Source organism: Gottfriedia luciferensis, assembly GCF_001712755.1.
Classification (GTDB): Bacteria; Bacillota; Bacilli; order Bacillales; family Bacillaceae_G; genus Gottfriedia; species Gottfriedia luciferensis_B.
This window is the reverse complement of record NZ_MDKC01000004.1, coordinates 115,343-173,013: the sequence shown is the minus strand read 5'-3', so window position 1 is coordinate 173,013 and position 57,671 is coordinate 115,343. Positions and strand designations below refer to the sequence as shown.

Here is a 57,671-nt window from a genome sequence, read left to right as displayed (position 1 = left end):
TATTTTAATCGTCACGTCAACCATTGGTAGATCACCTGATACTTCTTTTGAACCATCAAACGTTACATTAACGTCAGATTTAACAGTTGTACTAGATGGATTTGTCGTTGTCACATTTAATTGTCCACCAAGTTTCGCCGCTGCAGGATTTAATGTAATACCCACGATATTTGTATCAGCAATATTCGTCGTAAAACTATATAGCGCTTGTTTTAATTTGCTTACATTATTAGCAGTAAGTGTAATTGTATTTGTCTCGCCAGGATGTGTAATAAGTTTATTTAATCTAGTTTTAGCATTTGGTTGGCCGTAAACATATTGCGTTCCTTCTTTTACGAAGTAATACTGTTTATCACCAAATGCATTTGATGCTAAGTCTCCTCCAATGAATCGAAGTGATGACGTTGCAAGACTTGGTACCATTTCAATTTCATCTTTGGCAGCATTTCCATTTTCGTCTAATTCAAGTTTTCCACCCATAAAAGGACTATTATAGAAATAACCAATTGTATTCGTAGATTGGTCTGCTTTTATGCCCGCTGCATTCATGATCTCAACTGACTTATCAGTGATTTTAGCAGTATACGGAATTGACTTTTGATCTTCTTTATACTCAATAAATGGACTTCCTTCTTTTTCACCTTCTACGTGTATATCGAATTGATTTGGCATTGTCGTATCAACTAATAAATCTTGTGAGATCGTATATGAATTTCCTGCATCATCATAGCCGATTAGTTTTACTTTGTATAATCCTTCTTTTGCTAAAGCTGCTTTTGAACTAATTGGATTATTTACATCATTTGTAAATGGATAGTAGACGCCTTGTCCAGCTGAAATTGTGTATTGTACACCTTCGTCAAATGAAACACCGTCGAATGTATTCATAATACCTAAATCCTGACCAGTTACTGCATCAGTTAAAACTACATCGATATATCTCATATGCGACTTTAATGAGAATTTAGCGCTTAAAAAAGGATTAAATAATGGACTATTTAAATTATTTCGATCAGTCGTCATAGCTTGACGAGTAATACTTAAGTCTTGGAATCCTTTTTCTACAAAATGTACACCAAATGGGACTCGATATGTTTCAGATGGATTATCTTTATTTGTATAAACTACATATCCTTCATAAATTCCTTTTTCAGCTGTTTTAGGAATATTTAATGTAATATTTGTTTTCTTTTGGCTAATTCCTTTTAACGTAACTGATGCTGGGGACTGTACTGTTACACCGTTTGCTACTGCATCTTTTGAACCGCGTAGATTCGATTGGAAATTAACTTTTACATCAAATGTTTTCGTCTTTTCGCCTCTGTTCATTAATGTGACAGAACGCGAATCTGAATAATCTTTTCCATCAAAAGCTACATTCCCAAAGCTTAGCGCTCCTGTATCTTCATTAATTTGTTTTTCTTTTCCATTAACGATCATTGGCGTTTTTTCTTGTACTTTAATTTCAATTGATGAATGGATTGCATTATACGGATCAATTCGTCCCGCACCTTGTTCAAACACACTGTATGGCTTGCTTAATGAATCTGCTGAATTCATTAAAATCGCTTTTATATCTTCTGGTTGTAAGCTATGGTTAGCTTGTTTTAATAAGGCTGCAACACCAGTCGTAAATGGAGTAGCCATTGATGTACCTGACATACGTTGATACGCATTTTTGTAATCTGTCGGATTATCAGGATTATTAATAAATCCAGGTACAGTTGATAGCACACTCACACCTGGTGCAGTGATTTCTGGCTTAATATCGTATGTTAATCTAGCAGGTCCTCTTGAACTAAAGTCTGCTATAGTATCTCCTTGCGTTTTTACTTCACTCATATCTGAGATCGTAAAATTAGCTGAGCCTGATTGTAATTTTTGTTTTAATGCAAGACCCTCAGCATTTGATAAACTAAATGATGGGATGAAATTTACACCTTCACCTAAGTAGCTTGGAATAAATCCTTCAGTTGGATTATCATTGTACATTAAAACCGCAACTGCACCTTGTGATTTAGCTACAGCAATTTTAGAATCCAATGTATAAGTACCACGGCTCATTAAAACAATTTTGCCTTTAACATCTTTACCAGTGTATGCTTCTCCTAGATTTACATCTACTACCGGTAAAGTTTGTCCTTTTAGTTTTGTAATGTCATCTCCATAACCATTTGCCATTAATTGTAAATTAGCAGATACGTTATCCATTGAACCTTTAGCAGACATTGTTGTAATTGGTACATCACTAGCTCCGACTGTTAACGCTAAAGCTGCAGTTCCTGGGGATCCTAATGTATACATTTTATTCCCTGTATTACCAGCAGCAACTACTGCTGTTACGCCACTTAGTACGGCATTATTAATCGCAATACTCTCAGCAAGTAGTGGATCATTGTAATTTGCACCTAATGAAAGGTTCATAACATCCATTCCGTCAGCAACTGCTTGGTCAATTCCTGCAATGATATTTTCAGTTGTACCACTTCCACCCGGTCCTAATACACGATATACATAAAGGTCAGCGTCTGGAGCAATACCAGTTGTCGCGTACTCACTTTCATTTTTCCCTTGACCCACAATTGTTCCAGATACATGCGTTCCATGTTCCGTTACATAACTTGCTGCACCTGAAGTTCCTCCTGGCTTACCAGCCTTTACCCAATCAGCATAGCTTGTTTCCATCGGATCATTATCATTATCAACGAAATCGTATCCACCTTTAAATGCTTCTTTAATGTCAGGGTGGTTGTAATCAATACCAGTATCAAGAACAGCTACCTTTACTCCTTTACCTGTATAACCTTCTTGATGTAATTTATCAATTTTAAGATAAGTACGCTCGTCTGCCATTCCTTTACCAGTTGAATTCGATGTTGCTTCCTTTCCTTCAACTGGAAGTTCTGACTTAACTGTTGCGTCACTATAAATAGCTTGTACTGCTGTTGATTTCATTAGTTTTTGTAGCTTATTAGCAGGGACTTCCAAAGCTACCCCGTTAAAAGCATGTTTATATTCTCGTTTAATTTTATAGTCGCCATCAGCTTTTGTTTTAAATAAAGAGCTCAAATCTTCTTTAAACATTGAATGATCAGCATTTGCATTAATTTTCGCTTTTTCCTCTGATAAAGCTTCACCCTTTAAAGCTGCTTCTAATACAGCAATTTTTTGTGGCTTTTGTTTAAATGAAACAATAACAGAAACAGTTTCCGGACTATTTATGTTCACACTTGAATCTAGAAAAAGTCCTGATTGATCAGTAGATGAAAGCTTCTGCAATGCTTCTCTTTGCTGTGGAGTTAATTTAGCTAAAATTGATTCTGCTGTTGAAGCATTTTCAGCTTTCGTTATATTAGATACATGACCTAATGAACCTAATACAAAACTAGATGATAAAACTGCTACAGATAAGCCTTTTACTAGTTTACTATTACCCGTTCTTTTTAACATACTCTTCCCCCAAATATTCTAGTTATCAAAATAAAGTTTTTAATGTGAGAGGAAATATGAATCTAAAATGATTTGTTTTTATATTCGATATCACTCTTCATTAAATCTTTCCTTTGCAAACTAATTATCTAGAATATTCTAATAATTTACAATTGGGTTATTAACTGTCAATAAAATCAATGCTTTTTACAATTTTAGGTTCTTTTTCGACAAGTTTCTACTAAAAACACCACAAAAACTTGGCACATTATTATACTTTCATAGCTTTAATGACCTTTTTAGTTTAATAGATTTAGAAATTTTTTTATATTTGAACCTTAAACAATAAAAAGGCTGCCTCAAAAGTACGCTGACTAATGAGACAACCTTTATTCACTATTCTATAAATTTCTTACTCTACTAAAAACTTACTTGCTTATTGAATACCTAACTCACTCTTAATATCTGCTAGTTCTTTGCCTTTATAACGCTTCACTGGTTTAGGTGCATTTTCTACAGCTGGGTTTTGTTTTAAGAAATTCTTTTCTACATAAGCAAAATCTTTTGCATCAACTGTTCCGTCAAAGTTGATATCAGCTGAACGTTTGTTTGTTCCCCAGTATGTTTCAATTGCTAATGCATCGTTTATATCAATGACATTATCTTTATTGACATCACCTGCAGTTGCAACATCAACGCTTTCTGTTCCGATTCTCTTACTAACACCATACATGAAACCATCCATTATACTGTATACATTGTCAAACGTACCAGATGTTGTAAAGTGACCTGGAATATCAGTAATTACAGTAAATTCATCACTAGTAACAGGTAATCCTGATACATAAAATTGTCCTCTTTTATCCATTATTGCATGATATGATTTTCCTTTACTATCTACAATCGTTACATTCGCTCCTATTTTTGTGAAATCAATTAGCTTCATAGTACCATCAGCATTTTGGAAGCTTTCTGGGTGAATATAACTAATCACACTTGAGATATTTGGTAGAATTGCAATTGGTGCAATATAAGTAAATGGCTGAGTCACTGTATTATCTATACTTGTAAATGTCGAAGTTACATAGTTAAAGCTAGAGCTAGGAATCGGATCTGCTAGTTTTGGAATTTTAATCGTTACATCAACCATTGGAAGATCTCCAGATACCTCTTTAGAACCGTCAAATGTAATATTGATATCTGATTTAACAGTTGCACTTGTTGGATTAGTCGTTGTAACGTTCATTTGTCCACCAAGCTTTTGTGCCTCAGGAGTTAATGCAATATTTACGATATTTGTATCAGCAGTATTCGTTGTAAAGCTAAAGCCTGCTTGTTTTAATTTGTTCACATTATTAGCAGTAAGTGTGATCGTATTTGTATCACCTGGATGTGCAATTACTCTGTTTGATCTTGTTTTGCCACTTGGTTGACCGTAAACATACGGAGTTCCTTCTTTAACAAAAAGATATTGCTTATCACCATAGGTATTCGTTGCTTGGTCTCCACCGATGAATCGGAATGATAACATTGATTGGGTTGGATCCATTTCGATTTCATCTTGAGCATTTCCATTTTCATCTAATTTAAGAGTTCCACTTAACCATGGACTATTATAGAAATATCCTATTGTGTTTTGGGATTGATCTGCTTTCATACCTGCTGCTTTCATTAACTCAATTGACTTATCATTAATCGAAGCAGTAAACGGGACGGACTTTTGGTCTACCTTATATTCGATAAATGGATTTCCTTCTTTTTCTCCATCAACTTTTACATCAAATTTATTTGGCATTGTATTATCGACTAAAAGATCTTGTGAAATTGTATATGCTTTACCAGCATCATCATACCCAATTAGTTTTACTTTGTATAATCCTTCTTTTGGTAGAACAGGTTTTGAACTAACTGGATTATTTGGGTCACCAGTAAATGGATAATACGCTCCAACAGAAGCTGCAATTGTGTATTCTACTCCTTCATCATAAGCAACACCATCGAATGAATTTGTAATACCTAAGTCCTGGCCTGTAACCGCGTCAGTAAATACAACATCAATGCTTATCATATGAGATTTCAATGTAAATTTAGCCGTTAAATATGGATAAAATAATGGACTTGCTAAAGTATTTCTATCAGTTGACATTGACTGACGAGTAAGGTTAAACGAATTGAATTCTTTTTCTACATAATGTACACCAAAAGGAATTCGATATGATTCAGATGGATTGTCTTTGTTTGTATAAGTTACATATCCTTCATAGATTCCCTTTTCCGCTGTCTTTGGAATATTCAATGTAATATTTGTTTTCTTTTGACTAATCCCTTTTAAGGTAACTGATGAAGGTGCTTGTACAGTTACTCCATTTGCTGCTGCATCCTTTGAGCCTCGAAGACCCGATTGGAAACTTACTTTTACATCAAATGTTTTCGTTTTTTCTCCTCTATTCATTAATGTAACAGTGCGTGAATCAGAGTAATCATTGTTATCGAATGCTACATTACCGAAGCTAAGTGCTCCTGTTTCCTCACTGATTTGTTTTTCTCTTCCATTAACAATCATTGGTGTTTTTTCTTGGACTTTGATTTCGATTGTTGAATGAATTGCATTGTATGGATCAATTCGTCCTGCACCTTGCTCAAACACGCTATATGGTTTGCTTAATGAATCAGCTGTATTCATTAAAATCGCTTTTATATCTTCTGGTTGTAAATTATGGTTAGCTTGTTTTAATAAGGCTGCCACACCAGTAGTAAATGGAGTAGCCATCGATGTTCCTGACATGCGCTGATATGCGTTTTTATAATCATTTGGATTAACTGGGTTATTAACAAAGCCTGGCACTGTCGATAATACACTCACGCCTGGAGCTGTAATTTCTGGCTTAATATCGTATGTTAATCTTGCAGGTCCCCTAGAACTGAAATCTGCCAATGTATCCCCTTGAGTTTTTGCTTCTCCAATGTCTGTAAACGTAAAGTTAACAGATCCTGTTTGTAGCTTTTGTTTTAATGCAAGTCCTTCTGCATTTGATAATGAGAAAGATGGAATGAAGTTAGCACCTTCTCCAAAGTAAGTTGGGATAAATCCTTCTGTTGGATTATCATTGTACATCAGAACTGCAGCAGCACCTTGCGATTTAGCTACAGCAATTTTAGAATCCATTGTATAAGTTCCACGGGACATTAGGACAATTTTGCCTTTTACATCTTTTCCATAGTATGCTTCTCCTAGATTCACATCTACAACTGGTAAAGTTTGTCCCTTAAATTTTGAAATATCGTCTCCATAGCCACTTGCCATTAAGCGTAAATTAGTCGATACATCATCAATGTTACCTTTCGCAGACATCGTAGAAATTGGAACATCACTTGCTCCAACTGTTAACGCTAAAGCTGCCGTACCTGGAGAACCTAACGTATACATCTTATTCCCTGCATTTCCAGCAGCAACTACTGCAGTTACACCATTTAATACTGCATTATTAATCGCAATACTTTCGGCAAGTAGAGGGTCATTATAATTTGCACCTAATGATAGATTCATAACATCCATACCATCTGCAACTGCTTGATCAATACCCGCGATGATATTATCTGTCGTTCCACTTCCACCTGGTCCTAGTACACGATATACGTATAAATCAGCGTCTGGCGCAATACCTGTTGTAGCATCTTCGCTTTCATTTTTACCTTGTCCAACAATTGTTCCAGATACGTGTGTTCCGTGTTCTGTTACATAATTTCCAGCCCCTGAATCCCCATATGGTTTACCAGCTTTTACATAATCAGCATAAGTTGTTTCCATCGGATCATTGTCATTATCTACGAAATCATATCCACCTTTATATGCATCTTTAATGTCTGGATGATTATAATCAACGCCTGTATCTATTACCGCAACTTTTACTCCTTTACCTGTGTATCCTTCTTGATGTAATTTATCAATTTTTAGGTAAGATCGCTCATCAGCCATTCCCTTACCTGATGAAGTTGTAGACGAATCTTTTCCTTCAACTGGAAGTTCTGATTTTACAGTTACATCGCTATAAATCGCTTGTACAGCTGTTGATTTCATAAGTTCGTTTAGTTTGTTTGCAGGCACTTCCAAGGCAACACCATTAAATGCATGTTTATATTCACGTTTAATTTTATAAGAACCATCCGATTTTGATTTAAATAAAGAACTTAAATCTTCTTTAAAAGTCGTATGATCTGCATTCGCATTACTTGCTGCTTTTGCATCAGATAAAGCTTGTCCCTTTAAAGCTGCTTCTAATACGGCGATTTTTTGTGGTTTTTGCTTAAATGAAACGATAACTGAAACAGGCTTTTCGCTATTTAAATTAATATCTGAATCTAGAAAAAGGCCAGTTTGATCAGTTGCTGTAAGCTTTTGTAATGCTTGTCTTTGTTGTGAAGTTAAATTAGCTAAAATTGATTCTGCTGTTGAAGCATTCTCAGCTTTAGTTACATTTGTTACATGACCTAATGATCCTAAAATAAAACTAGATGATAATGCTGCAACAGAAAGACTTTTTACAAGTTTACTCTTACCCGGTCTTTTCATCTTACTTTTCCCCCATTTTTAGTATATTTCTAAAGTTGAAGTATGTAATGGTAGAGGAATTTTGAATCTAAAATACTAGTAGTCTTTATATTCCTTCATCGCTCTTCATTAGCACTTCTTATATTTAATTATTAAAAATATTCTAAAAATACTCAATCGGGTTAAATTTAATCGATTAATTCAATGTTCACTCCGTTTTTATACACAATTCGACAAAATTCGAATAAAAAGTTTATAAACTTCTGTTAATTTGATAAGTTTTTCTTATATTTTTATAGATTAGCTTTGCATAAATTTTTCACATATTTTCTTGATTGATCTCAAGATTTTTTAGCTAATCCAGCAGAAAACAATTCATCTAGACATATCTTAATAGAAAAAGAGAAGCCTATATTTAGCTTCTCTTCAACCTTTGTTTATTGTAAACCTAATTGAGTTAATACATCATCCAACGTAATGCCTTTATAAGCCGTTTTTGCTTTTGGCGCATTTGAAACTGTCGGATTTTTTAATCCAAAGTTTTTAACAATGTAATCCATATCCTTTTTATCTACTACTTTATCAAAGTTAAAATCTGCAGTTGCTTTATTTGTTCCCCAATATGTTTGGACTGCTAATGCGTCTAGAATATCGATCACATTATCTTTATTTACATCACCAGCTGCGGCAGTTGGTAAATTCCAAGCTAATCTCTTTCCTACGATTTCCCCACGTACATTATTAGATAAAACAAGTTGTCTTTTCATAGTGAAATGACCTGGTACATCAACTGTTACCGTATAAGGATTTGCTTCAGCTTTTAGGCCATCAATGATATATTGCCCGCTCTTATTGAAACTCGGCGCACTAACACTTGTTTTTCCATCATAAGAAGTAACGGTTACTTTCGCACCGATTGCACTTTGATTAAGCGCATAATTTAGCTGACTTGTTGTTGGGTCATTTGCACCTTCAACTCGTATTGTTCCATCTAATCTTGAGTATGTTGGTTTGTATTTAATACTTTCCATGTAAGAGTAGACATTATTAGTCACTACATCTGATTGATCAGTCGTAGAGGCTGTCATTGTATACCAATTGAAAGCAGATCCTCCATAAACACCATCTGTAAATTTTTTAGCCGTTTTAAGGTCGAAATTAAATAATTGTAAGTCTTCTGGTAATACTTTATTACCTAAATAAGTGAACGTAATTGTATAGTTTAAGTAACTTCCTGATTGTGCTGTAGATACTGACACCTTTGCATCTCCATATTGCTTTACTGCATCATTCACAACTACATTTTCAATTGAAGCAAGGTTAGGATCCACCGGTATTGTAATTTTACTTGTTTTTAAATTTTTAATATTATTTGAACGAACACTATAATTTACTGTATCTCCTGTTGTTACAATTTGTTTATTTGCCTTTAAATAGTAATAAGGTAAATTGTGATCCACAAAAACAACTCTTAACATATTAAAAGCATTTCCAGTAAAGTTTCTTGCATAATCCATTCCATAAAACTGAACTTGTAAAGGTGCAGACTGTTTTCTAACTACAAGTTGATCAGTGTAATTTCCATTTTTATCAGTTTGAACAGGATTTTTTGGCCATGGACTATTAAAGAATGTTACAACTGAGTTGTTTGATTGATCAACTGGAAAACCTAGTTTACTAGCTTCTCCTGTTTCAGGATCATTTAAGTTAATGTTAAAATTGTATAAGAATTGTCCATTTGAATCAAATTGACTATCATTCGTTTCAATAACTTTTTGATCCAATGAATCAAAGCTAGAAGTCATAGTTGGTGCACCTAGGTCATAGATGAAATCAGCTGATTTTGTAAATGTTTTTCCTTGTTCATTTGATCCAACCAACTTAATTTTATAGCGTCCTGGTTGAGCAATTTCTGGTTGATAGCTAATCGGTTTTGCTGAATCACCAGTAAATGGATAATATGTTCCAGTAAATCCTCTTGAAACATAATAAGTTTGATTTTCATTCAATGTAATCGGAGACAACGAACCTACTAATCCTAGGTCTTCACCAGTTGTAGGGTCTTGTAAAATGATATCTAATGTTTTCATATGTGATTTTAATGAGAATGAAAATGATTCGAAAGGCCACGCATTTTCCGGCCAAGCTGTATCGGATGAATACATTGGTAATGCGTCTACTGAATCAATGCCTTCATATACTACACGTCCACCAAACGGTATTTGATACGTTTCTGTAGGATCCCCTGTATTTGTGAAAATAATATATCCTTCATATGTGCCTTTTTCAGCTGTTTTTGGAATATTTAAATCGAACTTGATTGATTTTTGGCTAATTCCATTTAATTTTACAGATGTCGGACCGGATAACGTTACATTATTTTGAGCTGCGTCTTTTGATCCTCTTAACCCAGTTTGGAATTTCACATCTACACTAAATGTTTTTCCTTTTTCGCTACGGTTCTTTAAAGTAACAGTACGTGAATCAGCGATATCCTGATCATCAAATCCAAATGAACCAAAGCTCATTCCACCTGTTAATTCTTGAATTGATTTTTGTTTTCCATCAATAATCGTAGGTGTTTTATCAACTACTTCTAATTCAACATTAGAGTGGATTGCTTCATAAGCATCTACTCGTCCGCTACCTTCTTCAAATACACTATAAGCCTTTGAAAGTGGATCTGCAGTATTCATTAAAATTGATTTGATATCTTCAGGTTTTAAATCTTTATTTGATTGAAGTAATAATGCCGATACTCCTGCTACATATGGTGTTGCCATTGAAGTACCTGATAAACGTTCATATGCGTATTTGTAATCTTCCGGTTTTGATCCATCAACTGTTTTATCGTTGACATAGAATGGTACTGTCGAAAGAATTGATACTCCAGGAGCAGTTACTTCAGGTTTAATGTCATAGTTCACTCGAGTTGGACCTCTAGAACTGAATTGTGCTAATTCATCTGAAGCTGTTTTTAATTTCGTAAAATCACCAAATGTAAAGTCTGTTTTACCAGCTTGAATTGCTGCTAAAATCGTATTTCCTTCATCATTTGTGACAGAGAAAGCTGGGATCGCATCGACTGATTCACCAAGAAATGATTGAATTGGACCTTCTGCCTTATTTGTTTCATCGTTATACATTATTACGCCGACTGCACCAGCTACTTTTGCATTTTTGATTTTATCAATTAATGCAATTGATCCACGTTTAATGAACGCAATCTTACCGTTCAGATCTTTTCCAGTAAAGTCCCATGAGTTAGCTAATCCAACATCAACAAGCTGATATGTTTTACCTTTTAATGTCGTTAAATCATCTTTATAATTTCTTGCTAACTGTCTTAATGTGTAGTTTTTACCATCTTGAATGCCTGCATATTGATAAATATCAAGTGCAATGGATGAGGCACCGACTGTTAAAGCTAATGCTGCAGCACCTGGTGCACCTACAGTATACATTTGATCCCCGCTATTTCCTGCCGCAATGACTGTAGTAACTCCACTTAAAACTGCGTTATTTACCGCAATTGAAGTCGCAAATAGAGGATCATTTAACGTTGCACCTAAAGACATGTTAATGACATTCATACCGTCTTTTACAGCACGATCGATTCCGGCCATGATTGCATCAGTTGTTCCACTACCACCTGGTCCAAGTACTCTGTAAGAATAAATTTCTGATTCTGGAGCTGCTCCAACAGTTTTATACTCACTATTGGCTACACCACGGCCACCAATGATTCCGGCAACATGCGTTCCATGTTCTGTATAGTAATCAGCTCCATTAGCAGTGCCAGGTTTACCTGCTTTCACCCAATCAGCGTATGTTGTTTCCATTGGATCATTATCATTATCAACAAAATCATATCCACCTTTAAAGGCATCTTTCAAGTCTGGGTGGTTATAATCAATACCTGTATCTAAAATTCCAACTTTAATTCCTTTACCTGTATATCCTTCTGCATGTAAACGATCTAATCCGTCATACGGTGTATAGTTTGAAACATTTGCTTCATCCGCTTTTAATTGATCATTTTCCTTAGGAGGATCAATTGAAAAAGTTCGGTTACTCCATACTGCTTTAACAGCTTTTGATTTTAATAGATTTTTAATTTGGTTTGCCGGTAGACTCATCGAAACACCATTAAAGGCATTCTTATATGAACGATTAATCGTATAATCTACTTTTTTAGTTTTGCCACTTTCTAATACTTGACCAACATCTTTAGCAAATGTCTCATGATCTTGATCGACTAAGTTTGCTGCTTCAGATGTAGTTAATGATTTACCTTCTACACTCGCTTCAATTTGAGCAACTTTAGCAGGTTTATTTGCAAACTCAACAATAACACTTGTTTGTTCTGAAGAGTTTAAATTAATATCTGAAGAAATTTGAAGACCTGTTTGTTCATTTGTTGAAAGCTGTTCAAGAGCCGCTCTTTGCTCAGAAGATAAATTTGCTAAAATATCTTCTGCTTTACTTGGACTTGCTGCTTTCGTACTAGATGTTACTTGTCCAAGCGAGCCTAGAATAAAGCTCGATGTTAAAGCTAAAACGGTAAAGCTTTTTAAAAACTTTTTCTCTGTCTTTTTCCCCATTTCTCTTCCTCCTAGTAAATTTACGACAAGGTAGATTTCTACATTGAAGTACAAAATTAGACTTTCTTTGATAAAACTCTGTACTATTTCCCCAAAAATAAACAAACAATTTGTCTATTTATTTAACTTCATTATTGAGAATTTTCATTTCTTTATCAATCGGGTTATAGCGAGCCTTTATTACTGGGTTTATAGAACAATTTTAGCGAGTTTCGACAAACTTCTTGTCTAATGTTTATAAACATTGAGAGCAAAATTTAATATTTATGATAAATTTCAATTTCCTAGATAATAAAAAAAGCCTTAGATAACGAGATCTCGTTATCTAAAGACTTTTAATTTAACACCTGAATCATCAATTTAAAGCTTTGGTCTATTTCAATCGCTTTTTCATATTCCTTTTGCTCGACATAGTGATTGTATAACATCTTTCCATATTGCTCAAAAAATGAAGTATTATTAGTTGCTATAATCTGTGGAACGACTACTTCAGCTAAAAATTGATAAAATTGACTTTGATTTTTTTTACATTTCAATGCTAATAGTTTATAAAGATTGAAATATATTGGGCATTGTTTTTTTGCTAATTTCGTACCTGTTTCTATTTTTTCTAAAATAGTTTCCTTATTCAATAACTTTCCATCTAAACATGCTTCAATAAAATGATATAAACGTCTTATATATTTTATTGAAGATTTATCAGTTAGTAAAAAAGCTTGTTCAAAATAACTAACAGCTTGTTCATATTTCCCTCTTTTATAAAACTCTTCTCCTAGATTATATAAAATATTGTTTTTACTTTCTTGAGCACCTAATATCGAGCAATTGTGTATTAAATTCTTATAGTTTTCAACTAGGTCTAAAAAATCAATATCACTTTTACTATCGAATTGCATTAGCATTAAAATTTGAGCATTCATAGCACTCACATGATTATATGTTCGATTAAAAAATTGAAGAGCTTTTTTGGCATATGTAAAAGCAGATACTTTTGCCTTTACATGATGGTATGCTAGCGCTAAGTGGTAGTAATATTCCTCATTATTATACTCTGCTATATTAATTTGTTTTAATAAATTCACAGCAGTTTGACTGTCTTCACCTTGGGCAGTTCTAAATGTACTGATACAGTATATTCCTTTAATGTGTAGAAGAAGGTTTTTTTCATAATTAGATAACGTTTGAAACTCTTTTTCTACATTCTCAATTATATTTTTTGCTTCTTTAAACAAATTTTTGTAAAGATAATACCTCCCAGTTAATAGCATATAGTTTGCCGCATGTTTAGAAGCCATAATAAACGGATTTTGATCTAACTCTATTTTAATTCCTTCAATTTGTGTTGTTCTTTGCATAATGATTGCCTGATTCCAATCATTTAAGTGCTTTTCAATAAGATATAAAGATTCAATTTCTTTATTTATATCAATTTCTAACTTATTAGCTAATTTGTAGATAATTTCAGGAGACAATGTAACTTTTCCACTTTCAAACCTACTAATATACGCTTTACCACAAATTCCTTCACCTAATGTAGATTGACTAATTCCCTTTTTCTCTCGATAATATTTGATGATTTCCCCTACTAGCATGATCAGCCTCCTCTATATTAGGTAACGTTCAAATTGAACAAAAATGTATCATTTAATGTAAATTTTTCTAAATTTTAGAAAGCGCTTGAAAAATTGTATGTTTTGCTTCAACATTAGAAAGTATTATTTTTCAATTAAATTAGACTCAAGTTGAAAAATTAGATTATACTTTTAGTTAAACCCAATTCTATAATTGCAAAATGATTAAGTAAATTTACATTTTTTAAATATATCTTCACGATTTGTAATATAAAAACCGAAATAAAAACCCTATATTGAAATAGTTTTGTTTCTTGAATGAAAGATAAAGGTGGTCAATATAATGCATCTAGAAAAACTAGAGATTTTAGTAGAAGTCGCTAAAACAGGTTCGATTTCAATCGCCGCAGAAAATCTTCATGTAAGTCAGTCAGGTATCAGTCAAGCGATCACCAAAATAGAAGAAGAGCTAGGAATAAAAATCTTCACTCGCTCTAGATTAGGAGCTAGCTTAACAGAAGACGGGGTAAAAATAGTAGAAAAATCACAAGAAATCCTCTTAAAATATACAGAAATAAAAGAAATAGCACAGAAAAGTAAGGATACCCAGATTAGTGAACTTAGCGTTTCAATGGTGCCTGCATTTATTAATTACTTATTAACGCCGTTAGTGGAATTTAAAAGCCAACATTCAAATTTGCATATAAACATTTTAGAAAGCACTACTGAACGTACAATTGAAATCGTTAAAAAAAATCAAATAGATATAGGAATCATCTGCCTTTATGAAGGCATTGCGAAAGAATTAGAAGAGTTTCATTACGAAGAATTAGTAAATGGAAAGATGAAAGTATATGCAAAAAAAGATTCTCCTTTTGCCATTTCTAAAAAAATAACACCTGAAGAAATACTTCAGCAAAAATTCGTCCTATATAACGGTGATTATATAAGATGGTTTACAAATAACTTCCAACATAATATAGGAAAATTAGATATTTTATTTTCTTCCAACCATCTAGAAGAGTTATTACGAGTAATTTTAAATGGTAGTGCTATAACTTGGGGACCAAATTTTTCTATAAAAAACCATCCATATGTATTAAATGGCGAACTTGTTGAAATCGATATCATTAATTATGAACCGATAAACTCAGAACTTGGAGTAATCACTTCAAAAAAGAAAATATTATCAAAGGTTGAAAAACAATTTATCAATTTCTTGAGAAATGAAATCATTTCATATTAATAAAAAAAGGCAACATTTCAATGTAGAAATGAGCCTTTTTAATTTATCAATATATCAATCACTTTAAGAGTAATCTCTTAAGGCATCGGATTAATACAATTTACTATTTCAAAAAATCATTCATTATTATTCGATGGGACCTTTTCCTTCTTTCTTTTTAGAAAAACAATTAAACAAATGATCCCTATTAAAAGTAATAATCCGCCTCCGATATAAAACCAATAATGATTATTTTTTATTTCAACTGCTTTATTATTCAAATCTGTTGCTTCTTTTCCAATCGTGAATAACTCATCCCATTCCCATACTTGAGTTCCGATGATCGCTTTCATCTTTAATCGGTAAGTTCCGGGTTCAATTGGATTATTTTCTAAATCGATTGCGTAATCAAAATTTGAATTAGGGGCCATGCTCATCTTAGTTTTTTTCGAACTATATAAAACTTTATTGGAACCTTTTTTAAAGATTTGCGCATCTATGCTCATATCCTTCACAATGGAGGATTCGCTGTTTTGGATTGTTGGGGCAATTGTTGTACGATAATTTACTAATTTAGGTTTAATATCAAGTAAATGTAGATCAGGCTCGACTTCCTTTGTGTTTTCCGATAATTTTATTCCAACCACATATGCGTACTCATTTTTTATATTAATGCTCTCACTTTTAGAACTTTTTTCAGTTTCATCGATCTTTTTCTTAAAGTGGGCTGCTCCTAAAATAACTCCATTATATTCATATTTCGGCATTGTAATCGAAAATGACACTACCTTTGATTTACCTGGTGGAATAACAACTTCTTTTTGAGGTTCTTTTATTAAGCTAGTTAATGGATACTTTAAAGTTTTATCTGCATCCTTACTATTCGATTCAGAGTAATCAATCAGTCCATTATCATTTGTCGTTGCAAAAGTAATATTCCCTTGGATTGTTTCTTCTTTTTTACTATTATTAAAGACCTCAATTTTAAGATCCTGTTTTTGTCCTGGAGACATTTTTAAATCAAAATATGATTTCAGATGATCAATTTGATTTGTTGGAATGATTGCTTTTACAGAAAAATCGATAGTATTTTCTGCTTTTACAGCTAGAGGGATGAACGATAAAGTTAACAGAATAGCAGAAAAAATTAGCAATAATTTTTGCCGTAAATGATCCATTTTGTCTTCCCCCTTTAGAATAGAAACTTTATATCTTTTCACTATAAGACATATAAAAAAGTTTCATCTGATAGATTCAAAAAATATAAAATTCATTCCATTAATTGTTATTTTTCAATTTAACTACTATAAACCCGGAGCATCCGTTAATGTCCATGTAATAGTTGCCTCATGATTACCAATCGTTGCTGATCCTGCTGGTATCGTCAAAGTGACATTATCATTTAATGCCCCATCATTCACTTCTGGATTTGGCCCAAGCCAACGAGTTACCCATGTACCAAAACCATTACCTGGAGTTGCGGAAACAACAGGTGATGCTGTACTTCCGTCTGTATTTAAGGCAATTGTTTCAGTTGCTACCGGAGATCCACTTGTACTTAAAGATATAACGGAACCATTTTTAAATGTAATGATTGCACCAGGTAGAGAATCTGCTGTTCCATTTGTAAATTTACTTGCTTTAGCAGTTACAGACCATCCAGCACCAGTACCACGGCGATCCGAAACTTGAATAAATGGCTTTTTGGATTTAGCTGAATAAACTTCTGTTTTATTTGAAATCTCATTTACTCCGAAATCAACGGATGAAACATAATCTAATGTTAATGAACCAGCATTTCCAGTTGGTGGATCTGTTGGATCAGTAGGACCTGATGGTTCTAATGGTTCAATTGGGTTTGTAGGATCAACAGGTGTAACTGGGCCTGTTCCAGCAACAAATGTAATCGACCCTTTTGAATTACCAACGGACGATACCTCCGCAAAAGTTGAGTGAGCAGCTCCAACTAATGATGACATCCCTATTACACTAAAAAGCGCGACTTTTGTAAATTTCATTTCACTTTACTCCTTAAAAATTATTTTTTTGTTTCAACAATGTCATTATATCGCTGGAGCAAAGTGTTTCCCATGATGTTTTTTACCTTTGATTTAGGTAAAAATAATATCCTGTCTTCAATAAAAATTCACATTTAACTCTAAAAATCGCATTAAAAGGTGTTTTCCAATAGATGAAATAAACTTTCTGAATTAAGACGGAACATTAAAAGCAATAATAGTAATAAATTGGACAAAATTTTGGAGATTTTGAATGGATAAATCAACTAAACGGAAATTACAAATAATTAATATTTTAAGTAAACAAGATAAGTGGTTTAAAACAGAAGAATTAGCAAATGAGTTACTTTGTACTGAAAAAACAATTCGAAATGATTTACAGGCAATTAACACACATCTACCAAAAGGATGGCAAATTGAAACAATAAAAGGTAAAGGAATTTATATTAATAAACCGATTTCTTCATCGATTAATGAAATTCGTTCACTTTACGTAAAAAATTCATTGAGTTTTCAAGCTATTATGCTAATACAATTTACTCAAATTAAAAGTATTGCAGAATTAGCAAATGCGCTTTATACACAGCAACCAGCTGTCTATTCAGTACTTGATCGAGTTGAGGAATTATTGGGTGCCTACCATTTAACTTTAAAACGTGGCCCGCTAGAAATTGTAGGAAGAGAATTTGAAATTCGGCTATTGTGTGGTGATATACTAGATGCTTTATCGGCTTATTCGGATGATCAAGAATGGCCATTTGAAGCATTCTCATTTCAAGATATAAAAAAAGTTGTACTGGACACAACTGAAAAGTTTAAATTATTTCTATATCCTTCTACTGCCAATAAGTACGTCTATTTACTTGGAACGATGTTATATAGAATCGATAAAAAAATGCAACTTGAATTAACTGATCAATCAATCAACAAGATTTTAGAATCAAATTTTTTTAAAATTGCTAATGAAATTTGTAATCATTTAGAACATCAATATATACAACATATTTGTATGAATGAACGAATTGCGTTTTCATTATTAATATCAACCCTTCCATATTATAGTTTTGACAACATGGAAAAAAATGAATTTCTTTATTTATATCAAAATCAAGAAACAAGGTATTTTAAGGAACTCTATCACTTAGTAGAACTATTGAAGGAAAAAACAGGTATATCGTTAGATGAAGACGAGGAGTTTCTTTACACATTACATGACCAATTCCAAAGATACTCGTTCATTTTATACTCAATCGATAAAAAAGAACCATCCTATTCAATGGACCGTTATGTTAAAAATCAGTATTCAGACCTATTTAAAAATGTATCAAAAGCCTTACAAATCTGGACGAAAAAATTTTCACACCCTGAAATTACTAGAGATAAAATTGCGAAAGTTGCATTAAATGTTCAAGCTTCTAAAATCAAGTTCTCATCATCAAGGAAGAAGGTTTTATTATTAACAAGTAATGGTCCAGGGGTTCATCGTTATATTGAAACGAAATTGGTTACTGCTTTTGGACATAAAATTGATTTTATTCTTCCTAAATTAGGTGAGTTTGAATCAACAATTATAAATGAACTAAACATTGAATTTATTATTTCTGATTTCTTGCTTGAAGGGGAAATCATTCACCCAATCATTACAATTGACCCTGTTCTTACACAAAGAGATATTGATCAAATTTCAAATTTCTTAAATTCAAACTCGACATAAAAAAAGTAAGGCCAAAGTAAACCTTACTTTTTTTGTATTTTCACTATCTATTCCCCAAGTATCGTTTAATAAACTGTGCAATTTCAGCGTTCGCTTGCTTACTGATACTCGAAGCCTTGTCCATTAACTGAAAATCATGAAACATTCCTCTCCAAACTTTACATGTAACCTCTACGCCTTGAGAATTTGCTTTAGCCGCATATGCTAAAATATCATCGATTAACTCTTCCCTTGCCCCGACATGAATAAGCATTGGAGGTAAACCTTTTAAATCACCATAAAGTGGTGAGATTAAAGGATTTTTCCGATTATTATTCCCTACGTATGTATCAACAATATTGATATCATTTCCATGATAACTTGCATGAATACTATCAAAATCTGAAGTGTATAATTGGCTTTCTTTCGTTAAGTCAGTCGCTGGAGAAATCCCTACAACAGCTGTTGGATCGTTTCCATTTGAAGATTTTATTTTATTTAACAAAGCAAATGCTAAATTACCACCAGCACTATCCCCAACGATAACAACTTTAGAATTGGGACCATAATTTTTTCCTAAATAATTATAAACTTTTTCAACATCGGTTAAAGCTGCTGGATATGGATTTTCAGGTGAAAGTCTATACTGTATCGTTAGTACCCTAAAACCTGTCTCTCTAGCTAAGATTGTTCCTAAATTCCTTGAAAAACCTAGCCCACCTCTAGACCAACCTCCGCCATGTACATAAAAAACAATCTTATCTTCTGAAGATCCATCCGGAATTAACCATTCCACTTTTGTTCCTTCAATATTATCTCCCTTAATTTTAATATTTGAAGGAGTTGGGACTATTTGTTTTTCAATTTCGATTCGTTTTTGCTCTAATGATGTCGTTCTTCCTTCTTTTGCTTTTTTTATATTTAATGCTCTAAGAGCTTCTGAGGCTTTATCGGGTTTCTCATTTTGATAGATAAGGGAAGAATTACTTTCACTTTTCACAGTATTTTTTGAAGCAACTAAATAATTTCCGATTAACAAACAAGTCACTAGTGAAAGAAATAAAAAAGGTTTTTTCAAATTAGCTCCCTACTTTACTGGTATTTTATGTATTCTAATATTAAATTTTCCATTTTCTCATGAATTACTCAGAAATAAAAAAGGTGCACAGACTTGTGCACCTTTTTAGTGTATGGACTTTAAAAAGTAGGTAAGTTACTTAAATTATTTGTAGGATCACCATCAGGATAAGAACGAAGTGTTTTATGTGGATTATCTCCACGAGTTAGACCTGTGTTCACATCTTCAATTTGTTCAAGTTCTGCCATCGCAATTGCTTGCTCAATCCCGACTATTTCACCATTTTGAAATTTTACATCTGTAATATCACCATCGCCATTTTTTCGTACTGCGACGATATGTAATTTATTTGGATCATCTTGATGTTCAGGATGTCCGATACCACGATTTTGAAACGACATACCAACACACCTCCATTTATTAGACACAAAAATAGTATGTCGAGATGAAAATATGTTTATCCTTCCAATTATTACAAATAATCCTAAATAAGATTGTTAGATATTTCACAAATTATACACAGACAAATTTACACAAACAATATACGATAATTATGTAATCATTAAATCCAAACACTTTCGAAAGAAGGGAAAAATATGACTACTGTTTTAGGAATGACAAGAGAAGGAAGATTAATTCACAAAATTGGCGATGGTTATTACCGATATACAAAATTAAACAAAGACGACCTAAAAACATTAAATATACTTGTTAGTGAAGGGATGGCGACTGTCATAAAAAAAGGGACCGGATATGCGGCTCTTGTTAAACTGACTGAACAAGGTAAAATTATCAATCAAGAATGTTAACTTTAACTTTCATTGGTTGGAATAATACCCCTTTAAATAAAATCTGACATAACTAAGCATACTTAAAGGGGTATTGTTTTAATGAGGCAACTATGTTTTTGATACATTCTTTTGTGAATCATTTGTTTATGCAAATGGCATAATAGAATTGATAACGCTTATTATTGACGCCATTTATTCGCCTACTAAGCCGTCTCCATCTCGATCATCCATATATTTATAGAGCCAAGAATCGCGCGTAATTGGCATTTTAAAGCCAGCAGCTTTGGCTTCAGCAATCGTAACACTTCCGTTATGATTGGTATCCACTTTACTAATATCTTCATTACTATTTTTCGTGTTGTTTGCAGGTACATTGACTGTCTTCGGTGGAGTACTGCTCTTACCTGTCGTTTTCCTTAAATTTTTGTTCACTTCATCTGGGTTTACATTGTCAAATTCATCTGTAATGTATCTACCCTGAATTTTGTATGTGAATTTATAATGGCTAGGAATTTGCGTCTTAGTATTTGGATATCGAATTACTGCTACGAAATCAGTACAACCTCTTGCATCTCGAATCACTTTTTCCATGTAAGCTTGATCACCGTGCCTATTGAGATTACTGTTCTGAGGTGTAATGTTATATGCGTTTGAGACTCCCCCAAGTGAGTCAGCAATCACATGCCCTTTATCCAAGGTCGGACTCTCTGTACCAGGAACATTTGCTTCATCAGCGTAGTATCTACCTGATGACAAAACATGATCAGTATTCGAATTTTGAAGTGTTATCTTTTTCGCTTCAACACGTATTAGCTGACCGTATTCATTTGTATACGCCCAATATTCTCGCTCTCCAAATCCAACATCTACTTTAACATTCGGCTGTCTATCTCCTGACATATCCCCACCGTTTACTACAATTAGGGTATATTTGCTGTAATCAAATCCACCCGTTGTACCTGTTGCCTTTGAAGTGCTAGATGCAGGAACACTTTTGTTAGGTTCACTATCACTCGTTGGTTTTTCTGTGTCTCCGTCAGATGTACTCTTATTGGTTTCAACAGTCTTAGAAGCCGTGCTCGCTTTCGATTGCACTTTTTCTGACGAAGTCTGTTCAGTGATTTTTCCGCAACCCACAAATACAAATAGTAAAGTCACAGTAAATAAATTCAAAAATATTCTTTTGTTCACACTTCTGCACACCTTTCTCATTTTTCTACTCTAGAAAAATCATATTTAAACGATAACATATTTTGATCTATTGTTGGAATTTATCTATCGTTGGTTCTGAATCATTATGAAATTATCCTGCCAGTTAGTTCCATAAAAAAAATCGACTTTTTCAGCCGATCAAGTTGTTCAACTAAAGCATGCTTTAGTTGTATAAGGTTTTGAAACTCAAAAATGGAAAAATGTATAATTAGTAGCAAAAGCTATGTATGAAACAACACACAAAATTAACAGTGTTAAAGTCTTGCGATTTAGAAAAAAGATATAAAGATAAATTAAAGTAAAACTTACAAATGATATTATTTCTGGAATTCCTTTAAAATCTTCTCTAAATTGTGCACCAACAATAATTGATGCTAAAAGAAGATAAAATGCTGTGTAATTAGTTTTTTGTTTCAAAATAACCACCCTGTTGTCTTCAATTATATACTCTTCATAACTAATATTCGCCGAAAAATCAATAAGACCTTGTTCAACTAAACTGCCAGTTAGTTGAATAAGAAAATCAACAATCTACCTTAACAGAGCATAAAAAAACGCTATCTCATAATGAAGATAACGTTCTAGATTAATTTCAAATTTGTCCATTTAAAACCTGTGCCAACCCGATAAAAAACTTTAATGAATCTGGATTAGCCATCGAACCTTGGTTGACTACTTTTTCAGGAGAAAAACCTAATAATATTTTACGAATTGGAACTTCTAATTTCTTTCCACTCAATGTTTTTGGAATTTGATCAACTTCATAAATTTCATTAGGGACAAATCGTGGTGAAACTTTATATTTAATTTCTTCTTTTATTTTTCTCTTTAATTCATTTGTCAAAACAACACCATGTTTAAGTACAACAAATAATGGCATAAATGACTGACGGCCAAGTAGTTCTAGATCGATCACTAAACCTTCCATTATCTCATCAATTGACTCAACAACTCGATAGATTTCGCTTGTACCTAGACGCACTCCATGTCTATTTATGGTTGAATCTGATCTCCCATAAATGACACAACTACCTTTTTCATCAATTTTAATCCAATCTCCATGCCTCCAAATACCTGGATAAACTTCAAAATAACTTTCTAGATAACGTTCATTATTCGAATCACCCCAGAAATAAAGCGGCATGGACGGCATAGGAGATGTAATCACTAATTCCCCCACTTCATTAATTACTGATTTTCCCTCATCATCAAAAGATTGTACATGAGCCCCTAATGAACGAGCTTGAATCTCTCCAGCATAAACAGGAAGAATCGGTGAACCTCCAACAAACGCTGTGCAAACATCAGTACCTCCACTAGTTGAAACAAGCCAGATGTCATCTTTTATATTTTCATATACCCAAGAAAATCCTTCGACTGATAGTGGGGATCCTGTTGAACAAATAGACTTTAATTTAGAAAAACTATGTCTATCTTTTAGCTTGATTGCGTGCTTCTCACACACACTTAAGAATCCTGCACTTGTCCCAAAGAATGTTACACCTACTTCTTCTGCAAGGTCCCACAAAACATGTAGACTAGGATAAGAAGGGCTTCCATCAAACAATAATATCCTACTGCCAGATAACAATCCTCCAACTAATTGATTCCACATCATCCAACCAGTAGTAGTAAACCAAAAAATCACATCATCTTGATTTATTCCTTGTTCGACTACTAAGGTCTTAAGTTGCTCAACTAATATTCCACCTTGACTTTGTACAATTGGTTTAGGCAATCCTGTTGTTCCCGATGAAAATAGTATCCATAATGGATGATCAAAAGGAACACTTTCAAAAGTAAGTTCACTACTTCCCACTAATAATTCATTCCAAAAAACTATTTCGTTTTCTATTTTATATTCATCAAAATTCGCATATGGTACTAAAATTGTCTTCTTTAATGTAGGTAATTCAGACTGTAGTTCTTCAACACTTGATAACCTATTTTGAACTTTTCCATTATAAGAATAACCATCCACCGCAAATAAAATAGTTGGTTCGATTTGTTTAAATCGGTCAATTACACTACTCGTTCCAAAATCTGGTGAACAGCTAGACCAAATCGCTCCAATGCTTGCACAAGCTAAAAAGGCAATGATCGTTTCAGGGACATTAGGCATATATGCTACAACCCTATCCCCAGATTTAACACCTAATTTTCTTAAAGAATTTGCGACCAAACCTGTTTTTTCCTTAAGCTCTTTCCAACTTATTTCTGTTTTTGGAGTAATTTCTGATTGAAAAATTAATGCAGGTTGGTCTCCCTTATCATTTCGAAATACATGTTCTGCATAATTAATTTTAGAGCCGGTAAACCATTTTGCGCCTGGCATTTTTCGCTCTTCAAGAACTTGATCGTATGGTGCATGGGAAATTACATTACAATATTTCCAAACGCTTTCCCAAAAGGACTCTAATTCATCGACAGACCATTTCCATAACTCACTTTGTGTATTGAAAAATAGATTTTTTTCATTTTCGAGCCAGTTCATAAAATGGCTAACTCCAGCATTTTCAATTTGCTGCCTAGTTGGCTCCCATAATAAAGCACCTTCAGTAATCGCTTTCATTATTACTCCTCCTAAATTAGCAATCTATTCATTTTAAGGACACAGTAACTACACATAACTCAAACCTTTGGATGAAATCTTACTATCATCTTTCCATTATGTATTAACTAAATCTATTTTTCTAAAAATACTTAATATTTAAAAATTAATTATTATACTATTACACACTAAATTTACTGTCAATATCGAAAATGAATCATCGTTCACTAAAAGCCCAGTTTAATTCGGTATATTTAACTATTAATATCTGTAATTAACCAAAAAAACTTCATACTATATCCTCATAGGGATAGTGTTGATATTTAATTTGATTGAATGTAATATATTAAATGATAATCCTGCAGGTTATTATTTCCATTTTTACCACTATTTACCATAAATGTATTTTAGCTCGTATATACCCAGAGATATGGTCTGGGAGTCTCTACCTAATTCCCGTTAAGAATTAGACTACGAGGTAATTTTTACTTTATTTAGTAAAAAAAGCTGAATTTAATAAGGGATAACTATGTCACTTTGAATAGATCCTTTTAAATACTCTAATAACCTTAGACTATTTAAAAGTGCGCTCTTCTTCACCTATTTGAAGGACATTATATACCTTTAAAAATTTCAACTTTTTTGCGAACCAAGATAAAGTAGGACTTATCTCTTTAGTGGAGAATACATCCTACTTTATCTTGGTTTTTTTACGTCATTTAAATGTTTTCTTAAATTATTGTTTATAGAAGGGGTTTATTGATATGTATAAGGCCATGTATCATACTTTTGACCACCTAAGATTATCTGACAAGCAAACGCAAGAAGCTAATATTGCGTTCTTACATGACTTTAATGCAGTTTTAGAATCCCCCCATTTAAAAAAACTAGCAAAAAAAACACAGTTAATTCCCAACTCAGAGCATTGCCATAATCGTTTGTTTCATACTATTGACGTATGCCATGTTTCAGGCTTAATCGTGGAACATCTTAATAACTATTTTCAAGAGAATAACATTACACCCATAAATAAAGATTTAGTAAAGGCTATTAGTCTAGCTCATGATATTGGTCATCCACCATTTGGACATACCGGTGAACGAGCGCTAGATGAAATGATGAAAAAAATGGGTGGATTTGAATCAAATGCACAGAGCATTAAAATTTTAGTAACTAGTTCCGATAATTTTAAATTCAGAACCATTACAGCCTTAATGAAATATAAAACCAATATTCCTTTAATTAGAGAAGAATATAACGGTTTAATCAAAGGCTATTACGGGTATATGACAGACTATTTAGAACCTTTATTTTTGACATATCAAGAAAATGTCATTGAGCAATCGATTGTAGACATAGCAGATACGTTATCTTATTCCCTTTCAGATCTAAAAGATTTAATTCTATTTTATGGAGAAAATAGATTTGCTCAATTACTTAACAAATATATTACTGAAGGCGCGATGTTAGAGGAGACAATCCTTTTTTTCCCTGAAGTTAGTAGATCTGAATTACTTTATTTCATTCCAAAGATTATGGAAGACATTAAAAATAATATACTTGGGGAAATTTTACAAAATTACTGTAAGTTCACATCGGATCCACTACAATCTATTATTCATGATTTTATAGATTCATTAGTGATCAAGATAAACTATGCACAACCAATGTATAGTAAATTGAATCTTCCAATAGAAAATGAATTAAAACTTTTTCTATTAAATCAAATTACAAAGAAATGTTTCTTAGAAAGAAGTGTTAATAGAGAAATAGATAAAAAGATTACTCATAATATACAGCTCACCTACGATTATCTTTTTAACTTAATTAGTGAGGATTCTTTGTTGAAATTAGATAAGGAAATCTTACAAAAATTAATCAATATGTCTAGCCATACTGAGCGAGCACGTTTTGTTTGTGACGTAATATGTCATTTAAGTGATATGGAGATTGTAGATTTTGTAAGTAAATCTAGTAAAAAAATAATTGTAGTATAACAGGAGGAAATAACATGAGTATAAATGTAAAACAATCTGTCGAGCAGTTCAGTTTAAATAGTAAAGAGTATTATGAAAACAGATACGAATTATATGAACGATTACGAAATGATGCACCTGTTTTTTGGCATGAAGAAATGCAATCTTGGTTTATAACTAGGTACGAGGATGTGTCCAAGAATTTACTAGGAGATAAATTTATTTCAAGTAATGTAATTCCGAATAAAATGAGTAATCTCGCTGAAGGAGAAGATCAACATTTTAAAGATATAATCGATATCATTAAGACTTGGATGGTTTATAATGATCGCCCAGTTCATTCACAATTAAAAGGTTATATGAACAGAGCCTTTTTAGTTAATGAAATCGAACTTATTGCTCCTGAAATTCAGAAAATTGTTTCTACAATCGTTGATAAAGTACTTGAAAAAAACATAAGTTCATTTGACTTTGTAAAAGAGATCGCACACCCTATTCCTGCGATGGTACTTTGTAAAATGTTAGGAATTCCTGGTGAAGAAGTTGACAGATTCATTAAGTGGTCTGATGATATCGCATTATTTATGCAAGATTTCGTTGTGTCTCATGTTCCTAGTAAAGAAATTAGTGAACAAGTTAGAGGAAGTGTAAGAGAAATTTGGGCATACCTTTCAGATGCAATTGCGGAAAGACGAAAAGAAAAGAAAAATGATTTATTAAGTAGATTAATCTCTGAGACTCCTGGTGCAGATGGTGAACTTACTGATGATCAATTAATTGCTCAAACAATGCACTTAATTTTCGGTGGACATAAAATTCCTCAATTTGTGTTAAGTAATACATTACATCTTCTATTTAAGAATCAAGATGTTCTAGAAATGCTTAAAAAAGATATGTCTCTTCTTCCAAAAGTATTAGATGAAACAATGAGACTAGAAGGGCCAATCCAATATATTGTTAGACATGCTTCAAATGATATTGAGTTACATGGACAGCAAATCAAGAAAAATGATTCTGTTTATTTCTTCTTAGCTTCTGCTGGTCGAGATGAGCGAGTATTTGCAAATCCTGACAAAATGGATATAAGTAGAACAGGTTTCCGTCATGTAGCTTTCGGTGGAGGTTATCATACTTGTATAGCTGCTGCTTTTGCTCGTGTAGAGATTATGGAGATTCTTAAGGAAGTAATAACACGTTTTCCTACAATCGATTCATTATATGATTTAGAAAATCCAGAATGGACTGCAAACCCTACTTTCACTGGAATGATTCAGATGCAAGTAAAAATCTAGTATTACTAGGTTATTTGATAGGAATAGAACAAAATTCTATTCCTATTTTTTCTAAGTTAGAGGTGATTAAAAATTGAATAATTGTGAGTTTCATAATACCACCATTTTAGTTGTTCACGAAATTTATGGAATTAACAAACATATAAAAGATATTTGCGACAGTTTAAATAAGTTGGGATTTACAGTTGTCTGTCCAAATTTATTAGGTAATATAGAGAACTATTGCTATAGGGATGAAAACAAAGCTTATAAGCATTTTATTCATGAGATTGGGTTTGAGTTAGCTACTAATAAAATTATCACTCTTGCAAAAGAACTTCGAACTAAATGTGCTAATTTGTATATTTTGGGTTTTAGTATAGGTGCAACGATTGCATGGTTATGCAGTAAGTATGACGGGTTATTTGATGGAGTAATTGGATTTTATGGTTCGAGGATTAGGGACTACTTAGAGGTTCGTCCAAAATGTGAGACCTTACTAATATTCCCAACGAAAGAAAAATCATTTGACCCCGAAATTGTCATAAGTGAATTGAAAACAAAAGATAGGATCCAAGTCATTAAAATAGAAGGAAGTCATGGTTTTACCGATCAATCAACTTCTAATTATGATCAGTATGCTACTGAATATTGTTTTCAAAAAATGCGTGATTTTATTATGAAACAAAATAATAGCTTTTCCGAAACAGGAGGAATCTAATGACCGATCAAAGATGGATGTCTTTACAGTTTTTTGGGTTTTTCTTCACTTTCGGAATCTTCGTGCCTTATTGGTCTGCTTGGCTAACAACAAGTAAAGGTTTTACAGCTGATGAAGCTGGACTTATCATTGCTTTAGGATTAATAACAAGGTCGATTACAACCTTTTTTATATTTCCCTTTATAAGTAGATACTTAAATTTAGCAAGATTAAATCAAGTAGTTTCCTTAATTTCTGTTACGTTATTAATCATATTAATACCGTTTAATAGTTTAATTGCTGTAGCTTTTATTACAGTTTTACTAAGCCTTGTTTATCCAATGCCTTTAGCTATGTATGAGTCTATGGCATCTATCCTTATTCGGGAAAGTAAAATAGAGTATGGAAAGAGTAGATCATATGGTTCGATTGGCTATATTATTACTCTATCATTAACTGGAATACTAATATCTTTAAAAAGTGAAAATGTAGTTATTTACCTTTTGATTTTTGGATGTATTCTACTTTCTTTCCTTACATCCATTAAAGCTCCAATACCTTTAAAAACAAAAATAGCTTCAAATAAAGTGCCATTTTTTAAGTTATTTAAATCAAAAACATTTTTAATCGTATTAACGATCTGTGTCACCCTTCAAGCTGCACATGCAGCATATTATAGTTATGCTGTCCTTTTTTTGAAAAATATTGGGGTAAAAACAAGTTTTACAGGATTCATCTTAATCATTGCGGTAATTTCCGAAATTGCTTTCTTCTATATATCAGACTCTCTATTTAAAAGACGATCTGTACAAGTTTTATTACTGTTTAGTATAAGTGCTTCCATATTAAGATGGGTATTGATCTTTTCTTTTAACAGTATTTCAGTTTTTGTATTGTCTCAATTTTTACATTCTATTACTTTTGGGCTTACTCAATATGCCTTTGTGAAATACTTAGATGAAAACATTGAAAATAAGTACTTCCCCTTTGCTCATGGAATTTATGCAGCTCTAGGTTTAAGTTTAGGTAGCGGTATTTTAACATTAGTAAGTGGTTACCTCTACTCTATATCTCCATCTTTTGCTTTTTTAGGTATGGCATTGGTCTGTATCCCCTGTTTAGGATTATGTTACTTTTTAAAATTAACATTAGGGGATCAAAATAACTTAACAGGAGAGATAAGTGAAAATGTTACTAGTAAAAGAAAAAGTGTATAGTACTAACAAGTCTGTAAAATCTGATGAAACAATTCATACCGAAGTATTTCAAATGAATGAAGAAAAAGTGATTAAGTTGAAATTTTTAAGTTCAAATTCTCCTAGAAATCAAGGTGTCGGATTCATATCAGAAAATGGAATATCAATCAACGATGCTCAAAAACAAAAAACAGTCATTATATGGAGAAGTGAAACTCAATCAGAATTGACCTTAAAATGCTCTAGTGGCTTTTTAAATGTCTTTAATGTATGGGAAGAAGAACGAATGGTGGGATTCCATGATTTTCAGTCTGGTATGAGAATCAAAAAGGAAAATGATGTCATGTTCTACAGTTGTAATGATGCTTTTGCGAACGGTGATTTTACCTCACTAGTATTCTCGCTTCAAATATTATAAAGCTAAATAGATTGAAAAATCCCATTGGCTATCGGATTAAACAAACAAAAAAGCAGAGGATCCAAATCAACATCACTCTACTCCTCTTACGAAAATTTGCTAATTTAATTGACTAGGTTGTTTTTCAACAACGTGAAAGTAGAGTTGAATTTCTCAACTCTGCTTTTTACTAAAAATCTTATACTTCCTTTTCCATAATCCAAATCATCTTTCACTTGTGTCTATTTTTGGAAAGAATAGGAAAAACTAAATTAAGATTCGATATAGTAAACTTTTGTTCAAACTAGAAAGTAGGTATTAAACATGACTGAAGATTTTTTTGCTGATTATGAAAAATTTGTTGTTCCACCTTTATATCCATTTACAGGAGAGAAACAAAAATTTAATCCTAAAGATTATGCATCATATTACATCTTAACAGTCTCATTATATGACTCTCTTATATCAAATTGGAACGATGCGGCTAAATATAAAATAGACGTCCGAAACTGTATAGATCATGTATTAAATGATTTTAATGAAAAAAAAGGTGGTAAATATCATCTTCAATTACTTGAATTTGAAAGTGATAAATCCTATTTTGTCATCGCCTTGTCTATAAAAAATAAAATTGAAAAAGAAAAAATCAATGGAATTATATCAAAGTATATTGAACAGCTTGTATCAAACTCTTTTTATATTGGACAGAGCTGGTACTGGCTAATTGGTCAAAAAGGGAAAAGAGACCGAAAACTCTTCAATATAACAATAAAGGAATACATGCACTAGCCTTTTAATTATACGGCTTTATATTTTCTCGTTTATCTTATAAAAGGATTTTATTTGATATAATTTTTCTAGCTAATTCCTTTTTCTATTTTAAGTAATGCCCTCCCCCCTAAAATTCCCCTTCTAAATAAGTTTAACAAATCTACTTAAACGTTCTTTATATAGAACATTTGAATCTTTGTATTTTTTAACTAATACTTCATAATCTAACATTCCTACTAAAAGAAAAATGAACCAATCAACTAATCGGCTCATTTCGAAAACTAATGTCAGTTAATATAAGTTAATTTAGTCCCTTAAACCCATACTTCTCTAATATCTTCATAGACTCATCATTTTGAAGATATTCAAAGAATTTTTTAGCTTCTTTAGGTTGCTTGCTATCCTTTATTACGCCTAACGGATAAATAATTGGATCATGTGTATTGTCAGCTGCTGTTGCTACAATCTTAACTTTTGTCGATGTCAACGCATCTGTTTTATATACAATCCCTGCGTCCACATTATTTGTTTCTACATAAGAAAGTACTTGTCTAACATCCTTACCATATACTACTTTTCCTTCAATTGCTTTCCATACATTTAAATTTTCCAAAGTTTCTTTTCCATATTGTCCTGCTGGTACCGCGTCTGGCGTACCGATCGAAATTTTATCTGCTTTTGTAAGTTCTTCAAAAGAGTTAATTTCTTTTTTTGTATCCTTTGGTACAACTAAAACCAGTTCATTTCCAACTACATCTTTTCCCTGGTTCTCTTCAATTAGACCATCTTTTACTAAATTATTAAATTTGTCCTCTGCAGCCGAGAAGAAAAGATCCACTGGTGCTCCTTGAGAAATTTGTTGTTGTAATGCTCCGGATGCTCCAAAGTTAAAGTTTATTTTCACATTAGGATTTGCCTTTTCAAAGTTTGCTTTAATATCATTTAGTGCATCCTGTAAACTAGCAGCTGCTGAAATAGTTAATTCTACATTTTTTTGAGAAACTTCTTGTTTCTGAGCTGTTGACTTTTTAGCTTGTTCATTTGATGAACACCCAGATAGAATTAGTCCTAATAACATCATCGACACTATTAAAGAATAAATCTTTTTCATCCTTCATCTACCTTTCATTTATAAAATATATCTAGTTATATCTAATTATATTTAGTTATAACTAAATAAGAAATAGAATTTTAATATTTACATTAAATTTACTAGGAATATGCTTTTTAAAAGGCATTGGGTTAAAATAGAAAATGGAGGGATGTAAATGACGACGGAACTTTCCTATACAATTGAAGAAGTATCACAGTTTTTAAAAGTATCGAAATTAACCATTTATGACCTTGTCAAAAAAGGTGAATTACCTGTATTCCGTGTAGGAAGACAGATGAGAATAGCAGCAAATGACTTGGACAATTACATAAAAAACAATAAAACAAATCAAAAAACCACATTACCTGCCTCTGTTTTTGAACCTCGCAGAAGCGATCCAAAAGAAACAAACCATGTTGTTATTAGTGGCCAAGATTTAGTTTTAGATATGCTCGGTAAACAGATCGAGAAAAACTCAACCTATAAATCTTTAAGATCTTTTACTGGAAGCTTAAACAGTCTTATTTCTATGTATAATGGAGAATGTGACATCGTTAGCCTTCACCTTTTTGACGGAGATACAGGAGAGTATAATCTACCATATCTTAAGAAAATTTTAGTGGGACATTCATTTATTTTATTCAATTTACTATCTAGGAAAGCAGGTTTATACGTTAAAAAAGGTAACCCTTTAAAGATAACCTCTTGGAAAGATTTAGAACGTGAAGATATACAGATTGTAAATAGAGAGAAAGGATCAGGTGCTCGAATTCTCCTCGATGAACAGTTACGTATCAATAAGATTTCCCCTAAAAATATTAACGGATATGAACATGAAGAAAACAATCATTTAAGTGTGGCCTCCGCTGTCTCCACTGGGGTAGCAGATGTTGGAGTCGGAATTGAAAAAGCTGCTAAAATTGTAGGAATTGATTTTATACCACTCATAACAGAACAATATGATCTCGTTATTTTAAAAACCCCGGCAAATGAACGACTGATCAGAATTGTCACAGAAATTTTATCTTCAAATCAGTTTCAATCAGAGGTTGATTCCTTAGGAGATTATGATACTTCTAGAACAGGGAAAATTATATATGAGACAAATTAAAAGAAGCCTACTGAATTTGTAGCCTTCTTTTTGACGTTTATATGAAAAGTAATAATTATTCTAAAAAGACCAAATAAATTATGATCTGGTTATATATTGAAAATGCTTTATTAGAAAGAGTTAAAACATACTTACATCATACATTGTATTAACAGAAGATTTTTTATGTAAGGATTTAATTTCTTCTTCAATTTCTCGACAATTCCTTACGATTTCCTTTATATGTGAAATAATTTGTAAACATTCAAATGAAGGCACCACTTTAGATTCGTCGTCACACTCAATTAGCTTTATGCCAAATTCAACTTCTAAACTAATGATTGATTCTTTCATATCAGCTTCATTAATAAAAAATTTCTCTGCTGCAATCGTAAAGGAACCACTTTCTATCACTTCACAAAGATGACTTAATTGTTCAATTTTCATTTAGCTTCCTCCATACTCTACGATGTTCTTTATCCTGATCTAGTTTAATTATATTAAGTGTTGATGTGATTTTAATTTTGAAAAAAAGTATCAATATTGGTTTTTCTGATTAAATGATGATTTTCACTGAATAAATCGTTTATAGCTGCGTATGTTATCTCCTTCCTATATACCAACAGACCAAATTCAAATTTTATAACTCCAATAAAAAGAAACATTCTACAATAAAAATTGATTTTCCTTTGATTTAAACTTGGGTTATTTTCGCCTTGATTTTATTGAATTTTCTAGCTTGATCCTGCTAATTTCAGAAGATATGTATGTTAAATAGGCCAATATATTATTACTCAAATAGATAAACCACCTTTAACTGGTGGTTTTCTAAGGAATTCTCTATCCTCGAAATATTTTTAATTATCAAAAAGCATTTGGGGTAATTTAGTTAAAAGCTAATAATTTTACCAATGAAGCCTGATAGGCCACTATATTTCTAAGCAAAATTTAATTATTAATATAGCTTAAATCAAACTATAATTGCATATAAGAAATGATAGAAAGATAGTTAATCTAATTTGCACATTCGGGGGAATGATAATGGTTTTCTTTTATCAATTCGGAATTTTAGTTATTATTATTGGAATCGTTCTCTTCTTACTGTTTTATAAGGTCTTTATCAAAATAGGTAGATTATTTAATAATCATATTAAAAACATTAAAAAAGAAATCGGGAGAGATGAAGAGTGAACGGTTTAAGAAGTCTGATTGCAGGCGGAGTTATTATAGTTGGAGGTATTATTTACGCGATAGGCGGTATGTCCCATATTAGTGTTGGTAGCATTGGTATTGAAAAACATATGAGTGGTGAAATTACTGAAGTCCCCCAAGGCTTTCATTGGACTGGTTGGGGAGTTTCAGTACAAGAATACCCTACATATACACAATCATTAGTTTTATCAAGTGACAAGCACGAAGGTGGTAATTCTGATCAAGAATGGTCAGTAGGTACTGGAGATCAGCAAGAACTACCTGTTAATACAAACTTAACATGGAAAATTTCAACTAAAAACGTAGCTAATCTTTATCAATCAGTAGGTGGAAAAGATATTAGTTACATTAAAAATAACATCGTCAAACCTACAATGAAAAATGTTGTTAACAAAATTACGCACAAATATAGCTGGAACGACATTAAAGGTTCAAAACAAGCTGATATTACTGAAGAAATCAATACTGCACTTGATAAGGAACTTGCAAAACAAGGTATCGAAGTCGGAACTTTTGGATTTACACACGTAGGTTCTCCCGCAGGTATGGCACAGTCACAGGCACAATTAGCAACTTCTGAATTGAACGTAAAAAAGGCATTAGCTGACCAAGAAAAAGCTAAGATTGAAAATCAAACAAAAATTCTAAATGCGGAAGCAGATGCTAAATCAAATAAAATTTTATCAGACTCACTGACTCCAGAATTATTAAAGAAAATGGAAATGGATGCACGCCAAAAATGGGGTTGGGTTACTGTTCAAGGTGGGACACCTCTAGTTCAAGCAAAATAAACAAAGAACAATCTAGAAACTTTCTTCAAAGTGGTCACATTAATTTATAATTTTATTTCTCCCAAAACTTTTTAAAAATAGAATAATAAAGAAACAATCCTCTCCGCATTTAAACTCTTTCTATATTTCTAGGAAGAGTTTTTATTTATTTTAAGATTCAATAAGAACTAATTTATAAGTTTCTAAAATTTGACATAAAAATGATGAAGGAAAACTATACAAATATGTTATTCTCTAGGTGATATAAAAACAATTGGATACGTAGCTAAATATTGTAAGTTGTAATATTCAAGGTTTAGAATCCCTAATTTATTAAGTCTGGTACTATGAAAGGCTGGAACAATTAATTGTTAAATTTCTTATATCCTAGCATAATTATTTCTACTTTTTTTATCCTATATTTTGGCTATCAATTTCTAAAAGGTTCAATAACTATCCTAAAACTTCTTTATTGGATGATCTTTGGTATTTACTTTACATCTCTTATTAATTTCACCTTTTTTCCTTTTCCCTATCAAAAACTTTTAATTCAAATAATGATAGAAGATCGGTTGGGACATACTCATAATTTTATTCCCTTTAAATCGATCATAGATACCTTCAGTTCTGGCTCAATTCTACTTGTTCTAAAACAAGTAGCTGGTAATGTTTTATTATTCATACCACTAGGATTTGCATTACCTATTCTATTTTTTAATATATCAAACAGAAATACGATAGTAATAGGTTTTACACTAAGTCTTGCAATTGAATTAATTCAAGCTAGTATTGGAATGTTCCTTGGCTATAACTACAGATCATGTGATATTGATGACATTTTACTAAATACAATTGGAACAATTATAGGACTAGCTATTTATAAAACAAGTTCCACGTACTTTAAAAACTTTGAAGAAATCATAGATAAAAACCTAACTTCGTAAACCTCCTAAATTTTTAGAATATCTACACAAAAAAAATAGGGGTTGATTAGAGCAATCACCCCCTTTCACCCCTTATAGAGTAATTATTCATATTTAAGCTACAATCTCTTTTTTGCTTTGAACCGCTATATTTTTAGTAAGTAAGCTAACAACAACTAAAAATACTAGATTGACAACTAAGCCAATAACACCGATATTCAAATCTTTAATATATTGAGGTAGTGCTGGGAATAATGATCCGATTGTTGTATTACTTATAGTGACATAAGTAACTGTTGCAACCCCAGTAAGAATACCAGCGAATGCACCTTGCTTCGTTACAAAGTTCTTTTTCATTAAACTAAAGACAAGTGTCGGGAACAATTGAGTAACTAAACTGTATCCCATTAAAAGTAGAGTTACTAATGTAGATCCACCATTAAATGTGAAAAATACTGCGAATAAAGCAACCACAGGAACAAGGTATTTAGCTAAAACTGCAACCTGCTTTTCTGTAGCAGATGGTACAAATACTTTATAAATATTTTTTGATATTAAAGTAGCAGATGCCATTAGAATCATCGAACCTGGCACGATTGCAGTCAATACACCTGCTCCACCAATGATTCCAACAAACCACGGGTTAAAAGATTGTTTACTTAATTTTAATAAGGACAGATCGGCATCCGGACCTTGTAGTCCAGGAACTTGAAGAATTGCTGCAAATCCAACGAAAAACACAAAAAGCAATACAAGTTGGTATAAAGGCATGATAATCGCATTTTTACGAAATACGTTTTCACTTTTAGCTGAATAAACAGAGCCAAAAGTATGCGGCCACATATAAAATCCTAGGGCTGTTAGAAGAACCGTAGAATTAAACCAAGATACACTTAATCCCTCTTTTGGGAGATTTAAAAAACCTGGTTTAGCTTTATCAACTGCTTCAAACATCGCTTGGAATCCACCATAATAATGAATAGGTAGATAGATTCCTAGAAAAAGAACAACACCAAGAATCATAATATCCTTTAACGCTGCAGTCCATGCAGATCCATGGATACCAGAGATCATTACATAAATCGTCACTGAAATTGCACCAATCCAAATCGCAAAAGTTGGTGAAATCAATCCATAAGAAGCCTCCGAAACGATGCTTCCCAATCCTTTTAATTGTAGAACTAAGTAGGGAATTACAGCAGATACACCAACTAGTGAAACTAAAACGCCAAGGGCTTTACTTTTGTATTTACTTGCGAAAAAGTCCGGTTGAGACATTAAATTATTTTCTTTAGCATATTTCCATATTTTTGGAAGCAACCAATAAGACATAATATAAGCAAGTGCACCATAAGCAGTGATATAGTAGGTTGGTCCTCCTTTTCCATATGCCCAACCACTTCCACCTAGGAAAGTAAATGTTGTATAGATTTCACCAGCCATTAAGAGAAAGACGAAAATAGTACCAAATCCTCTTCCACCAACACTCCATTGCTCAAGATTCATGTCTTTTCCTTTCCTAGCTTGTACCCCTAGAAAAATCGATACTGCAAGAAATAGAAAAATTATAATTAATGCACTATTCATCTTATCTGTCCCCCTTTTTCGCCGAATCTAATTTAAAGATTATCCACATAACTGGTGTTGAAAAAACTGTCCATAGTACAACCCAAAAAAGGAGAAAAGGCATTCCTAATACAAATGGCTCAACGTGGTTTGCCCAAGATGAAAAGCCCAGAATAGCAATAAATGGAATAAGTGCTAATAAATGATAGATTTTCAAAAATTGTTCCCCACTTTCAATTTAAAATTTATATTAGTTTTAATATTCAGAAAAATAAAAGTTTAGATTAAGTAGATCCTTGTAAATTAAGGGTCTACTTAACCATAATTCTATTAATCTAAAAGTTTAAATGTGGCATGAACAAATAAGTTTACACCAATTTCCAAAGCGTCCTCGTCTATTGTAAAACGTGCATGATGATGCGGATAAGTAATATCTTTTTCTTCGTTTCCTGCTCCCACATAGAAGAAAGTACCTGGTGCCTTTTGTTGGAAAGCAGAGAAATCTTCACCACCCATGTTTGGCTTCATAAGGTCGAGAGTCTTTTCATCAAACACTTCAAGAATAGTTTCCTCAATAGCCTTCGTAATCTGCTCATCGTTGATAACCGGGCGATATCCGAACTCATAATCAAATTTGTATTGTGCCCCATGAGCCTCAGTTATTCCTTTTATAATACGTTCCATAAGGTCAGGAACCGATTTCCTAAGGTCGGCGTTGAAACTACGAACGGTTCCACAGATTTCAACTGAACCTGGGATTACGTTATGAGTTGTACCTCCAATAAACTTTGTAACAGAAACTACTAGATTATCAAGCGGATCAGTATTTCTAGAAACGATATGTTGAAGATTTGTTACAACTTGGGAAGCTATAGCAATCGAATCAATCGTGTCATGAGGAAGTGCTGCATGTCCACCCTTACCTTTAACAGTAAGATAGAAAGTATCTGGAGCAGCCATCATCGGTCCATAAGCTACACCTATAGTACCTAGTTTCATAGGAGCCCAAAGATGAGCACCAATTACCATATCAACTCCATCCATTACTCCTGCTTGTACCATTTCCTCGGCACCACCAGGATATAACTCTTCAGCATGTTGAAATAAAAAGCGAACTTCACCTTTGATTTTGTCTTTTAAACTAGTAAGTATTTTTGCTGTGCCTAAAAGCATTGCAGTATGACCATCGTGTCCACAAGCATGCATCACACCTGGATTTGTAGAGACAAATTCAAAAGTGTTTTCTTCTTCGATCGGTAAAGCATCCATATCTGCTCGAATTGCTAGCACTTTGCCAGGCTGAGAACCAATCAGACGAGCCATAACACTCGTCTTTGTTGGACGAGATATCTCTAAATTCCCGAAAGTTTGAAGTGTATCATACACATATTGAGCTGTTTTTTCTTCATGAAAAGATAACTCCGGATACTGATGGAAATGCCTTCTCCACTTTATTACTTCTTCTTTTGTTTGTGCTACTAAACTATTTAATGATATTGTTTGCATTATTGCATCCCCCTTTATTCATTATTAGATAACTGAAGTACAGTATGATAAAGTACATTTGCACCATCTGCACAATCTTCCTTAGAACTCCATTCTGCTGGATTATGGCTTATTCCATCCTTTGAACGGATAAAAAGCATCCCTATTGGACAGAGATTTGTAAGCTGCATGCAATCGTGCCCAGCTCCACTTGGGAGAAAAAATGGTTCCACACCAATCGTTTCACAAGCTAGTTTTGCCAAATCTTGAATCTCATTAGAGCATAATGTAGGTGCAATACGTTGCAAATCTTCAATTTGTAATCCTACACCACGCTGTTCACATAAAATTTTTGCCCCTGCTACTATTCGGTTTTCAACCTCATCACGAATTGATTCATTTACATCGCGAAGATCCAAAGTAAATTCAACCTTCCCAGGTATTATATTGATTCCTCCAGGAAACAGCTGCAATTGACCAACTGTTCCCACTGTTGTACCAGTCTTAGCTGATTCAGTTTCAATTAGCTGTATAATCTGGGAGGCAGCAACTAAGGCATCGTTACGATCGTTCATTGGAGTTGCCCCCGCATGCCCTGCTTTACCTTCAATTATGAATTTAAGCCATAACGGGCCAGAGATTCCTGTAACGATACCGACTGATAAATTATCGTTCTCAAGTACCTTACCTTGTTCAATATGTAATTCGACATATGCTTTTACTGATCCAATACTTCTGACTGACTGTTCAATTAATAATGGATCATAACCTGCTTCGCTCATTGCCTCCGCTACAGTAATCCCTTGTTGATCCTTATTTTGTAGTTCTTCCAAGGTGAGAGTTCCAGCAATTCCTCGGCTGCCAATCATTCCAAAGCTAAATCTTGCACCTTCCTCATCTGTAAAGACAATAACTTCAATTGGATGCACTGTTGTGATTCCCTGCTCATTCATCGTCTGTAGGATTTCAATCCCTGAGAGAACGCCGAGTGGTCCGTCAAAATTCCCCCCGTTATATACAGAATCTATATGTGAGCCTACCAGTACAACCGGTGCATCCTGATTAATTCCCTCTTTACGTCCAATAAGATTTCCAACGGTATCTTCGTAAACTTTTAATCCTGCTTCATTCATATAGGAAGAAAGCAGTTTTTTAGCTTTTCTCTCATTTTCAGTAAAAGATAAACGAGTAATTCCCCCAGACTCTTGTTTTCCAATGGACCCTAATTCCATAAGGCGATTCCACAATCGATCCTGATTAATCATTTGTCCTCCTATTATAAAATTAATATTTTAGGTCTATTTATGGCTATGACCATAACTATATCACTAAATATTTATTTTGTTAAGTGAAAATATTCAGAATATTATATTTAAAATAATAAAACGATAAGTTTATCTACTTATCGTCACAAGGTTATTTTATAAATGTTTCTAGGCCTTCCACGTGAATAAGGTGTTTCCTCTCCTATTACCTGAGCAATTCCTTGTTCCTCTAATTCTTTTAAAATTCTTCGCGCGCTTCTCGGCATGATTTGCATATACTGTGCTAGCTCGTGAGCTCCAATTTCACTCTTTCCAATCTTTTTAAGAATTGATTCTAGCTTACTAAGTGTCGAAATACTTAGAGATGTTTGTTCACTTATTTTCTGCAGTTCTTTTGAAACATAAGAATAGGTAATTTGTTCCTCTCTTCCCAATGGACCCGCGATCGTTTGATTATCAAGAGCAACCATCCAACTTCCTTTTCCATACTCTCTAGCATGAAATAAAGCTCTTCCGGCATGAATTTCTGCTTCATAAGCCGTTTTACCGATTCCAATTCCACAAGTAATGACTTCTTTCTTTAGTTCTTCGAGATCTTCCAAATTCGGTATAATAGAAAATTCATTCGTTATATCCTGTAAAAGCCCTCGGGTTGTAAAAATGACATATCTACCTGGACCAGCAGATTTAAGTGATCCTTGAACTTTATTAGCGTAAACAAGTAGTTTCTCTGCCATCTTAATTTCTATTTTGTAAATTTCATCAGTTGAAAAAGTATCCTTCGCCAAACCAAAATAAGAGTCAATCTCAATCATTTGAACTGCAATTTGGCTTTCTTTAAAATGTAACATCTCATAAGTTCGAAGTGCTAAATTTAGTACTGACTCAATAGCCGACTTAGCAGGAAGTACACGATAAACAGGGACACCCATTTTCTCAAGTTCGATATGTGCCGATCGAAGACATGTAACCGCTGCTTTCGTTTTCCCACTTTTCCATAACTCATAGTGGTATCCTGCAAGTACCTTTGCATCAACTTCTTCTCCTTCATAATATTTCAAATATAAATGATTGGCTTTAATCTCTGCTTCATCTAAAATACTGTTGAGTTCATCATAATGGAAGTTATCAAAGCTAATTTGTTCCATTGCAATCTGGTTATGATAGAATATTTGTAACAACGTTTTGTAGAGACTCGGTCCAGTGTGTGGCGTAAAAAACATTGGTTTGGTAATTCCACCCCAACTTTTTGCTATGGCATAAGGGACCTTGCCTGAAAAGAGCCAAATATCAAAATCATTGGCAATAGGACTTAAAAGATCAGGTATTTCCTCTTCTCGCCAATAGATAATAGGGGTACATTCAAATTCAGGGTATTCCTTTATTACAGATTGAATAACGTCAATCGAATCATCAGATCCTAGTAAACCTAAACGGATTTTTTTCATCGTTTCCTCCACTACTCTAAAATAAATAAAATTCCTAAAATGGTAATGCAACAGGCAATCAACTTAGCTGCTGTAATTTTTTCTTTATAATAAATTCTTGCTAAAAACAATGCAAATATTGGTGAAGTATAGGCTAAAGCTACAACTAGCGTTCCATTGGCAATCTTTAAGGCTGCAAACAATGCAATCCATTGGGTAATCGCAAGCACCCCACGAATCGAAAGGTGCATATTCAGTTTAGGATACCAAATTTTCGGACGATGGATTAAATAGATTATTAGGGCAATCCCACTCGCTCTGAAAAAATAAAGTGTAGGGGCATTTATCCATTGATGAACGAGCAATTGTTGTGTAGGAACCATGCTGAGTCCAGCAGAAACTGCAGCTGCAACCCCTAATAAATTCCCAGGTTTTTTTATTTCTACTAATGGAGATAACAAGTTTTTACCTCGTACGTTCAGAAAATATACACCAAGGACAATGAGCAAGACCGGAATTAAAATATGTATATCGAATCCGTGCAAAATGCTATTTGGAATAAACGTGAATAATGGAGTTAACGCAGTATACACTGCTAGTTGAGATACTTCTATTCGTCCAAGTGCTAAGAAAAATGATACATTAGACAATGCATCTAAAATAATCACAATGATTAATAAACCGATTGTAGCTGGAGTAACAGTAAAGGAATAATACCAAGGCATTACGCAGCCTAATATAATGGTGACCACTAGAAATGATGTTACTATAAAGCTATTATTATCCTTCATTTGCATGGTAATTTTTTTTGCATACAACGCATTTACTGCATTCAAAAAAGAACTGATTAATGCAAGAAAAAACATATTCCTTTCTCCTCTCTCTAGTTGATTATCTGGCTAAATGTACAAGTAAGTTTCCATAAACTTCAACTGCATACGCAATTGTTTTTTCATTAAAGTCGAATGCACAATTATGATGACCCGCTGCCAATTCAGTTCCAAATAATAGGTAAGTAGCCATTCCACCATTCTTTTGAACCTCTTTCATCATATAAGTTACATCTTCAGAAGCAAGAAAAGGCTGAGAAAGAACAATCTCACTAGTTTGTTTAACATTTGAACCTATATCGTATACAAGATTTGCAAGGTCAGCGTCACAGTCTGCGATAATCGAACGTCCTACTACTTCGGTATGTTCCTTAATCCCATATAACTGAGCAACTGATTGGATGATCCGCAATGATTCATTCTGCATATATTGATCAACCTCATTGGTCGTTCCTCTAGTTTCAAATTTTAGCTTAGCATGTGCTGGAATAATGTTTCGACCTTCTCCACCTTGAATCACTCCAACATTTATTCTTGAATCCCCTAATCCATGCCGTGAGATTGCATACAATTGCAATGTAATAGTAGATGCCGCAAGTAATGCATTTCTACCTTCATGTGGTGCTAATGCAGCATGGGCCTGCACACCTTCCAGTTCTAAATCAAACTTGGTTGACGCGAAAAAATCTGTTACGCTACAGACAAGTTGATTCTGTTTAGTTGCCGTAACTCCAATATGGCCACTAAAGAAATAATCAACATCTTCAAAGACTCCCGCGTCAACCATCGCTCTCGCACCACGTGCACCTTCTTCAGCCGGTTGAAATATAAGTTTGATTTTTCCTGATAGCTTCTCTTTCATTTTTGAAATCAATTGTGCCATTCCTAACCCAATTGCAATATGACCATCGTGTCCACAGGCATGCATATAGCCTTCTACTTTCGAACAAAAATTTTGATTCGTTGGAACATGATCTGATCCTTTATCCTCAGATATTTCCAATGCATCGATATCAAATCGGAAGGCAAGTATTGGACCAATACGCCCTGTATCCAAAATGCCAACTACACCAGTTAACCCGTCTTCCATTTTCTCAATCCAATATGAATTTGCCCCAAACGACAATGCCCGCTCTTTTGCTTCTTGAATCGTTTTTCCATCTGGGACACCCATTCTCGATTCAGGTACAATTATTTCCCTTCCTACTTTCACTTCAAATCCCAATTCAGATAAGAAATCTGCTATGAGAGATGAGGTTCGGAATTCTGTCCATCCTATCTCAGGAAAACAGTGGAGATCACGCCTAATATTGATTAAACTTCCTTTCATATTATCAACTAATTCTGATATTAATTCTTCCACGTCGTTTACCTCCTCATTGAATTATTAATTAAACAACAAGCTTCTCATTATTTACGGTTGAATTTTGGTTACGACCATAATTATAGACTATTCTGATATTTTTGAATAGAAACCTAAAATACTATTTTATTAGATAATCAACTTAATAAAATCTTTTTTATATAATCATAAAGAAGGATTTTCTTTTTTAAACAAAAAAGAGGTGCCCCTTAAAAGATTTACTTTTGGGACAACCACTTTATTCTTTTTATTCATATCTAAGCGCTTGAATAGGATCAAGCTTTGATGCCTTATTTGCTGGAAAAACACCAAATACAATTCCAACTAATAAAGAAAATACAAACGATAACAACATAACCGGAACAGAATATGCAATTGCTGTTCCTGTCATTATAGTAAATATTTTGGCACTTATTACACCTATTACAACGCCTATAATTCCACCAAGTGAACTTAATACCATTGATTCAATGAGAAATTGAAGTAGAATACTTCCGCGCTTTGCGCCAATTGCTTTTCTTATACCGATTTCTTTTGTACGTTCAGAAACCGATACAAGCATAATATTCATTATACCAATACCACCAACAATAAGTGAGATTGCAGCACTTCCGCCTAGCATTAATGTCATCGTTTTATTAACGGATGAAGCAGTTTCCATTAAATCCTCTGGACTCGAAACGCTATAGCTATCTTCATCTCCAATAATCGTAAACATCTTTTGTTCAATTCTACGTAATGTAAAATTAATCATATTTTCATTTTCTACTTTTACATAGACAGATCCAATTGAAGTAGTAGATGCCAAGCGCTGAGCTGTACTAAGCGGAACAAAAATCGTACTGTCCCCACTTGAACCTAATGAACTACCAACTGATTGAAGTACCCCAACAACTCTAAATGATGTTCCATTTACTTTAACGTATTGACCAACTGGATTTCCAAAACCGAATAATGTTCGTGCTGTGCTTGAACCTAGTACTGCTATTTTTGAGTGATTATCATTATCCAAATCTGCAATAAATCGCCCTGATTGCAGCTCCAAATCACGAACTTTTAAATAAGGTGAAGTTGTTCCTGTCACTGACACTTGTGCGTTCGTTTGTCCGTTTTTTACAGTTACTCTTCCAGAAACAGTTGGAGCTATTGCTTCTACACCACTAACGTCCTTAAGTTGATTAGCATCATCTTCTTTAAATGTTACATCTGAGCCTGTCACACTTACTGTTAATACATTTGTACCTAAGCTTCCTATTTGATCTTGCACTTCTTTCGTTGATCCCTGTCCAATCGCAACCATCACAATAACGGAGGATACACCGATAATAATACCTAGCATCGTTAGGAACGCTCTTACTTTATTTCCTTTAATGCTCTTAAGCGCCATTCTCAGTGTCTGCAAACCATTCACCACCATTCTCGTATAGCTGGCCATCATGTATTCGAACAACACGATTTGCCTGTTTTGCAACATCTAAATCATGTGTAATTAGAATAATCGTATGTCCTTGCTCATTTAACAAATTCATAATCTCCAAAATTTCCTTACTTGTTTTACTATCAAGAGCACCAGTCGGTTCATCTGCTAGTAAAATAGGAGGGCTTCCAGCAAGGGCACGCGCGATTGCGACACGCTGCTGCTGCCCCCCTGATAATTGTGTAGGTAAATGATTCGCTCGATCGACTAATCCTACTTTTTTTAACGCCGAAAGAGCAATTTCTCTTCTTTCAGCCGTCTTCATCCCTCTATAAATAAGAGGAAGTTCTACATTTTCTACTGCAGTTAACTTTGGTATAAGATTAAAATTTTGAAAAATAAATCCAATTTTTTCATTCCGTATAGTCGCTAGTTGTGAGCTCTTCATTTGCCCTACATCTTCATTATCAATCAAATATCTCCCAGAATCTGGACGGTCTAAGCATCCGATCATGTTCATAAATGTTGACTTCCCCGAACCTGATGGACCGATCACTGAAATAAAATCACCCTTTTGGATATCAAGAGATACACTCTGAAGAGCCATTACCGTTTCTCCGCCAAGTTCATACATTTTCGTCATGTTTTTAATTTGAATAATCGGCTCAAAGTTAGTCATCATTTACCTCCTTGTCCGCCACCATTTTGATTTCTTTCAAAATTTCTTCCTCCGAAACCACCGCCAGAGAAGCCACCACCTTGGAATCCTCCACCTTGCATCATAAATCCACCAGAATTACTTCTAGATTGAACGCTCGGAATTTCAATAGACTCTCCTTCACTTAATCCACTTGTAATTTCTACATTCGTATCATTTGAAATACCAGTTTTTACTGTAACTTTCTTTGTAGATTGTCCAGAATCATCTGTAGATGAAGGTACTAGTACATATTTTTCATTTCCATTTTTATACACTGCTTCTACTGGAACATATAGCGCGTCTGCTTTACTTTGTATTAAAATACTTGCTTCCGTTGACATACCAATTTTCAAACCTTTTGGATTTTTAATTTTTACAGTTACATCAAATGTCGAAACGCCATTTGTCGATGTACCTTCATTTGCTACTTTCGTTACAATCCCATCGAATGTTTCACCTTCAAAAGCACTTGCTGTTATTTTTACTGATTGTCCAACTTTTACCTTAGTGATATCTAATTCATCAACACTGATTGTTGTTTCCAAAGAACTGTAATTTGTTATATGCGCCACTGTCGTAGAACTTTGTACAGAATCTCCACTATTAACAGCAAGACTAGTAATCGTACCAGCAACTGGTGCTTGTAAAATACTACCATCTGTAAATTTCACAAGTGTTGCACCTGCTTTTACAACTGAACCTTCCTTCACATTTACAGTATCCGCTATTAAACTACTACCTCCAGTATTTCCCGTACTAGAATTATTTGAGGAACTGCCACTATCTTCTCTTGTAATTGGTAATGTAACTCCATCTTCATCTTCCATACGAATTAGTACTTTTCCTTGCGATGCTCCGCTACCGCTACTTACATAAACCTTTGTAATTTCTCCATCTTTTGGAGCCGTAACCACATCACCATTTTTAAAAGTCACAAGTGTATCACCTTTACCCACTGATTCTCCAGATGAAACACTAACACTATCCACAACAAGAATTGTATTTGCCGCAGTAACATCTTCGTCAGTATTTGCAGTTACCGAACCCGATCCAGTAACAGCTACTTCTAACTTTCCTTTTTGTGCCGTAATTGTTTGTGCTGTAGCCATCACGTTTTGGGCTTGATTTGCTTGACTCTTACTATATATAAACCAACCACTTCCTCCTCCAACAGCAACAACAATAACTGAAATAATAACCCACTTTTTCAATTTTCTTTTCTCCTCTCCAACATTGAGATTGATCTGAATATATACCCGATTATTCTTCATTGAGGTACATACGTTTTCGGAATTTCACATATCCTTAAGAACCTCTACTATCTTGTAACCATTTTAAGAAAATCAGGACTTTTCTTTCGTTTATACACCAAACTTACTCTACTATTGGTCGTTTGCATTAGAGCTTGTTTTATCTATTTTTTTACTCCTCCTAATTTCTTTTGATAAGCTCATTTTGGATTGTGTACCTTAAATTTCCCTTAACAAAAATCAATGCTTTTTAATGGGGAGAGGATATAAGTCGTATTGAAAGCAATGAAAACTGTTAATTTACGCATAAATAAATAACCACCTTCTATGTTTTTGAAAGAGAACACATTCTGTCTTTAGTTCTCTATTTTATGATTTAGACCGAGGGTTAGAAAGTATATTAATATAATAAAAATAATTTTAATTTAATTACTTATTTAAAAGATTAATTTTTAAAAAGAGAATATACAAAAAAGGCATTGCTCTTGAGCAACGCCTTTTTCACATACTATCATCCTTTAACAATTAGCATGTTATTTTAATTTCTATCTAAAAAAAATTTTAAATACATTCTTTATAATAGCTTTTAATAGCTCCATCTTCTCTTTTGAATCTATGACTTCAAATGGAACATATATTTCATGCTTTTTAAGGAGGAAATTTCTCATTTCTTTAATTTCAAAATTTAAAATTTGTTGTACTTCTTTTTGAATAGACTTCCCTCTACTAGATTCTGGATTTCCTGGATCTACATGCAGAATTAAGCAATGGTATTTTTTTTCTCCATCTAGAGTCGCAAATTTAGTAGACGCGCCACTAAAGGTAATAGGTTTATACCCTAACGACAGACTCTTTGCCGCCATTGTACATTTCATTGGACCTAAACCGTTTAAATATTTATGAAGTTCACTAAAAACGATTAATTCATTCATTCTTATTTTTCTCCTTCTAAACTGTTAATCTCTAAATAATCTCCTTCTTGAACTAAAGTATAAGAAACCACAAGTTGATCTCGTACATTTTTCCATACCCTATCAGTCACTTTAAATTCCTTACTTTGTCGCTGGAATAGATATATTTCTTCATGCATTACGAGTTCTTTAGTAAAGTAGTTTCGTATAAATAATAAATACATTATCCCTTACCGACACAGGCGTCCTTGTCTCATGCCAAAAAAGCGGATGAATCATATCACCCACTTTACATTATGAATTTAGTTCTTCCTTCAATCTCGATATATAGTCTTTTATCATTCTTGAACAATCCCTATTACTAGACATAATCCATACATATTGAAGATTTACAGCATCATAATCTACAATATCCAACATTATAATGTCATCATTCAAATTGTAATTTACCCCGTTGAAGGCTGGAACAAATGATACGCCTAAGTTTTCTTCGATCGCTTTTTTTAATGTATCAGTATTCGTAGTGGTAAATAACTCATTCATTTTGCCAAACTCCCTATAGAAAAGTTTTTTAAACCAATGAATGAATTCTCCATCATAAGTAATTAGTGTTTCGTTTATAATTTGTTGTGGTGTAACAAATGATTTTTCCGCTAATGGAGAGTTTTTATTTACCATTAATTTCATTTTTGCTTCAAATAAATTATGGTAAACTAGGCGATCATCATCTTCTAGTAAATGCTTAATAAATGGCAAAACACCGATATCACTTCGATCTTCTAAAATATCTTCAATAATATCTTGACCAGGCTTTTGAAAAATCTCGATAGTAATTTTAGGATAATCATCTCTAATAGTTGATATTGGGTTTAAAAGTACGGCAAAAAAACCTGGAGTCGTAGATATTTTCAATTTATCGTTTACTTTATTATTAATTAACTGTGCTTTTTCAATTAGTTCTTGATATTTACTAAATACCTCTATCGCAATCGAAACAAGCTCTTCTCCATCATGCGTAAGTATGGCACTATGGCCTCTACCTCTGGAACGCTCGAACAATTTGACATTTAATTTCTTTTCGATACTATCAATCGATTGACTAATAGCGGATTGACTCACAAAGAGATTTTGTGAAGCAATCGAGAAGGATCCCGTTTTGGCGACTTCGACTAGATATTCCAATTTTTCGATGTTCATAATCTTCTCCTTCTAACAACGTTATTAGTATACTACAAACTATATTTTCTTTATTATTTTTTTTACAATTATTTTAAATATAATGAAAAGCCTGTTCTCAAGTATTGAGAACAGACTTACAGTGTGAAGACAAATTCTGAATTTTTTTCCAGAGCTTTCTAATTTGTAATCTCAATTGACTTTTAACTGATTCTAAATTAACACCTTTATACTTTTTAACTGCTATAGATAGTGCTACAACCTGAATATTAAAAAATGGAGTAACCTGAACAGCAGAAGCTATCCAGGTTACCAATTAAATTAATTATCTAGACCTAATTGTTTAATAATGCTTTCTAACGTTTGACCTTTGTACGTTTTCTTAGCTTTTGGATTTGGATTTGGATTTGTTGGGTTACCAAGTCCGTAGTTGTAGTACACATAAGCAAAGTCATTAACGTCAACTGTTCCGTCGCCGTTAATATCTGCACTACGTTTATTTGTTCCCCAATACGTTTGGATCGCCAGTGCGTCCATTATGTCGATTACATTATCTTTATTAACGTCTCCTGCTGTAGCTGTATAAACATCTGAACCAATGTAACCAGATACACCATACTCTTCACCATCTAAATTTCCGTACATTCCATGGAAATCAGTGTATGTTGTAAAGTGTCCAGGGACATCAAACACAATTGACATATCATCATGAGTAATTGGTAAACCATTTACATAGAACTGACCATTCTTAGCGATTGTGCCATTATACGTTTTTCCATCTTTATCTTGAACGTACGCTTTTATTCCTGCTGTTGTATAATCTTTAGTTGTAGTACTATCGAACTGACCATTCTTAAATAATCCTTGAGCATATACATAACCACCTAAAGCAGCGAACTTCGGTAAAATCACGATTCTAGGGAATGTTCCCCAAGGTTGAGTTACACCACCATTAACGTCTGTGATTTTTGTAGAATTAAGAAGTAAACTTGAACCTAGAGTAGGTTTTTGAATATCTTGAATTTTAACTGCTACATCAACCATTGGGATGTCACCTGTTACTTCTTTAGAACCATCAAACGTAACTGTTGCTTTTACTGTAACTACTGGACCATTAACAGTATTAGCAGTAGTATTTGTTGTTGTTAAAACTCCACCTAAAGCCTCAGCTGCAGGATTTAATTTAACGCTTTCAATGCTTGTATCAACCGAATTAGCAGAAAAAGTATAAACAGCTGATTTTACTTTTGTTACATTATAAGCAGTTAGTGTAGTTGATCTTGTATCTCCAACATGTGTAATCATTTGTTTATGTCTAGTAGGACCTTGTGGCATACCATATACATATGAATACGTATCTTCAACAAGGTAGTACATTTCTTGAGCATTTGCATTCGTTCCTTGGTCGCCTCCAACGAATAGCACCTGTGTAATCGGTGAGTTTGTCTGAACTGCAACGCTGTCTGACCCGTTTCCGTTTTCATCTAATGTTAGTTTTCCATTGATTGAATTGCTGTTCCAAGCATAAGGGATACCTACTGTACCTTGATTAATGTTGATACCAGCTGCTCTCATTTGATCAACCATTTGATCATGGATAGAAGCTGTAACAGGAATTGATGTTGTACCTTTCTTGTATTCAACGAAAGGACTTCCTTCTTTTTCCCCTTGTACTTTCATTTCAAACTTATCAGGAGCAGTATTATCAATGAACAGATCTTGGGCATTCACAAATTCTTGACCATCATCATTTACACCAACAAGTTTTAGTTTGTAATGACCTTCTCTTGGTAATGTTGCAACTTTGTTGATCGTTTTGTGTTCTTTATCAGCAAACGGATAGATAAACCCTGAGAACGGAACGAAGAAATATGTTTTACCTTCTTGGTAACCCATTCCATCAAACGTATTTGCAATACCTAAATCTTCACCTGTTTTTGCATCTGAAAGAACTACTTTTACATATCTCATGTGAGAATTCAGTGTCATTGTTGCAGATAAAGATGGACTCATAATCGGACTCGTTAATTGATTTCGGTCATTCGTGAGTGAGTTACGAGAAAGAGTAAAGTCTTTAATTCCTTCTTCAACGAAATGAACTCCGAATGGAACACGATATGTTTCAGTTGAGTCGTTATGGTTTGTGTAAGTTACATAACCTTCATAGATACCCTTTTCAGCAGCTTTCGGAATTGTTAAAATTGCATTCTTAGTCACTTTGCCATATGCAGGTACTTTGAATGAAGGATCTAAGGAAACTGATACACCGTTTTTCACTGCGTCTTTTGAACCTCTTACATCTGTTTGATACGTAACTTTCACATCAAACGTTTTTGGTGTAAGGCTATTGTTCTCGATTGTCATTGCACGAGTGTTCACTAAATCTTTGCCAGTGTATGCTACATTACCGAAACTTAATGCACTTGTTGTTTCTTTGATATATTGTGTTTCTCCGTTAATCACGATTGGCGTTTTATCTTTTACTTTGATTTCTACAGAAGAATGTAAAGCTCGGTACGGGTCAACTCGTCCTGCACCAACTTCGTAAACAGAGTAAGTGTTACTTAATGGATCAGCTGTATTCATTAGTAAAGCTTTGATATCTTCTGGTTGTAGATTGTGGTTCTCTTGTTTTAATAATGCAGCGACACCTGCTACAAACGGAGTTGCCATTGATGTTCCTGACATATGATCATATGCATGGGTATAATCAGTCGGATTAGTTGGACTATGAACATATCCAGGAACAGTTGATAACACACTTACACCTGGTGCAGTGACTTCTGGTTTAATATCATAAGTTACTCGAGATGGTCCACGTGAACTGAATGATGCTAACTCATCACCTTTTGTTGTAATTGAACTTAAATCGCTAAAAGTGAATGTTGTTTTACCACTTGCGATTTGTTGTTTTAATGCAGTGCCATCTGCCATTGTTAAGTTAAATGAAGGGATGAAGTCTTGACCTTCTGCTAAATAGAAAGGCATTACACCATCAACGTTGTTGTACACAAGTATTGCAGCAGCGCCACGTAGTTTTGCTTGTAAAATTTTATCATTAATTGTATTTGAACCACGTTGAACTAATACCACTTTTCCATCTACTCGAGTATTTGCACCCCAGTAATCCCAAGATTGGCCTAAATTCACGTTTACTATTGGGAATGATTTAGATTTTAAGCTATTTAAATCATCGTCAAATCCTTTTGCTAATAACTGCATTCCATAGCTCGCAGTATCGTCGTTACCTTTCATTGTTGGGATCGTTGTTGGCACATCACTTGCACCAACTGATAATGCTAAAGCAGCATTCCCAGGATTTCCTACAGTGTACATTGCATCTCCAGAGTTACCTGCAGCAACAATAGATGTTACACCGCTTAGTACTGCATAGTTAAGTGCGATACTTTCAGGGCTTAATGGATCATTGTAAGGTGCACCTAATGATAGATTGATAACATCCATTCCATCTGTAATAGCTCTATCGATACCAGCAATGATATCATCCGTTGTTCCTGAACCACCTGGACCAAGTACACGATATGAATAAATACTCGCGTCGGGAGCAACACCTGTCGTTGAATAGTTACTGTCAGCTTTTCCACGACCTCCGATTGTACCAGCTACGTGGGTACCATGTTCAGTGTAGTAAGATTCAGCACCACCACCATTGATACTTGGTTTGCCAGCTTTTACCCAATCAGCATAAGTTGTTTCCATTGGGTCATTATCATTGTTAACGAAATCATAACCGCCTTTGTAAGCGTCTTTTAAGTCTGGGTGGTTATAGTCAATCCCTGTATCAAGAATACCTACTTTAATTCCTGCACCAGTGAAACCTTCTTTGTGTAATTGGTCAATTTTAAGATAAGAACGTTCTGCTGCCATTCCATGTGTATCTACTCCAGTAGAAGCGGTTTTTGTATCTGCTCCAGAAGCGATTTGTGAATCAGGCACTTTAGGATCATTTAATTGAATAGTTTGGTTACTATAGATTGCTTTAACTGCTCCTGATTTTACTAACTCTTTTAGTTTGTTTGCAGGAACTTGTAGTGATACACCATTGAATCCAGTTTTGAATGTACGATTGACTCTGTACGTTCCATCTGACTTTGTTTGGAATGCATTGTCTAAATCAGTTTCAAATGTTGCATGATCTGAATCTACATCACTTTGTGCTGTTGTAGAAGATAGAGATTGTCCGTTTGCTGCTGCTTCAAGTAAAGCAACTTTCTTCGGTTTGCTTTTGAACTCTACGATAACTGACACAGGTTTTGAACTATCTAAATTCACGTCGTCAGATAACTGAAGTCCTTGTGCATTGAACTTATCAATATTCTCAAGAGCTTGACGTTGTTCTGCAGTTAGATTCAATTTGCTTTCTTCGTTAGTGTTAGCGTCACTATTAGTGGTTGTGTTAAGTTTTGCTACAGCTTCATCTAATTTTGTTGGGCTTTGTGCAAATACGTTAACCATTTGTGATTGTGAAAATACGATACTAGTAGTTAGCGCGCCAACTAGTAATTTAGTTTGCTTTCTCTTCATTCCCCAGTTCTCCCCATTTATTTAATTTTTTTGTAAGAAGACTAATTGCTATAACTCTTTCGTTACGAACCAACACTTTCCGATGGATTAGCTTGGTTCGTATAAACGATATATCTTTCATAAATACCTGGATAGGTTAATGACATCCATATTAAAAATTGCTTTTTCGATTCCCATTTATCCAGTCCTCCAGAAAACAAAATATAATATTTTGATAGAATTTGATCAGGTTCAGATGTGTTCTAGCTGAAATTTACTGAACTGATAATCTATCAAATTTCGACCTCATTCGAGCTCCTTCCCCATTTACTATTATCAGTATACATTATCAGAATTTTCGAATATAATTAGAAATTTTGATAATAACGGTAAATTATAAGATTTTCTTATATTTCAGATGAAAAACTTATTTATTTATACAGAAAACTCGCCGATTGGTGAATACATAGGCGTTGTTTCACTTTAAATTCCTAAAATTGGAAAAATAAAAACCACCTAAAAATGAACTGCACCCCGATTGTTAGACACAGCTAACAATCAGGGTGCAGTTCATTACAGGTGGTTTTAGTCCTTTTCTGTTATCTCATTAATTACACTTTATTAATAACTTGTTTTGTTTCTTTTATATCCATTTTTTCCCATGGTGTTCCTAAAAACGGTAGTGTCCATCTATCTAATCCATACCATCCCGCAACTTTCCATCCTAATACTAACCAAGTAGCTAGAATAAACAAAAGGGGGTTAGTACTAAGCGTTCCAGCAAATAAATAGCTTACACTCATTAAACTACCAAAAAAAGCAGCAATTCCTGTTAGTAAACCTAAAATTAGTCCTAAACCTACAAGAACCTCACCATAAGCTATTAAATATGAAAAGAATTTTGCATTTGGTAATACTGTGTGCTTTAAAAAACTTGCATACCAACCCGTTACATCTGGATGAGGAACATTAGAATTAGCTTTAGCTAAAGCACCTTGAGTAAAGCCTTTTACTACAGCTCCAGCTTTTGCTCCAGTCCAAACATCTGAATTTATTTTATCCCATCCAGCTGAAAACCATTCGTACCCTAAGTAAATACGTATAACTAACCAAATCCAAGCAGATTTACTACTGTTAAATAAAAAATTAGAAACAGGATTATCAGAAACAACAACTTCATAGCTTCCAACATTTTTATTTTTCATTGCTTCTCGCCCTCCTGAGCGTTTTCTTATTTTATAATTTAGACATAGAAAAAAAGCACATCAAGTTTAATCAAATTTAAAAAGATTATTATTTAATGATAAATACTGGGCAATTCACCTTTTGTACTACATAATGACTGACACTGCCTAAAAACAACTCTTTTAAATTACTTAGACCACGACTACCCATCACAACAAGGTCAGCATTATTACTATTAATAAAATCCACAATCGTACAAGAAGGAATACCTTCCAAAACGAATGTTTCTGTACGATTAGGAAGTTCTTCCAGCTTTTTATTTACTTCATTAAGTGCTATTTTCGCTATCTCATATTCTGTTTGGCGTATCTCGTCTATATTCAACGTACCGTAATTAGTAACATCAACAGGTACATGAAATACTGTGATGACATTCAATTCGATACTTTTATTTTGTTTTGCTAATGTGATAGCCCTGTCCAATGCTTTTTTGCTTAATTCAGAATTATCATATGGAACTACTATTCTTGAACATACATTTAACATCCTTTTCTTCCTCCTAAATATATTATCTAAACACTTCGATATAGTCCCAATAGGATCATATAATTTAGATGTATTCACTAAAACTACATTAGATTTGTAAAAGTAGTTCGATTCTTAATATACTTAAATTCTAAAGAACAGTTTTAATAGGTATTAAATTGACCTATATAGAAATAATTTTTGAGGGAAAAGTTAGTACAAAAATGTTTAAAAATCCTAATATGTAAAAATTATCAGCTTCAATTAGAATGATCTTTCTAGTAATTTCAAAATCTTTGTAAATACATACATAAATAAAATAGCACTCTATTATCTAACAATTAATACTGGGCAAGTAGCTTTTTGCAATACATAATGACTGACACTGCCTAGAAAAATTTCCTTTAATGTATTTAAGCCACGACTTCCCATCACAACAAGATCACCGCCTTCTTGCTTAACAAAATCCACAATCGTTTCAGCAGGGTTTCCTTCCAATACATATGTTTTTGACTTGTTTGGCAGTGAATTTAACTTTTTCTCAATTTCAATAAGTATTTCATTGGCTGCTAAGAGTTCTGCCTTACGCATCACACGATAGTAAGAAACGGTATATGGTATATCAATAACCATAATAACAACCAATTCGATCCTTTTATCCTGTTTTGCTATACTCATTGCCGTTTCTAGTGCCTTTTTACCTAATTCAGAATGATCATATGCAACTATCATTTTCGAGCATACAGATAACATATAGTTCACCTCTTTCCAATAAATCTTATTCTTGCTTTGAATTTAATATCACTTTGTAATTATAAATTTGAATGAATTTCATAATTTTATTAAGTGAAAATTTCATTAGATTGTTTGAAGATTTTAATATAGCAAAAAAATAAAAAACACCATTCTAATCGAATGATGTCTTTTGATTAATCTTATTAGTGAGACTTAAAGATTTTTATTCATTTAGCGCACTTATATATCCTTTTTTGTATTAAAGAATCAAATATACTTCCGATGAATATTCTTCCCATCATAACTAAACAACACAGACTTATTCTCAATGTTCTTCTCCAAATGTACCCCTCTACCCCACAACTGATGAATATACGGCATTACCTTCTCAACATCTAATTCCATATTTTCATAGGAATGCTTCAAATAAAGCTCCCCATTTTTTAAATAATCACCTTCTTGAACAACGATGTATGGGAATCCGCTATTAACCCTACTAACAACAAGTTGATTTCTTACATTTTCCCATGCCTTATCCGTAACTATAGGAAAATAAAAGTCGATTTTCATAAATTTGAAAATCGACTTTTTAATTTATTTGATTTGAAACATTACAATTATAATATTAAAAGAAATAATTTCATATATACAACTAAATTATTCCGTGAATATTAAAGTTAATAAGCATAATAATAGACCAGCAATTGCATTAATTAAACAATTTTTTATCCATTTATTAACTGAATAATTGTTTCACGATCTGGAAGGGAAGAAATTGCACCTTTACTTGTTGTTGTAAGAGCTCCACTGGCATTTGCAAATGCAAGGAATTCTTGATAGTTTTTCTCAAATAATTCCACTAAATTAACCTGAGTTGCTTTCTTCTCAAGCAATTTGAATAAAATCCCCCCAATAAAAGCATCACCTGCACCAGTTGTATCTTGTACTTCAACTTTGAATCCTTTTGATTCAAAGTTTTTATCTTTTAAGTAAAGCTCCGCACCCTTTGAACCTTTTGTATAAATAATAGCCTTTACCTCACCCCTAAATAAAGTAGAAATTGCTTCTTCTACATCTGTAATATCAGTTATGAATTCGAGTTCTTCATCAGAAATCTTTACAATATGACTCAGAGGAATAAAATCTAAAATAGTATTTTTACATGCCTCGGGGTTTTTCCAAAGAGGAAGAC

The 57,671-nt window shown here is 33.4% G+C and carries 43 protein-coding genes, 1 pseudogene and 1 riboswitch (2 of these 45 running past the window's edge); of the genes and pseudogenes, 13 read left to right on the top strand and 31 right to left on the bottom strand.

Features of this window, described 5'->3' with window-relative positions; genetic code table 11:
• The 4 genes from BED47_RS06290 to BED47_RS06275 all read right to left on the bottom strand — a co-directional run.
• Positions 1-3,450 carry the 5' portion of a S8 family serine peptidase gene (locus BED47_RS06290; protein ID WP_069032920.1) on the bottom strand. Its footprint begins 690 nt before the window's first position, so only the first 3,450 of its 4,140 coding nucleotides appear in the window; its start codon is at positions 3,448-3,450; its stop codon lies beyond the left edge, outside the window.
• 415 nt (positions 3,451-3,865) lie between these two features.
• Complete coding sequence (locus BED47_RS06285) at positions 3,866-7,999, bottom strand: S8 family serine peptidase (RefSeq protein WP_069032919.1); 4,134 nt, start codon at positions 7,997-7,999, stop codon at positions 3,866-3,868.
• 416 nt (positions 8,000-8,415) lie between these two features.
• Entirely contained in the window at positions 8,416-12,582 is a 4,167-nt protein-coding gene (locus tag BED47_RS06280) for a S8 family serine peptidase (protein WP_069032918.1), read from the bottom strand.
• A gap of 335 nt (positions 12,583-12,917) precedes the next feature.
• Complete coding sequence (locus BED47_RS06275; protein ID WP_069032917.1) at positions 12,918-14,174, bottom strand: helix-turn-helix domain-containing protein; 1,257 nt, start codon at positions 14,172-14,174, stop codon at positions 12,918-12,920.
• Between the two features lie 322 nt (positions 14,175-14,496).
• Here BED47_RS06275 and BED47_RS06270 point away from each other — a divergent pair, with 322 nt between their 5' ends.
• A complete protein-coding gene (locus BED47_RS06270; protein ID WP_069032916.1) occupies positions 14,497-15,399 on the top strand; it encodes a LysR family transcriptional regulator in 903 nt (300 codons plus the stop codon).
• A gap of 116 nt (positions 15,400-15,515) precedes the next feature.
• On the opposite strand, the gene BED47_RS06265 is transcribed toward BED47_RS06270, so the two are convergent.
• Entirely contained in the window at positions 15,516-16,556 is a 1,041-nt protein-coding gene (locus BED47_RS06265; protein ID WP_069032915.1) for a DUF916 and DUF3324 domain-containing protein, read from the bottom strand.
• A gap of 126 nt (positions 16,557-16,682) precedes the next feature.
• Positions 16,683-17,396 (bottom strand): WxL domain-containing protein, encoded by a 714-nt coding sequence (locus BED47_RS06260; RefSeq protein ID WP_069032914.1) that lies wholly within the window; start codon positions 17,394-17,396, stop codon positions 16,683-16,685.
• Positions 17,397-17,649: 253 nt separating this feature from the next.
• Here BED47_RS06260 and BED47_RS06255 point away from each other — a divergent pair, with 253 nt between their 5' ends.
• Positions 17,650-19,110, top strand: coding sequence for a BglG family transcription antiterminator (locus BED47_RS06255; RefSeq protein WP_069032913.1), 1,461 nt, complete (start codon positions 17,650-17,652; stop codon positions 19,108-19,110).
• Positions 19,111-19,153: 43 nt separating this feature from the next.
• Here the strand turns inward: BED47_RS06255 and BED47_RS06250 are convergent, their stop codons facing one another.
• Complete coding sequence (locus BED47_RS06250; protein ID WP_069032912.1) at positions 19,154-20,167, bottom strand: alpha/beta hydrolase; 1,014 nt, start codon at positions 20,165-20,167, stop codon at positions 19,154-19,156.
• Positions 20,168-20,286: 119 nt separating this feature from the next.
• A complete protein-coding gene (locus BED47_RS06245) occupies positions 20,287-20,568 on the bottom strand; it encodes a DUF3892 domain-containing protein (RefSeq protein ID WP_069032911.1) in 282 nt (93 codons plus the stop codon).
• Between the two features lie 195 nt (positions 20,569-20,763).
• Between BED47_RS06245 and BED47_RS06240 the strand changes: the two genes are divergently transcribed.
• Positions 20,764-20,976 carry a hypothetical protein gene (locus BED47_RS06240; protein WP_069032910.1) on the top strand — a complete coding sequence of 71 codons (213 nt, stop codon included), beginning with the start codon at positions 20,764-20,766 and terminating at the stop codon, positions 20,974-20,976.
• Between the two features lie 174 nt (positions 20,977-21,150).
• Here the strand turns inward: BED47_RS06240 and BED47_RS06235 are convergent, their stop codons facing one another.
• The 3 genes from BED47_RS06235 to BED47_RS06225 all read right to left on the bottom strand — a co-directional run bounded on the left by BED47_RS06235 (position 21,151) and on the right by BED47_RS06225 (position 24,742).
• Positions 21,151-22,149, bottom strand: coding sequence for a DNA/RNA non-specific endonuclease (locus BED47_RS06235; RefSeq protein WP_254664557.1), 999 nt, complete (start codon positions 22,147-22,149; stop codon positions 21,151-21,153).
• 207 nt (positions 22,150-22,356) lie between these two features.
• Positions 22,357-22,587 carry a hypothetical protein gene (locus BED47_RS06230; protein ID WP_069032908.1) on the bottom strand — a complete coding sequence of 77 codons (231 nt, stop codon included), beginning with the start codon at positions 22,585-22,587 and terminating at the stop codon, positions 22,357-22,359.
• Between the two features lie 175 nt (positions 22,588-22,762).
• The gene (locus tag BED47_RS06225) at positions 22,763-24,742 is read right to left on the bottom strand and encodes an acetoacetate--CoA ligase (protein ID WP_069032907.1); all 1,980 of its coding nucleotides are present in this window, start codon (positions 24,740-24,742) and stop codon (positions 22,763-22,765) included.
• A 371-nt stretch (positions 24,743-25,113) separates the two neighbouring features.
• Positions 25,114-25,215: riboswitch (purine riboswitch) on the top strand.
• A 270-nt stretch (positions 25,216-25,485) separates the two neighbouring features.
• On the opposite strand from BED47_RS06225, the gene BED47_RS06220 reads away from it, so the two are divergent.
• The 6 genes from BED47_RS06220 to BED47_RS06195 all read left to right on the top strand — a co-directional run bounded on the left by BED47_RS06220 (position 25,486) and on the right by BED47_RS06195 (position 31,050).
• The gene (locus tag BED47_RS06220; protein ID WP_069032906.1) at positions 25,486-26,718 is read left to right on the top strand and encodes an HD domain-containing protein; all 1,233 of its coding nucleotides are present in this window, start codon (positions 25,486-25,488) and stop codon (positions 26,716-26,718) included.
• Between the two features lie 14 nt (positions 26,719-26,732).
• Entirely contained in the window at positions 26,733-27,989 is a 1,257-nt protein-coding gene (locus BED47_RS06215) for a cytochrome P450 (protein WP_084006796.1), read from the top strand.
• Between the two features lie 73 nt (positions 27,990-28,062).
• The gene (locus tag BED47_RS06210; RefSeq protein WP_069032905.1) at positions 28,063-28,689 is read left to right on the top strand and encodes a dienelactone hydrolase family protein; all 627 of its coding nucleotides are present in this window, start codon (positions 28,063-28,065) and stop codon (positions 28,687-28,689) included.
• Positions 28,689-29,885, top strand: coding sequence for an MFS transporter (locus BED47_RS06205; RefSeq protein WP_069032904.1), 1,197 nt, complete (start codon positions 28,689-28,691; stop codon positions 29,883-29,885). The genes BED47_RS06210 and BED47_RS06205 overlap by 1 nt, the downstream gene beginning before the upstream one ends.
• Entirely contained in the window at positions 29,851-30,282 is a 432-nt protein-coding gene (locus BED47_RS06200) for a hypothetical protein (RefSeq protein ID WP_139116345.1), read from the top strand. The genes BED47_RS06205 and BED47_RS06200 overlap by 35 nt, the downstream gene beginning before the upstream one ends.
• Positions 30,283-30,585: 303 nt before the next feature.
• On the top strand, positions 30,586-31,050 hold the full coding sequence (locus BED47_RS06195; RefSeq protein WP_069032902.1) for a hypothetical protein: 465 nt from the start codon (positions 30,586-30,588) through the stop codon (positions 31,048-31,050).
• Between the two features lie 283 nt (positions 31,051-31,333).
• Here the strand turns inward: BED47_RS06195 and modA are convergent, their stop codons facing one another.
• Positions 31,334-32,143 carry a molybdate ABC transporter substrate-binding protein gene (modA, locus tag BED47_RS06190; protein WP_069032901.1) on the bottom strand — a complete coding sequence of 270 codons (810 nt, stop codon included), beginning with the start codon at positions 32,141-32,143 and terminating at the stop codon, positions 31,334-31,336.
• Between the two features lie 157 nt (positions 32,144-32,300).
• Between modA and BED47_RS06185 the strand changes: the two genes are divergently transcribed.
• The gene (locus tag BED47_RS06185; protein WP_069032900.1) at positions 32,301-33,236 is read left to right on the top strand and encodes a substrate-binding domain-containing protein; all 936 of its coding nucleotides are present in this window, start codon (positions 32,301-32,303) and stop codon (positions 33,234-33,236) included.
• Between the two features lie 120 nt (positions 33,237-33,356).
• On the opposite strand, the gene BED47_RS06180 is transcribed toward BED47_RS06185, so the two are convergent.
• Positions 33,357-33,662, bottom strand: a complete 306-nt coding sequence (locus tag BED47_RS06180; RefSeq protein WP_069032899.1) for a LysR family transcriptional regulator — start codon at positions 33,660-33,662, stop codon at positions 33,357-33,359.
• A gap of 594 nt (positions 33,663-34,256) precedes the next feature.
• Here BED47_RS06180 and BED47_RS23630 point away from each other — a divergent pair.
• From BED47_RS23630 to BED47_RS06170, 3 genes are all read left to right on the top strand, one after another.
• Complete coding sequence (locus BED47_RS23630; protein ID WP_175403458.1) at positions 34,257-34,406, top strand: hypothetical protein; 150 nt, start codon at positions 34,257-34,259, stop codon at positions 34,404-34,406.
• Positions 34,403-35,218 (top strand): SPFH domain-containing protein, encoded by an 816-nt coding sequence (locus tag BED47_RS06175; RefSeq protein ID WP_069032898.1) that lies wholly within the window; start codon positions 34,403-34,405, stop codon positions 35,216-35,218. The genes BED47_RS23630 and BED47_RS06175 overlap by 4 nt, the downstream gene beginning before the upstream one ends.
• A 455-nt stretch (positions 35,219-35,673) precedes the next feature.
• Positions 35,674-36,141, top strand: a complete 468-nt coding sequence (locus BED47_RS06170) for a VanZ family protein (RefSeq protein ID WP_254664560.1) — start codon at positions 35,674-35,676, stop codon at positions 36,139-36,141.
• Positions 36,142-36,234: 93 nt separating this feature from the next.
• On the opposite strand, the gene BED47_RS06165 is transcribed toward BED47_RS06170, so the two are convergent.
• The 18 genes and pseudogenes from BED47_RS06165 to BED47_RS06075 all read right to left on the bottom strand — a co-directional run.
• A complete protein-coding gene (locus BED47_RS06165) occupies positions 36,235-37,707 on the bottom strand; it encodes a sodium:solute symporter family protein (RefSeq protein WP_069032896.1) in 1,473 nt (490 codons plus the stop codon).
• 1 nt (position 37,708) lies between these two features.
• Positions 37,709-37,903 (bottom strand): DUF3311 domain-containing protein, encoded by a 195-nt coding sequence (locus BED47_RS06160; protein WP_069032895.1) that lies wholly within the window; start codon positions 37,901-37,903, stop codon positions 37,709-37,711.
• Between the two features lie 113 nt (positions 37,904-38,016).
• Positions 38,017-39,192 carry a M20 family metallopeptidase gene (locus tag BED47_RS06155; RefSeq protein WP_069032894.1) on the bottom strand — a complete coding sequence of 392 codons (1,176 nt, stop codon included), beginning with the start codon at positions 39,190-39,192 and terminating at the stop codon, positions 38,017-38,019.
• Positions 39,193-39,206: 14 nt separating this feature from the next.
• Positions 39,207-40,436 (bottom strand): Zn-dependent hydrolase, encoded by a 1,230-nt coding sequence (locus tag BED47_RS06150; RefSeq protein ID WP_069032893.1) that lies wholly within the window; start codon positions 40,434-40,436, stop codon positions 39,207-39,209.
• Positions 40,437-40,579: 143 nt separating this feature from the next.
• Complete coding sequence (locus tag BED47_RS06145; protein ID WP_069032892.1) at positions 40,580-41,884, bottom strand: transcriptional regulator; 1,305 nt, start codon at positions 41,882-41,884, stop codon at positions 40,580-40,582.
• 11 nt (positions 41,885-41,895) lie between these two features.
• A complete protein-coding gene (locus BED47_RS06140) occupies positions 41,896-42,729 on the bottom strand; it encodes a DMT family transporter (RefSeq protein WP_069032891.1) in 834 nt (277 codons plus the stop codon).
• Between the two features lie 25 nt (positions 42,730-42,754).
• Positions 42,755-44,056 (bottom strand): amidohydrolase, encoded by a 1,302-nt coding sequence (locus BED47_RS06135; protein ID WP_084006795.1) that lies wholly within the window; start codon positions 44,054-44,056, stop codon positions 42,755-42,757.
• A gap of 247 nt (positions 44,057-44,303) precedes the next feature.
• The gene (locus tag BED47_RS06130; protein ID WP_286143885.1) at positions 44,304-45,467 is read right to left on the bottom strand and encodes an ABC transporter permease; all 1,164 of its coding nucleotides are present in this window, start codon (positions 45,465-45,467) and stop codon (positions 44,304-44,306) included.
• Positions 45,433-46,152 carry an ABC transporter ATP-binding protein gene (locus tag BED47_RS06125; RefSeq protein ID WP_069032889.1) on the bottom strand — a complete coding sequence of 240 codons (720 nt, stop codon included), beginning with the start codon at positions 46,150-46,152 and terminating at the stop codon, positions 45,433-45,435. Before BED47_RS06125 ends, BED47_RS06130 begins: the two co-directional genes overlap by 35 nt.
• On the bottom strand, positions 46,152-47,384 hold the full coding sequence (locus BED47_RS06120; RefSeq protein WP_069032888.1) for an efflux RND transporter periplasmic adaptor subunit: 1,233 nt from the start codon (positions 47,382-47,384) through the stop codon (positions 46,152-46,154). The genes BED47_RS06125 and BED47_RS06120 overlap by 1 nt, the downstream gene beginning before the upstream one ends.
• Positions 47,385-47,968: 584 nt before the next feature.
• Positions 47,969-48,355 (bottom strand): hypothetical protein, encoded by a 387-nt coding sequence (locus BED47_RS06115; protein WP_069032887.1) that lies wholly within the window; start codon positions 48,353-48,355, stop codon positions 47,969-47,971.
• Positions 48,356-48,628: 273 nt separating this feature from the next.
• Positions 48,629-49,531 (bottom strand): LysR family transcriptional regulator, encoded by a 903-nt coding sequence (locus BED47_RS06105; RefSeq protein WP_069032885.1) that lies wholly within the window; start codon positions 49,529-49,531, stop codon positions 48,629-48,631.
• 300 nt (positions 49,532-49,831) lie between these two features.
• Positions 49,832-54,055 carry a S8 family serine peptidase gene (locus BED47_RS06100; protein WP_084006794.1) on the bottom strand — a complete coding sequence of 1,408 codons (4,224 nt, stop codon included), beginning with the start codon at positions 54,053-54,055 and terminating at the stop codon, positions 49,832-49,834.
• Between the two features lie 590 nt (positions 54,056-54,645).
• Positions 54,646-55,239, bottom strand: a complete 594-nt coding sequence (locus BED47_RS06095) for a DoxX family membrane protein (RefSeq protein ID WP_069032884.1) — start codon at positions 55,237-55,239, stop codon at positions 54,646-54,648.
• Positions 55,240-55,327: 88 nt separating this feature from the next.
• Positions 55,328-55,765 carry a universal stress protein gene (locus BED47_RS06090; protein ID WP_069032883.1) on the bottom strand — a complete coding sequence of 146 codons (438 nt, stop codon included), beginning with the start codon at positions 55,763-55,765 and terminating at the stop codon, positions 55,328-55,330.
• A 309-nt stretch (positions 55,766-56,074) separates the two neighbouring features.
• A complete protein-coding gene (locus BED47_RS06085) occupies positions 56,075-56,497 on the bottom strand; it encodes a universal stress protein (protein WP_069032882.1) in 423 nt (140 codons plus the stop codon).
• A gap of 249 nt (positions 56,498-56,746) precedes the next feature.
• Positions 56,747-57,022: pseudogene (locus BED47_RS06080) on the bottom strand (stage V sporulation protein R); the annotation flags it as partial.
• Between the two features lie 182 nt (positions 57,023-57,204).
• Positions 57,205-57,671, bottom strand: the final stretch of a protein-coding gene (locus tag BED47_RS06075; protein WP_069032880.1) for a carbohydrate kinase family protein. Its footprint extends 502 nt past the window's final position; only the last 467 of its 969 coding nucleotides appear in the window; its start codon lies off the right edge, out of view; the stop codon is at positions 57,205-57,207.

Bases quoted from the DNA above. Each gene is read 5' to 3' on its own strand.
- BED47_RS06220 (WP_069032906.1), top strand. From the start codon at position 25,486: ATGTATAAGGCCATGTATCATACTTTTGACCACCTAAGATTATCTGAC.
- BED47_RS06270 (WP_069032916.1), top strand. From the start codon at position 14,497: ATGCATCTAGAAAAACTAGAGATTTTAGTAGAAGTCGCTAAAACAGGT.
- BED47_RS06265 (WP_069032915.1), bottom strand. From the start codon at position 16,556: ATGGATCATTTACGGCAAAAATTATTGCTAATTTTTTCTGCTATTCTG.
- BED47_RS06195 (WP_069032902.1), top strand. From the start codon at position 30,586: ATGACTGAAGATTTTTTTGCTGATTATGAAAAATTTGTTGTTCCACCT.
- BED47_RS06095 (WP_069032884.1), bottom strand. From the start codon at position 55,239: ATGAAAAATAAAAATGTTGGAAGCTATGAAGTTGTTGTTTCTGATAAT.
- BED47_RS06165 (WP_069032896.1), bottom strand. From the start codon at position 37,707: ATGAATAGTGCATTAATTATAATTTTTCTATTTCTTGCAGTATCGATT.
- BED47_RS06150 (WP_069032893.1), bottom strand. From the start codon at position 40,436: ATGATTAATCAGGATCGATTGTGGAATCGCCTTATGGAATTAGGGTCC.
- BED47_RS06155 (WP_069032894.1), bottom strand. From the start codon at position 39,192: ATGCAAACAATATCATTAAATAGTTTAGTAGCACAAACAAAAGAAGAA.
- BED47_RS06245 (WP_069032911.1), bottom strand. From the start codon at position 20,568: ATGTCGTTTCAAAATCGTGGTATCGGACATCCTGAACATCAAGATGAT.
- BED47_RS06185 (WP_069032900.1), top strand. From the start codon at position 32,301: ATGACGACGGAACTTTCCTATACAATTGAAGAAGTATCACAGTTTTTA.
- BED47_RS06280 (WP_069032918.1), bottom strand. From the start codon at position 12,582: ATGGGGAAAAAGACAGAGAAAAAGTTTTTAAAAAGCTTTACCGTTTTA.
- BED47_RS06090 (WP_069032883.1), bottom strand. From the start codon at position 55,765: ATGTTAAATGTATGTTCAAGAATAGTAGTTCCATATGATAATTCTGAA.
- BED47_RS06125 (WP_069032889.1), bottom strand. From the start codon at position 46,152: ATGACTAACTTTGAGCCGATTATTCAAATTAAAAACATGACGAAAATG.
- BED47_RS06215 (WP_084006796.1), top strand. From the start codon at position 26,733: ATGAGTATAAATGTAAAACAATCTGTCGAGCAGTTCAGTTTAAATAGT.
- BED47_RS06285 (WP_069032919.1), bottom strand. From the start codon at position 7,999: ATGAAAAGACCGGGTAAGAGTAAACTTGTAAAAAGTCTTTCTGTTGCA.
- BED47_RS06145 (WP_069032892.1), bottom strand. From the start codon at position 41,884: ATGAAAAAAATCCGTTTAGGTTTACTAGGATCTGATGATTCGATTGAC.
- BED47_RS06180 (WP_069032899.1), bottom strand. From the start codon at position 33,662: ATGAAAATTGAACAATTAAGTCATCTTTGTGAAGTGATAGAAAGTGGT.
- BED47_RS06085 (WP_069032882.1), bottom strand. From the start codon at position 56,497: ATGTTATCTGTATGCTCGAAAATGATAGTTGCATATGATCATTCTGAA.
- BED47_RS06225 (WP_069032907.1), bottom strand. From the start codon at position 24,742: ATGAAAGCGATTACTGAAGGTGCTTTATTATGGGAGCCAACTAGGCAG.
- modA (WP_069032901.1), bottom strand. From the start codon at position 32,143: ATGAAAAAGATTTATTCTTTAATAGTGTCGATGATGTTATTAGGACTA.
- BED47_RS06115 (WP_069032887.1), bottom strand. From the start codon at position 48,355: ATGAATGAATTAATCGTTTTTAGTGAACTTCATAAATATTTAAACGGT.
- BED47_RS06255 (WP_069032913.1), top strand. From the start codon at position 17,650: ATGGATAAATCAACTAAACGGAAATTACAAATAATTAATATTTTAAGT.
- BED47_RS06275 (WP_069032917.1), bottom strand. From the start codon at position 14,174: ATGCTAGTAGGGGAAATCATCAAATATTATCGAGAGAAAAAGGGAATT.
- BED47_RS06170 (WP_254664560.1), top strand. From the start codon at position 35,674: ATGATCTTTGGTATTTACTTTACATCTCTTATTAATTTCACCTTTTTT.
- BED47_RS06100 (WP_084006794.1), bottom strand. From the start codon at position 54,055: ATGAAGAGAAAGCAAACTAAATTACTAGTTGGCGCGCTAACTACTAGT.
- BED47_RS06205 (WP_069032904.1), top strand. From the start codon at position 28,689: ATGACCGATCAAAGATGGATGTCTTTACAGTTTTTTGGGTTTTTCTTC.
- BED47_RS06260 (WP_069032914.1), bottom strand. From the start codon at position 17,396: ATGAAATTTACAAAAGTCGCGCTTTTTAGTGTAATAGGGATGTCATCA.
- BED47_RS23630 (WP_175403458.1), top strand. From the start codon at position 34,257: ATGGTTTTCTTTTATCAATTCGGAATTTTAGTTATTATTATTGGAATC.
- BED47_RS06105 (WP_069032885.1), bottom strand. From the start codon at position 49,531: ATGAACATCGAAAAATTGGAATATCTAGTCGAAGTCGCCAAAACGGGA.
- BED47_RS06140 (WP_069032891.1), bottom strand. From the start codon at position 42,729: ATGTTTTTTCTTGCATTAATCAGTTCTTTTTTGAATGCAGTAAATGCG.
- BED47_RS06240 (WP_069032910.1), top strand. From the start codon at position 20,764: ATGACTACTGTTTTAGGAATGACAAGAGAAGGAAGATTAATTCACAAA.